Source organism: Natrinema hispanicum, assembly GCF_900111485.1.
Lineage (GTDB): Archaea > Halobacteriota > Halobacteria > Halobacteriales > Natrialbaceae > Natrinema > Natrinema hispanicum_A.
Genome location: NZ_FOIC01000004.1, coordinates 167,876 through 221,354, shown reverse-complemented (window position 1 = coordinate 221,354; position 53,479 = coordinate 167,876). Strand labels below are relative to the sequence as shown.

General features: G+C 63.6%; 65 protein-coding genes, 2 tRNA genes and 1 pseudogene (2 of these 68 cut by a window edge). 33 read left to right on the top strand and 35 right to left on the bottom strand.

The genetic code is table 11. The annotated features are described in order from the left end of the window. A protein-coding gene (gene mvk, locus BSG09_RS06055) for a mevalonate kinase (protein WP_092931156.1) crosses the window boundary here: on the bottom strand, positions 1-839 show its 5' portion. The gene continues 148 nt to the left of window position 1, outside the view; only the first 839 of its 987 coding nucleotides appear in the window; the start codon lies at positions 837-839; its stop codon lies beyond the left edge, outside the window. Positions 840-955: 116 nt separating this feature from the next. Here mvk and BSG09_RS06050 point away from each other — a divergent pair, with 116 nt between their 5' ends. Continuing rightward, positions 956-1,876, top strand: coding sequence for a thiamine-phosphate synthase family protein (locus BSG09_RS06050; protein ID WP_092931289.1), 921 nt, complete (start codon positions 956-958; stop codon positions 1,874-1,876). A gap of 85 nt (positions 1,877-1,961) precedes the next feature. Here the strand turns inward: BSG09_RS06050 and rpsB are convergent, their stop codons facing one another. From rpsB to moaA, 14 genes are all read right to left on the bottom strand, one after another. Continuing rightward, entirely contained in the window at positions 1,962-2,768 is an 807-nt protein-coding gene (rpsB, locus tag BSG09_RS06045; protein ID WP_092931154.1) for a 30S ribosomal protein S2, read from the bottom strand. Next, positions 2,765-3,970 carry a phosphopyruvate hydratase gene (eno, locus tag BSG09_RS06040; RefSeq protein WP_092931152.1) on the bottom strand — a complete coding sequence of 402 codons (1,206 nt, stop codon included), beginning with the start codon at positions 3,968-3,970 and terminating at the stop codon, positions 2,765-2,767. Before eno ends, rpsB begins: the two co-directional genes overlap by 4 nt. Then, a complete protein-coding gene (locus tag BSG09_RS06035) occupies positions 3,967-4,152 on the bottom strand; it encodes a DNA-directed RNA polymerase subunit K (RefSeq protein ID WP_092931150.1) in 186 nt (61 codons plus the stop codon). The genes eno and BSG09_RS06035 overlap by 4 nt, the downstream gene beginning before the upstream one ends. Before the next feature lie 2 nt (positions 4,153-4,154). Further along, a complete protein-coding gene (locus BSG09_RS06030; protein ID WP_008012920.1) occupies positions 4,155-4,349 on the bottom strand; it encodes a DNA-directed RNA polymerase subunit N in 195 nt (64 codons plus the stop codon). A gap of 12 nt (positions 4,350-4,361) precedes the next feature. Then, positions 4,362-4,760: a 30S ribosomal protein S9 gene (locus BSG09_RS06025; protein WP_008012916.1), complete on the bottom strand. Its 399-nt coding sequence runs from the start codon at positions 4,758-4,760 to the stop codon at positions 4,362-4,364. Beyond that, complete coding sequence (locus BSG09_RS06020) at positions 4,754-5,203, bottom strand: 50S ribosomal protein L13 (RefSeq protein WP_092931148.1); 450 nt, start codon at positions 5,201-5,203, stop codon at positions 4,754-4,756. The genes BSG09_RS06025 and BSG09_RS06020 overlap by 7 nt, the downstream gene beginning before the upstream one ends. Then, complete coding sequence (locus BSG09_RS06015) at positions 5,200-5,553, bottom strand: 50S ribosomal protein L18e (RefSeq protein WP_008012913.1); 354 nt, start codon at positions 5,551-5,553, stop codon at positions 5,200-5,202. The genes BSG09_RS06020 and BSG09_RS06015 overlap by 4 nt, the downstream gene beginning before the upstream one ends. A gap of 87 nt (positions 5,554-5,640) precedes the next feature. Beyond that, a tRNA-Leu gene (locus BSG09_RS06010) sits at positions 5,641-5,725 on the bottom strand. A 129-nt stretch (positions 5,726-5,854) separates the two neighbouring features. Beyond that, positions 5,855-6,604 (bottom strand): DNA-directed RNA polymerase subunit D, encoded by a 750-nt coding sequence (locus BSG09_RS06005; RefSeq protein ID WP_092931146.1) that lies wholly within the window; start codon positions 6,602-6,604, stop codon positions 5,855-5,857. A 3-nt stretch (positions 6,605-6,607) separates the two neighbouring features. Next, the gene (locus tag BSG09_RS06000; protein WP_008012909.1) at positions 6,608-6,997 is read right to left on the bottom strand and encodes a 30S ribosomal protein S11; all 390 of its coding nucleotides are present in this window, start codon (positions 6,995-6,997) and stop codon (positions 6,608-6,610) included. 3 nt (positions 6,998-7,000) lie between these two features. Then, positions 7,001-7,522: a 30S ribosomal protein S4 gene (locus tag BSG09_RS05995; protein WP_008012907.1), complete on the bottom strand. Its 522-nt coding sequence runs from the start codon at positions 7,520-7,522 to the stop codon at positions 7,001-7,003. Continuing rightward, positions 7,522-8,040 carry a 30S ribosomal protein S13 gene (locus BSG09_RS05990; protein ID WP_092931144.1) on the bottom strand — a complete coding sequence of 173 codons (519 nt, stop codon included), beginning with the start codon at positions 8,038-8,040 and terminating at the stop codon, positions 7,522-7,524. The genes BSG09_RS05995 and BSG09_RS05990 overlap by 1 nt, the downstream gene beginning before the upstream one ends. 73 nt (positions 8,041-8,113) lie before the next feature. Next, positions 8,114-8,196, bottom strand: a tRNA-Ser gene (locus BSG09_RS05985). A gap of 188 nt (positions 8,197-8,384) precedes the next feature. Beyond that, positions 8,385-9,392: a GTP 3',8-cyclase MoaA gene (gene moaA, locus BSG09_RS05980; RefSeq protein WP_092931142.1), complete on the bottom strand. Its 1,008-nt coding sequence runs from the start codon at positions 9,390-9,392 to the stop codon at positions 8,385-8,387. A 151-nt stretch (positions 9,393-9,543) separates the two neighbouring features. Here moaA and BSG09_RS05975 point away from each other — a divergent pair, with 151 nt between their 5' ends. The 5 genes from BSG09_RS05975 to BSG09_RS05955 all read left to right on the top strand — a co-directional run bounded on the left by BSG09_RS05975 (position 9,544) and on the right by BSG09_RS05955 (position 13,466). Next, a complete protein-coding gene (locus BSG09_RS05975; protein WP_092931287.1) occupies positions 9,544-10,203 on the top strand; it encodes a helix-turn-helix domain-containing protein in 660 nt (219 codons plus the stop codon). 59 nt (positions 10,204-10,262) lie between these two features. Beyond that, positions 10,263-10,484 carry a hypothetical protein gene (locus BSG09_RS05970; protein ID WP_092931285.1) on the top strand — a complete coding sequence of 74 codons (222 nt, stop codon included), beginning with the start codon at positions 10,263-10,265 and terminating at the stop codon, positions 10,482-10,484. A gap of 163 nt (positions 10,485-10,647) precedes the next feature. Beyond that, positions 10,648-11,253: a flavin reductase gene (locus tag BSG09_RS05965; RefSeq protein ID WP_092931140.1), complete on the top strand. Its 606-nt coding sequence runs from the start codon at positions 10,648-10,650 to the stop codon at positions 11,251-11,253. Continuing rightward, positions 11,250-12,440, top strand: a complete 1,191-nt coding sequence (locus BSG09_RS05960) for a M20 family metallopeptidase (RefSeq protein WP_092931138.1) — start codon at positions 11,250-11,252, stop codon at positions 12,438-12,440. The genes BSG09_RS05965 and BSG09_RS05960 overlap by 4 nt, the downstream gene beginning before the upstream one ends. An 18-nt stretch (positions 12,441-12,458) precedes the next feature. Next, on the top strand, positions 12,459-13,466 hold the full coding sequence (locus BSG09_RS05955) for a hypothetical protein (protein WP_092931136.1): 1,008 nt from the start codon (positions 12,459-12,461) through the stop codon (positions 13,464-13,466). Here the strand turns inward: BSG09_RS05955 and BSG09_RS05950 are convergent. Both BSG09_RS05950 and BSG09_RS05945 read right to left on the bottom strand, forming a co-directional pair. Further along, the gene (locus tag BSG09_RS05950) at positions 13,463-14,926 is read right to left on the bottom strand and encodes an RtcB family protein (RefSeq protein ID WP_092931134.1); all 1,464 of its coding nucleotides are present in this window, start codon (positions 14,924-14,926) and stop codon (positions 13,463-13,465) included. The two genes, BSG09_RS05955 and BSG09_RS05950, sit on opposite strands and share 4 nt — an antisense overlap. Before the next feature lie 128 nt (positions 14,927-15,054). After that, positions 15,055-15,486, bottom strand: a complete 432-nt coding sequence (locus BSG09_RS05945) for an archease (RefSeq protein WP_092931132.1) — start codon at positions 15,484-15,486, stop codon at positions 15,055-15,057. A gap of 187 nt (positions 15,487-15,673) precedes the next feature. On the opposite strand from BSG09_RS05945, the gene BSG09_RS05940 reads away from it, so the two are divergent. The 5 genes from BSG09_RS05940 (at position 15,674) to BSG09_RS05920 (ending at position 20,433) form a co-directional block, all read left to right on the top strand. Continuing rightward, positions 15,674-16,150, top strand: coding sequence for a GNAT family N-acetyltransferase (locus tag BSG09_RS05940; protein ID WP_092931130.1), 477 nt, complete (start codon positions 15,674-15,676; stop codon positions 16,148-16,150). A gap of 75 nt (positions 16,151-16,225) precedes the next feature. Further along, complete coding sequence (gene priS, locus BSG09_RS05935) at positions 16,226-17,401, top strand: DNA primase small subunit PriS (RefSeq protein WP_092931128.1); 1,176 nt, start codon at positions 16,226-16,228, stop codon at positions 17,399-17,401. After that, complete coding sequence (locus BSG09_RS05930; protein WP_092931126.1) at positions 17,398-18,351, top strand: DNA replication complex subunit Gins51; 954 nt, start codon at positions 17,398-17,400, stop codon at positions 18,349-18,351. Before priS ends, BSG09_RS05930 begins: the two co-directional genes overlap by 4 nt. A gap of 226 nt (positions 18,352-18,577) precedes the next feature. Beyond that, a complete protein-coding gene (gene bcp, locus BSG09_RS05925; protein WP_092931124.1) occupies positions 18,578-19,051 on the top strand; it encodes a thioredoxin-dependent thiol peroxidase in 474 nt (157 codons plus the stop codon). A gap of 188 nt (positions 19,052-19,239) precedes the next feature. After that, on the top strand, positions 19,240-20,433 hold the full coding sequence (locus BSG09_RS05920) for a mechanosensitive ion channel family protein (RefSeq protein WP_092931283.1): 1,194 nt from the start codon (positions 19,240-19,242) through the stop codon (positions 20,431-20,433). A 168-nt stretch (positions 20,434-20,601) separates the two neighbouring features. Here BSG09_RS05920 and BSG09_RS05915 read toward each other — a convergent pair whose 3' ends face one another. Continuing rightward, a complete protein-coding gene (locus BSG09_RS05915) occupies positions 20,602-22,863 on the bottom strand; it encodes a CDC48 family AAA ATPase (protein ID WP_092931122.1) in 2,262 nt (753 codons plus the stop codon). Next, positions 22,860-23,108: a DUF7127 family protein gene (locus tag BSG09_RS05910; RefSeq protein ID WP_092931120.1), complete on the bottom strand. Its 249-nt coding sequence runs from the start codon at positions 23,106-23,108 to the stop codon at positions 22,860-22,862. The genes BSG09_RS05915 and BSG09_RS05910 overlap by 4 nt, the downstream gene beginning before the upstream one ends. 224 nt (positions 23,109-23,332) lie before the next feature. On the opposite strand from BSG09_RS05910, the gene BSG09_RS05905 reads away from it, so the two are divergent. After that, complete coding sequence (locus BSG09_RS05905) at positions 23,333-24,109, top strand: alpha/beta fold hydrolase (protein WP_092931118.1); 777 nt, start codon at positions 23,333-23,335, stop codon at positions 24,107-24,109. 83 nt (positions 24,110-24,192) lie between these two features. On the opposite strand, the gene BSG09_RS05900 is transcribed toward BSG09_RS05905, so the two are convergent. Continuing rightward, entirely contained in the window at positions 24,193-24,387 is a 195-nt protein-coding gene (locus BSG09_RS05900; protein WP_092931116.1) for a DUF7511 domain-containing protein, read from the bottom strand. Positions 24,388-24,591: 204 nt separating this feature from the next. Further along, complete coding sequence (gene panB / locus BSG09_RS05895) at positions 24,592-25,404, bottom strand: 3-methyl-2-oxobutanoate hydroxymethyltransferase (RefSeq protein WP_092931114.1); 813 nt, start codon at positions 25,402-25,404, stop codon at positions 24,592-24,594. A 104-nt stretch (positions 25,405-25,508) separates the two neighbouring features. Between panB and BSG09_RS05890 the strand changes: the two genes are divergently transcribed. Then, positions 25,509-25,742, top strand: coding sequence for a DUF5822 domain-containing protein (locus tag BSG09_RS05890; RefSeq protein WP_092931112.1), 234 nt, complete (start codon positions 25,509-25,511; stop codon positions 25,740-25,742). Between the two features lie 25 nt (positions 25,743-25,767). Here BSG09_RS05890 and BSG09_RS05885 read toward each other — a convergent pair whose 3' ends face one another. From BSG09_RS05885 to BSG09_RS05870, 4 genes are all read right to left on the bottom strand, one after another. Then, a complete protein-coding gene (locus tag BSG09_RS05885) occupies positions 25,768-26,307 on the bottom strand; it encodes an HAD family hydrolase (protein ID WP_092931110.1) in 540 nt (179 codons plus the stop codon). A gap of 48 nt (positions 26,308-26,355) precedes the next feature. Continuing rightward, positions 26,356-27,276 (bottom strand): dihydrodipicolinate synthase family protein, encoded by a 921-nt coding sequence (locus BSG09_RS05880; protein ID WP_092931108.1) that lies wholly within the window; start codon positions 27,274-27,276, stop codon positions 26,356-26,358. Between the two features lie 56 nt (positions 27,277-27,332). Continuing rightward, positions 27,333-28,013, bottom strand: a complete 681-nt coding sequence (locus BSG09_RS05875; protein WP_092931106.1) for a helix-turn-helix domain-containing protein — start codon at positions 28,011-28,013, stop codon at positions 27,333-27,335. A 199-nt stretch (positions 28,014-28,212) separates the two neighbouring features. Continuing rightward, positions 28,213-29,478: an HAD family hydrolase gene (locus BSG09_RS05870; RefSeq protein ID WP_092931104.1), complete on the bottom strand. Its 1,266-nt coding sequence runs from the start codon at positions 29,476-29,478 to the stop codon at positions 28,213-28,215. A gap of 162 nt (positions 29,479-29,640) precedes the next feature. Between BSG09_RS05870 and BSG09_RS05865 the strand changes: the two genes are divergently transcribed. Both BSG09_RS05865 and gfcR read left to right on the top strand, forming a co-directional pair. Continuing rightward, positions 29,641-30,765 (top strand): glucose 1-dehydrogenase, encoded by a 1,125-nt coding sequence (locus tag BSG09_RS05865; RefSeq protein WP_092931102.1) that lies wholly within the window; start codon positions 29,641-29,643, stop codon positions 30,763-30,765. Next, positions 30,762-31,415, top strand: coding sequence for a transcriptional regulator GfcR (gfcR, locus tag BSG09_RS05860; RefSeq protein ID WP_092931100.1), 654 nt, complete (start codon positions 30,762-30,764; stop codon positions 31,413-31,415). The genes BSG09_RS05865 and gfcR overlap by 4 nt, the downstream gene beginning before the upstream one ends. A 101-nt stretch (positions 31,416-31,516) precedes the next feature. On the opposite strand, the gene BSG09_RS05855 is transcribed toward gfcR, so the two are convergent. Continuing rightward, entirely contained in the window at positions 31,517-32,479 is a 963-nt protein-coding gene (locus BSG09_RS05855) for a transcription initiation factor IIB (RefSeq protein WP_006184711.1), read from the bottom strand. 162 nt (positions 32,480-32,641) lie between these two features. On the opposite strand from BSG09_RS05855, the gene rnhA reads away from it, so the two are divergent. After that, a complete protein-coding gene (gene rnhA / locus BSG09_RS05850; RefSeq protein ID WP_092931098.1) occupies positions 32,642-33,235 on the top strand; it encodes a ribonuclease HI in 594 nt (197 codons plus the stop codon). Between the two features lie 75 nt (positions 33,236-33,310). Beyond that, positions 33,311-33,928, top strand: a complete 618-nt coding sequence (locus BSG09_RS05845; RefSeq protein ID WP_092931096.1) for a DUF7108 family protein — start codon at positions 33,311-33,313, stop codon at positions 33,926-33,928. Here BSG09_RS05845 and BSG09_RS05840 read toward each other — a convergent pair. Beyond that, complete coding sequence (locus BSG09_RS05840) at positions 33,925-34,284, bottom strand: PadR family transcriptional regulator (protein WP_092931094.1); 360 nt, start codon at positions 34,282-34,284, stop codon at positions 33,925-33,927. The two genes, BSG09_RS05845 and BSG09_RS05840, sit on opposite strands and share 4 nt — an antisense overlap. Positions 34,285-34,490: 206 nt before the next feature. On the opposite strand from BSG09_RS05840, the gene BSG09_RS05835 reads away from it, so the two are divergent. The 6 genes from BSG09_RS05835 to bluB all read left to right on the top strand — a co-directional run bounded on the left by BSG09_RS05835 (position 34,491) and on the right by bluB (position 39,053). Next, positions 34,491-35,024: an inorganic diphosphatase gene (locus BSG09_RS05835; RefSeq protein ID WP_092931281.1), complete on the top strand. Its 534-nt coding sequence runs from the start codon at positions 34,491-34,493 to the stop codon at positions 35,022-35,024. A 134-nt stretch (positions 35,025-35,158) separates the two neighbouring features. After that, positions 35,159-35,293, top strand: coding sequence for a hypothetical protein (locus BSG09_RS21540; protein ID WP_262488506.1), 135 nt, complete (start codon positions 35,159-35,161; stop codon positions 35,291-35,293). A 237-nt stretch (positions 35,294-35,530) separates the two neighbouring features. Then, on the top strand, positions 35,531-36,874 hold the full coding sequence (locus BSG09_RS05830; protein ID WP_092931092.1) for an alkaline phosphatase family protein: 1,344 nt from the start codon (positions 35,531-35,533) through the stop codon (positions 36,872-36,874). Between the two features lie 66 nt (positions 36,875-36,940). Further along, the gene (locus BSG09_RS05825) at positions 36,941-37,354 is read left to right on the top strand and encodes a DUF371 domain-containing protein (protein ID WP_092931090.1); all 414 of its coding nucleotides are present in this window, start codon (positions 36,941-36,943) and stop codon (positions 37,352-37,354) included. A 71-nt stretch (positions 37,355-37,425) separates the two neighbouring features. After that, positions 37,426-38,238, top strand: a complete 813-nt coding sequence (locus BSG09_RS05820; RefSeq protein ID WP_092931279.1) for an endonuclease III domain-containing protein — start codon at positions 37,426-37,428, stop codon at positions 38,236-38,238. Positions 38,239-38,354: 116 nt separating this feature from the next. After that, positions 38,355-39,053, top strand: coding sequence for a 5,6-dimethylbenzimidazole synthase (gene bluB / locus BSG09_RS05815; RefSeq protein ID WP_092931088.1), 699 nt, complete (start codon positions 38,355-38,357; stop codon positions 39,051-39,053). 329 nt (positions 39,054-39,382) lie between these two features. Here the strand turns inward: bluB and BSG09_RS05810 are convergent, their stop codons facing one another. After that, complete coding sequence (locus BSG09_RS05810) at positions 39,383-41,317, bottom strand: beta-CASP ribonuclease aCPSF1 (RefSeq protein WP_092931086.1); 1,935 nt, start codon at positions 41,315-41,317, stop codon at positions 39,383-39,385. Positions 41,318-41,777: 460 nt separating this feature from the next. Here BSG09_RS05810 and BSG09_RS05805 point away from each other — a divergent pair, with 460 nt between their 5' ends. Next, positions 41,778-42,260, top strand: a complete 483-nt coding sequence (locus BSG09_RS05805) for a hypothetical protein (protein WP_092931084.1) — start codon at positions 41,778-41,780, stop codon at positions 42,258-42,260. Between the two features lie 18 nt (positions 42,261-42,278). Here BSG09_RS05805 and BSG09_RS05800 read toward each other — a convergent pair whose 3' ends face one another. Beyond that, a complete protein-coding gene (locus BSG09_RS05800) occupies positions 42,279-42,848 on the bottom strand; it encodes a hypothetical protein (protein WP_092931082.1) in 570 nt (189 codons plus the stop codon). A gap of 125 nt (positions 42,849-42,973) precedes the next feature. On the opposite strand from BSG09_RS05800, the gene nucS reads away from it, so the two are divergent. Further along, positions 42,974-43,717: an endonuclease NucS gene (gene nucS, locus BSG09_RS05795; RefSeq protein ID WP_092931081.1), complete on the top strand. Its 744-nt coding sequence runs from the start codon at positions 42,974-42,976 to the stop codon at positions 43,715-43,717. A 17-nt stretch (positions 43,718-43,734) separates the two neighbouring features. On the opposite strand, the gene BSG09_RS05790 is transcribed toward nucS, so the two are convergent. The 6 genes from BSG09_RS05790 to gvpA form a co-directional block, all read right to left on the bottom strand. Continuing rightward, a complete protein-coding gene (locus BSG09_RS05790; RefSeq protein ID WP_092931079.1) occupies positions 43,735-44,190 on the bottom strand; it encodes a YbhB/YbcL family Raf kinase inhibitor-like protein in 456 nt (151 codons plus the stop codon). A 124-nt stretch (positions 44,191-44,314) separates the two neighbouring features. Beyond that, positions 44,315-44,458 carry a hypothetical protein gene (locus BSG09_RS20685; protein WP_175542149.1) on the bottom strand — a complete coding sequence of 48 codons (144 nt, stop codon included), beginning with the start codon at positions 44,456-44,458 and terminating at the stop codon, positions 44,315-44,317. Between the two features lie 113 nt (positions 44,459-44,571). Then, positions 44,572-47,292 carry a DNA mismatch repair protein MutS gene (gene mutS, locus BSG09_RS05785; RefSeq protein ID WP_092931077.1) on the bottom strand — a complete coding sequence of 907 codons (2,721 nt, stop codon included), beginning with the start codon at positions 47,290-47,292 and terminating at the stop codon, positions 44,572-44,574. A gap of 83 nt (positions 47,293-47,375) precedes the next feature. Further along, complete coding sequence (locus tag BSG09_RS05780; RefSeq protein ID WP_092931075.1) at positions 47,376-47,711, bottom strand: CHY zinc finger protein; 336 nt, start codon at positions 47,709-47,711, stop codon at positions 47,376-47,378. Positions 47,712-47,829: 118 nt separating this feature from the next. Beyond that, positions 47,830-48,366, bottom strand: coding sequence for a gas vesicle protein GvpO, halophile-type (gvpO, locus tag BSG09_RS21535; RefSeq protein WP_092931073.1), 537 nt, complete (start codon positions 48,364-48,366; stop codon positions 47,830-47,832). A 146-nt stretch (positions 48,367-48,512) separates the two neighbouring features. Further along, the gene (gene gvpA, locus BSG09_RS05770) at positions 48,513-48,800 is read right to left on the bottom strand and encodes a gas vesicle protein GvpA (RefSeq protein WP_092931071.1); all 288 of its coding nucleotides are present in this window, start codon (positions 48,798-48,800) and stop codon (positions 48,513-48,515) included. A gap of 391 nt (positions 48,801-49,191) precedes the next feature. On the opposite strand from gvpA, the gene BSG09_RS05765 reads away from it, so the two are divergent. The 8 genes and pseudogenes from BSG09_RS05765 to gvpM form a co-directional block, all read left to right on the top strand. Next, entirely contained in the window at positions 49,192-49,812 is a 621-nt protein-coding gene (locus BSG09_RS05765; protein ID WP_092931069.1) for a GvpL/GvpF family gas vesicle protein, read from the top strand. A 3-nt stretch (positions 49,813-49,815) separates the two neighbouring features. Continuing rightward, entirely contained in the window at positions 49,816-50,070 is a 255-nt protein-coding gene (gene gvpF / locus BSG09_RS05760) for a gas vesicle protein GvpF (protein ID WP_092931067.1), read from the top strand. Further along, on the top strand, positions 50,070-50,636 hold the full coding sequence (locus BSG09_RS05755; protein ID WP_092931065.1) for an Hsp20/alpha crystallin family protein: 567 nt from the start codon (positions 50,070-50,072) through the stop codon (positions 50,634-50,636). Before gvpF ends, BSG09_RS05755 begins: the two co-directional genes overlap by 1 nt. Beyond that, positions 50,633-51,529, top strand: coding sequence for a hypothetical protein (locus tag BSG09_RS05750; protein WP_092931063.1), 897 nt, complete (start codon positions 50,633-50,635; stop codon positions 51,527-51,529). Before BSG09_RS05755 ends, BSG09_RS05750 begins: the two co-directional genes overlap by 4 nt. 68 nt (positions 51,530-51,597) lie before the next feature. Next, positions 51,598-51,919, top strand: a pseudogene (gene gvpJ, locus BSG09_RS05745) (gas vesicle protein GvpJ); the annotation flags it as partial. Positions 51,920-52,022: 103 nt separating this feature from the next. Next, a complete protein-coding gene (locus BSG09_RS05740; RefSeq protein WP_092931061.1) occupies positions 52,023-52,367 on the top strand; it encodes a gas vesicle protein K in 345 nt (114 codons plus the stop codon). A 44-nt stretch (positions 52,368-52,411) separates the two neighbouring features. Next, positions 52,412-53,305, top strand: coding sequence for a gas vesicle protein GvpL (gvpL, locus tag BSG09_RS05735; protein WP_223174688.1), 894 nt, complete (start codon positions 52,412-52,414; stop codon positions 53,303-53,305). Next, positions 53,302-53,479, top strand: the 5' portion of a protein-coding gene (gene gvpM, locus BSG09_RS05730) for a gas vesicle protein GvpM (RefSeq protein WP_092931057.1). The gene runs 146 nt beyond the window's last position; 178 of the gene's 324 nt are visible here — the first part of the coding sequence; its start codon is at positions 53,302-53,304; the stop codon falls past the right edge of the window. The genes gvpL and gvpM overlap by 4 nt, the downstream gene beginning before the upstream one ends.

The window sequence follows — 53,479 nt, the reverse complement described above, 5'->3', positions numbered from 1 at the left end:
CCGTGTGCGCCCGCGTCGCGGGCTGCCCAGACCATCGTATCCAGCGACCGCGAAGAGACACCGAGCGCCGACAACAGGCCATGATTGAAGTCCATGAGCCGGCCGAGCTCCGCGATGTCGCCGTCGGCCAGCGCCTGTTCACCGTTGCGGACGATGTCGCCGATCGCCTCGACCGTGTCGGCTGCGAAGTCGTACTCGTCTCGGAGTTCGCGGACGCCAGCGACCAACTGTCCGGTATCGCCGGCCCCACCGTCGAAGCCGATCACGATCGGCAGATCGGGGGCCTCGAGCGACCGACAGTCGTCGCCCTCGACGCGGACCGCGCCGCCGGTCGCCGAACAGAAGGTGTCTGCCCGCGAGGCCTGTCCGTCCTGCACCTGATATTCGGTCTGGTAGGCCCGCTCGGCGAGTTCATCGGGCTCGAGCGTGACGCCGAGTTCGCGTGCGGCAGCGTCGATGGCCGCGACGACGACCGCGGCCGAGGAGCCAAGGCCTGCGCCCAGCGGAATGTCGCTTTCGATCGTCACGTCGAAGCCGACATCGTCCTCGCCGGTCACGTCGCGAACCTGCGCGATTGCCTCGTCGACGTAGCCCATCGCAGCGCTGATCAGCGACTCCGAGACGTCGACGTCCGGGCCGTTCCCCGGCGTGCCGTCGTATTCGACAGTAAAGCCGTTCAGACTGAGATCCTCGGCATGGACGCGGAGTTTACCGTCGTCGCGTCGCTGTACCTCCACCCGCGCTCGCCGCTCGATCGCACACGGGACGGCGGGCTCGCCGTAGACGACCGCGTGCTCCCCGAACAAATACACCTTGCCGGGAGCGCTCGAGAGTGTCATGCCCGGCGATTCGCACGACGACGGTTAATAGCTATCTTTGTCTCGGCGCTTGCAGTCGGCGCGGTGGCGACCAGAACGCAGGCGGACTTATGACGGTGGGGCCGTACGACGGTCGTATGACACTCGTCTTGCCGAGCGAACTCGTCGTCGATCGGTTCCTGCCGACCGTGCGGGCAATGTTGGCGACGCGACTCGCCGACCGTGGGCTGACTCAGAAAGAAATCGCCGCCGAACTCGGCGTGACTCAGGCTGCGGTCAGCAAGTACGTCGGCGGCGAGGGTGGCGGCGACGATCGCTTTCGCGACGACCCCGAAACCGTCGCAACTGTCGACCGGATCGCCGATGGCCTCGCAAGCGGCGAACTGGACGGCTACGACGCACTCGCCGAACTCCTCGCGTTGATCCGCAACCTCGAGGATCGTGGCCCGATCTGTGAACTCCACGAGGAAGCGATGCCGGAGTTACAGGGACTGGGCTGTGATCTCTGCGTTCGGGGGCTCGATCCCGACGTGCGTGCCGAACGCGATGTGCTTTCGAACGTCCGGACTGCCGCGCGGACGCTCGCTGCGATCCCTGGCATGGCCGACTCGATTCCGAACGTCGGGACCAACGTCGGCATGGGGCTTCCCGACCCAGCCGACGAGACCGACATCGCTGCGATCCCTGGCCGGATCTACGCTATGGGCGGCCGGATCGAGATTCCGGCCAATCCCGAGTTCGGAGCCTCGAAACACGTTGCGACGGCGATCATCGCCGCCAACACGGTCGACTCGAGTATCCGCGGTGCGACCAATGTCGCCACCGACGACGACCTGCTCGAAGCCGCCACGGAACTGGGCATCGAGCCACTCGAGTTCGACGCCACCTACGAGGACCGCGGCAAACACCTCAGACGCCGCTTCGAAGAGCGTGGGTCGGTTCCCCGCGTTGCCTACCACCGCGGCGCGTTCGGGATCGAACCCGCGACCTACGTCTTCGGGGCGACGGCCGTCGATGCCGCCGAACTGGTCGAACAGTTGCTCGCGGACGGGTCGTAATCACGCAGTCTGAGTGCCGCTGCTGGTCGTGCTACTCGCGGTGTAAGCTGCGGTGAGAAAACGAACAGCGCCGATACCGAACGCCTTAGACCGTGCTCTCGAAGTCCTCGAGCGAGTAGGACGGCTCTGCGCCGCGGCGGTCGAGGACCTCGTTGGCCAGCAGCCAGTAGACGACCGAGAGGGCCTTGCGACCCTTGTTGTTCGTCGGGACGACGAGGTCGACGTTGCTGAGCTGGTTGTTCGAGTCACACATCGCGATGACCGGGATGCCGACCGTGATGGCCTCTTTGACGGCCTGGGCGTCGCCGATCGGGTCAGTGACGACGAGCACGTCCGGCTCGATGTAGCCGTCGTACTTCGGGTTGGTCAGCGTGCCCGGGATGAAGCGACCGGTGCGGGCGCGAGCGCCGACGGCCTCGGCGAACTTCTCGGCTGGGAAGCGACCGTACTGGCGCGAGGACGTGACCAGGATCTGTTCGGGGTCGTAGTTGGCGAGGAAGTCCGCGGCCGTGCGGATCCGGCCGTCGGTCTTCGAGACGTCCAGCACGTAGAGACCGTCGGTTCGGACGCGGTGGATGAACCGCTCCATGTCGGCGGTCTTCTGCTGGGTCCCGATGTGGACGCCAGCGCCGAGGTAGTCCTCGACGGGGATCAGCAGGTCCGCTTCCTCGTCGGACATGACGTCGTCGTCGAGGGTTGGACCGGCGTCCTCCTCGGCGGCGTCGTCGGCTTCTTCGGCCTCGGCCGCGGGGGCTCCCTCGGCGTCGGCGGGCTGTTCGGCTGCAGACTCGACATCCTCCTCGGCGGCGGGGCCAGCCCCTTCGGCTGGCTCCTCGTCGATTTCCTCCTCGGCGGCGTCGAGCCCTTCTTGGGTTGCGTCGTTGTCTGTCATGTCGCGTCGTCTGCGATTCGAATGAGCTCGTTTAGCTTTGCAGTTCGCTCGCCGCCGACGGCACCCGTCTTGATGTAGGGGGCGTCGGTCGCGACGGCGAGGTGTGCGATCGTCGCGTCTTCGGTCTCGCCCGACCGGTGAGAGACGACCGAGTCGTAGCCGTTCTCGGTTGCGAGTTCGATCGCGTCGAAGGCGTCCGAAAGCGTCCCGATCTGGTTTGGCTTGATCAGGATGCTGTTGGCCGCGTCACGATCGATGCCCTCGACGAGACGGTCGGTGTTCGTGACGAACAGGTCGTCACCGCAGATCAGCGTCTGATCGCCGACTTCGTCGGTGAGGTCGGCGAAGGCGTCGTAATCGTCCTCGTCGAGCGGATCCTCGACATAGACGAGGTCGTACTCCTCGACGAGATCGGCGATGTATGCGATCTGCTCGTCGGTGTCGCGGCTCTGGTCGCTGTACTCGTAGGTGCCAGAATCGGCGTCGTACAGCTCTGCACCGGCGACGTCGAGGCCGAATTTGATCTCGAAGCCGACCTCGTCTTCGACCATCGAAACCGCCTCGTCGACGATTTCGAACGCGTCGCCGTCGTCGATCGACGGTGCCCACGCGCCCTCGTCGCCCTTGCCACAGGGGACGCCACGTTCGGACAGCAGATCAGAGACGGCAGCGTGGACGGCCGCGTTGGCAAAGACGGCGTCTTCGACGCTCGGTGCGCCGACGGGTGCCGCCAAGAACTCCTGAATGTCGGTTGCGTCGGCAGCGTGTTCGCCACCGCCGACGACGTTACCGAGCGGAATCGGGAAGTTGTTGCCGCGGAACGTCCCACCGAGGTGCTGGAACAGCGGAGCACCGAGCACGTCGGCACCGGCCTTTGCGGCAGCCATCGAGATGGCGACCGCGCTGTTGGCACCGATCTCCGAAAAGTCGTCGGTACCATCAGCAGCGTGCAATGCGGCGTCGACGTCACGCTGGTTGCCCGCGTAGACCTCGCCGACGAGCCGCGGCACGGCGTGTTCTCGAGCCGCAGCGATCGCCTCGGACGGCGGCCGCTCGACGGCTTCGTACTCGCCAGTGCTGGCACCGCTCGGTGCTGCAGCACGGCCGAAGCCGCCGCTTTCGGTCACGACGTCGGCTTCGACCGTCGGGTTGCCTCGCGAGTCGAGGATGCGTCGCAGTCGGATATCTGTGATGAGTGTCATTTGCGATCGTACCCCCGCTTGACGGTAAACGGCAACACGCCGGCGTCGTACTCCTCGGCGGCGATGAGGATCGGTTGCGTCTGGTCGGTTTCGATCAACACCGGCGCGCCATACGAGACCTGCAGCGCTCGTGCACCGAGGATGCGTGCTTTCTCGTAGCGGTTGTGCTGTTGTTGTTGCATTGTTACTGGTACGGGGAGACGATGTCGACCAGGTCTTTGTGACTGACGAGCATCCGCCGACAGCAGTAGCGGTCGACGCCGAGCTCGTCGAGGACCTTTTCGGGGTCCTCGTCGCCCTCGTTGGCTCGTTCGTCGAACTCCTCCCAGTGTTCGCCGACGACGTTACCACAGGTGAAACACCGGACCGGTACCATCATGCGTTGATCACCTTAGCGGTAGGACTTCTGGTAGCGCGCCCGAGCGCCCGGGCCGCCCCATTTCTTGGGTTCGGACTGGCGAACGTCGTTGACCAGCAGCGATCGGTCGAACTCCATGAACGCGTCGCGGAGTTCGGCGTCGTTGGTGTGCTGGACGATGCCGCGTGCGATGGCGGTGCGGACGGCGTCTGCCTGACCACTGATGCCGCCTCCCTCGACGCGGACATCGATGTCCATCTCACTGCGCAGGTCCTCGCCGACGATGCGGAACGGCTCGAGCATCTTGAGCCGGGACATCTCGGGTTCGACCAGTTCGACGGGCTGGGAGTTGATTCGAACGCGACCCTCGCCCTCGTGGACTGTCGCTCGCGCGACGGCCGTCTTTTTCTTGCCACTCGTGTTGGTTACCATGTGACGTTAGCACCTAACTGTTCGGACACTTCGTGTAGGTGGACGAAGCGGATGTTCGATAGGCGATCCAGCGACGTTCCCTCGAGCACTTCCGAGTCCCGCTCGTCGTCGTCCTCGTAGGGGTTGCCGACGTAGACGCGGACGCTGTCGAGCGCTTCGCGGCCGCGTGGTTTCTTGTACGGCAGCATGCCGCGGACGGACCGCTTGAAGATCGTGTCCGGTCGTCGCGGATAGTACGGCCCGCTGTCGGAGCCGAGCTGCAGTCGCGTGCGGTACGTCTCGAAGATGTCTTCTTTGTCGCCGGTGATGACTGCTTCTTCGGCGTTGACGATCGCGACGCGCTCGCCGTCCAGCGCGCGCTGGGCGACTTCGCTGGCGACACGACCGAGGATGCAGTCACTGGCATCGACGACGAGATCGGCGTCGAACTCTGCGAGACTCATCGAATCACCCGGACGTCGGAGCCTTCTGGGTTCTCTTCGAGCGCTTGCTCGAGCGGTACCGGTTCGCCGACCTGTTCGATCTTCGTCTCTGCGGACGAAGAGAAGTTGACGGCGGCGACGGTGACGTTTTTCTGTAGTGCGCCGGAACCCAGCACCTTGCCGGGAACGACGACAGTCTCTTCTTCGCGTGCGTACCGCTCGATGCGGCCCAGGTTCACCTCAGCGTGGGTGCGCCGGGGCTTCTCGAGTCGATCCGCAACGTCTCGCCAGACGTCGGCGTCCGCTTCGCGGGACGTCGACTTCAGCTCGGCGATGAGATCGGTGAGCCTCGGATTAGTCTTGCTACTCATTGGTTTCCTCCAAATACTGCAACTGTTGGCACGTCGACGAGACACGAGCGTGTCTTGTCGACGGTGGAATCGATTCGTGAGAAGTGATGCAGGGAGCAGGATTTGAACCTGCGGACTCCTACGAGACAGCGCCCTGAACGCTGCGCCGTTGGCCTGACTTGGCTATCCCTGCTCGCACTTCCACGTATCCGTCGCCCCTTCAAACCCCTTTCGATTCCAGTGGACGAGCGCTCGCCGATCTCGTCGCTCACGGCGTCGGCGAACGGCGCGTCCTGATCGGGTCGGGGGCGTCGGTTCATATCTATAGCTGTACTGCGTCTTCGAGTTCGGTCGCGCGTGCCGCGATCGTCTCTGCAGCTCGCGTGACCAGCTCTTCGACGGTAAAGGAGCCGTCCGTCTCCACGTGGAAGACGAAGGCGTTGGGCACGTCCTCGACCCGGACCTGCTTGCCCGGGTATCGGTTCGAGAGGTCGTGATCAAACTCGCTTGTGGAAACGAGTTCGCCGTCGTCTTCGATCACACCGCGGATGATCCGGCGTTCCTGTTCTTCGAACTCAGGGAGATCACCGTCGACCTCCACGCGCTGGAGGTGTCGGTAGCCGACCGCGACCCCGCCCTGATGTTTGGCGTGGTCTTTCCCGCGGTCTAAAACGGCGTCGGCCTCGGCCTCGAGGCGTTGGTCGTCTTTGAGTTCGATGATCGGAACGTTCTCGTCCGCGGGCTGGACGAGCTCGTCGCTCGAGACGAGATCGCCGGAGTAGGCGGTGGCCGGCCCTTCGACGTCGATCGAGAGCGTGACGGTATCGTCCTCGGTGAACTCGCCGACAGGTGGCGTCGTCAATGGGACGAGCCCGAGCCGTAAGGCGAGTTGCTCGTCGAACATCACCGACGAGTTCTCGACGAACCGGACGGTGTCGATCGCCATCGTGGGGACGTCGGCGACCATTGCGCGACGAATGCCGTTTGCGAACGCGGGCGTCACGCCCCGAACGAGGAATCGTGCCTCACGATCCTCGCGTTCGACGAACTCGACGTCGTACTCCTCTGTCATGATCTAGTAGCCGCCCTTGCCTTTGGGTGCGCGCGATCCGTCGTGGGGGATCGGCGTGACATCCTCGATGCGCCCGATTTCGATGCCCGAGCGCGCGAGCGCGCGGATCGTCGCCTGCGCACCGGGACCGGGGGACTTCTGGAGGTTGCCGCCGGGGCCACGCACGCGAACGTGCAGGCCCGTGATGCCGGCCGCTTTGACCTCTTCGGCGATGGACTCGGCCATCTGCATGGCCGCGTACGGCGATGCCTCGTCGCGGTTCTGTTTGACCGCCGTCCCACCGGAGGACTTGGCGATCGTCTCCGCGCCCGTGAGGTCGGTCACGGTCATGACGGTGTTGTTAAACGATGCGTGCACGTGGGCGATGCCCCACTTGTCGTCGTCCTGGCTCATGGTTTACTGACCCTCCGCGCGTTCGGGGTGAAGTTCGTCCGCGAGTGGACTGTTCTCGTCGAAGGCCACCAGGTCCTCCTCGTCAACGTCGACGACGTAGGATGGGACGCTGTGGCGCTGGCCGTCGACCACAACGTGACCGTGGCTGATGAACTGCCGAGCCTGCTGGGTCGTGTTCGCCAGTCCGGATCGGTAGACGACCGTCTGCAGTCGGCGCTCGAGGACATCTTCGATCTCGAGCGACAGGACGTCGCCGAGTTCGTCGGTCTCGTCGAGGATGCCGACGCGCTTGAGCCGACCGAGGAACTCCTCGGAGCGGCGGATGACGGTTTCGTCGCCTTGGGCCTGGCCGAGCAGGTCGCGGGCCTCGCGCCGGTAGGAGCGAAGCTCGGACTGGGCGCGCCAGAGTTCTTCCTTGTTCTTGAGGCCGTAGCGGTCGACAAGGGAGTGTTCGGAGGCGATGCGTTCACCCTGGTAGGGGTGATTCGGCGTCTCGTACTGCTTGGTGTCGGTGCCGAGTGGCATTATTCGCCCTCACCCTCTTCGCCGCCTTCGGCCTGTTCTTCGCGGATCTCTTCGACGTTGACTCCGATGGTGCCCTCCGTACGACCGGTGGACTTGGTGCGCTGCCCGCGGACCTTCTGGCCGCGCTTGTGGCGAACGCCCTTGTAGGAGTCGATCATCTTCATCCGGTTGATGTCGTGCTGTCGAGTCAACTGAAGATCGTTGCCGATCTCGTGGGTCGTCTCGCCGGTGTAGAAGTCCGACTGGCGGTTGTTGAGCCAGTCCGGGACTTCGTTGGCGTAGTTTTCGACGACCTCGACGACCGCGTCGATGACGTCGTCGTCGAGTCGGCCGAACGTCGCCGTTCGGTCGACGCCCGCTTCCTCGGCGATGAGTCGGGCGGTCCGGCGACCGATCCCGTTCATCTCCGTGAGCGAGCGCTCGACGGACTTCGTCCCATCGAGGTCGGTTTGCCCGATGCGGACGAAGTAGCGGAGATCTTCGTCGTCTTCTTGTTCTTGAGGTTCTTCCGCGCTCATGATGTCGTGTATCTGTCTCTAGTCTGCGTGCGGTGCAAATCGACTGGCGGGAAAACGCCAGCGAAGGATCCGACGTTGTGGCGGGGATTCGAACCCCGGAGGCTTGACGCCACATGGTTAGCAACCATGCGCCTTGGGCCGCTTGGCTACCACAACACGGTCGGTCTATCATCGCCCTCTCGGACTCGGGGATCGCTCCCCTACACGTATTGCACTCGCTCCTACCCCCGTCGAATACTTAAGGGCAACGAAAGACGGCGGCCGATCGTGTGACTCGCTTCCAGAATATACCGCGCTCGAGTCGATATCCACCCACGCAGGGGGCCACCGCTTGAACCCGACGGTCAGACCTCGGCGTACTCGTCGATATACTTCTCGTTTAGCTCCCACTCCCCCTCGTCGTTTCGAATCATGTACTCACCGTAGTAGGGCACCCGGTTGGCGACGACGTCGCGGAACGCCTCGCGGATCTCGGGTTTGCTCATCTCGCCCATCGATTTGAGGTCGTCGTTACGGTTGAGACAGCCCTTCAGATAGCCCTCGTGGGTGACCCGGACCCGATGGCAGTTCGCACAGAACGTCGGGTTCTCGACGGGATCAACGATCTCGACCATCCCACCACCGGATCGCGAACCGTCGTCGGGTCGCTCACTGCTGTTGACCCAGTACCGTTTCCGGTCGTGCATCTCCCGATGCTCGATCTCGTCGGCCTGCTCGGCCAGCCAGCTGTGGACCCGCTCGATCTCGATGTTCCACTCCGGCTTGCCGGTCAGTTCGGGCATGTATTCGATCAATTGTAACTGGAGCCCGTCGTTTTCGGCGACGTGGTCGACCATCTCCGGGACGTAGCCCGCCGTATGCTCGAAGACGACCATATTGAGTTTGACCGGGTCGAGCCCTGCGGAAAGCGCTGCCTCGACGCCTTCGATGACCTTCTCGTAGGCCCCGCTTTTCGTGATCTCGGCGAAGTCAGCCGGATCGAGCGCGTCTTGGGAGACGTTGACCCGTTCTAAGCCGGCGTCTGCGAGGCCCTCGGCGCGGCCGGGAAGAAAGGAGCCATTCGTGGTCAGCGAAACCTCCATTTCGTCGGGCGTGCGTGCGATAATCTCCTCTAAGTCCTGTCGAAGTAGCGGTTCGCCGCCGGTGAACTTGACTGCCTCGACGTCGAACTCGGCAACGACCTCGAGAAAGCGGACGACGTCGTCGGCGCTCATCTCGTTGTCCGCCGGCTCCATCGGCCCACGGGTGTCGCCTAATCCTTCGTTGTGACAGTAGACACAGTCGAAATTACACCGATCGGTGAGGGAGACACGGACGCCAGTTACCTCCCGCCCGAATTCGTCGGTGAGCATGCTACTCGTTTACATCCGAATCTGCTTAAGTGCGCCGGCATATTTGGGGTCTCGTAACCGATTTCGGTTGCAGGACAGCGCGTGCCGCGCCGGACGTTCGCACGGCATGCCCGACCCCACTATCATGACGCTCCGTGTGGTTCTCTCTATCATGAGTACCATCGCGGAACTCGCCGTCCCTGCCGCCGAGGTCGCACTCGGTGGCACGCTCGAGGCGGTGCCCGATGTCGACGTGGCGGTCGAACGCGTCGTCGCCGCCGATCCGGAACACGTCATGCCGTACGTCTGGTTTGCCACCGATTCATCGACGCTTGCAGCCGTCGACGACGCACTGGCAGCCGATCCGAGCGTCGACGACGCGACCCGACTCGTTGCCCGTGACGACACTGCACTGTACCGGATCGAGTGGACCAGCGACGTCGCTGTCACGGTGTCTTTGTTGACCGACGCGCACGCGACGGTGCTCGACGCAACTGTCGAGAATACGCGGTGGCAGTTCCGCATGCTTTTCCATGACCGGGCGACACTCTCACGTACCTACGAGTTCGCGACCGAGCAGGGACTTTCCATCGAGATCTTGCGTATCCACCGACTCGAGGAGCGTCGCCACGGCCGGTTCGGGCTCACCGACGCCCAGTACGAATCGCTGATCGCGGCCCTCGAGTACGGCTATTACGAGATTCCCCGCGAGATGGACATGGACAAACTCTCGGACGAACTCGACATCTCCCATCAGGCGCTCTCCGAGCGGCTTCGCCGCGCCCATCGGACGCTCGTCGAGGAACTCGTCGCTCTCGACGAGCTGTCGTGATGGGCGATCCGGAGCCGAACCGGCAGAAAACCTACCTCGCCCACGCTCGAAGCCGACATATGGACGAGGATATGCTCACAGACCAGCGTCGGCTCGTCGACCTCATCGAAGACGAGGGCTGGGAGGTCACCGATCTCGAGCTCTCGGCGTACGACAGCCCGTGGGCCGACGAGGATGATCCCGAGGCAACGGTCACGATCACGGCGCGAAAACCCTACGATGGAGAATCGACTGGGGACGAAGACGACGGTGACGACGAGAACCCGTTCCGGCTGAAGTAGCCCAGCGCCACCGACCGCTGGGCGCTCGCTCGCGTTTACGCACGGCCGTCGGCGGCGTCTCCTCGCTCCGATCGACCTTCAAACGGCCGCGTCATTCCAGCGTTCGGATAACTAACACAACCAGTATTGGCCATGGGTGTCTATGTGACCCACGGCCAACCGAATGACTCTCTCGAACGATCCCGACCTCATCACACTGCAGCCGGACCAATCGTTCTTCGAGACGCTATATACGGCGGCACCGCTGGTGATCGTCGGGACGCGTGACGAAGACGGCTCGGCTGATTTAGCGCCGAAACACATGGCGATCCCGCTGGGCTGGGCGGACCAGTTCGGGTTCGTCTGTACGCCCGAGCACAAAACGTACCGGAACATCGAGCGCACGGGAGCGTTTACCGTCAGCTATCCTCGGCCCGACGATATCCTCGATGCCAGCCTCGCTGCGGCACCCCGGAACGCCGAGGGCGACAAACCCTCGCTGACGGACGTCGACACGGTCGATGCCGACGCTGTCGATGCACCCGCCGTGGCTGATGCCTACGGCGTCCTCGAGTGCGAACTCGATCGTATCGTCGAGTTCGACGATGGCGAACTCATCGCTGGCACCGTCGTCGGCAAACACGTCCACACCGACGCCTACCGCAGCGACGACGTCGAGCCTGAGACGCTGCTCGAGCAGGCCCCGGTGTTGGCACACCTCTACCCCGACCGGTTCGCGTCGATCAACGAAAGCCAGGCGTTCCCGTTCCCGGAGGGCTTCGAGCGATGACCGCCTCCGAACAGGAGTCAGAATCCGCCGCCGAACAGCGAATTCAGGAGTGGACACACGCACATCGCGAGGACCTGTCGCAGTACCTCCTCGAGTTGGTCGAGATGGAGACGCCCACGGAGAACCCCGAGACGTTCGACGACTTCTTCGAGCGGTTGGCGAGTGACCTCCGCGACAGCGGGCTGGAGACCGACCGCGTTCCGGGAGAGGAGACCGGCGGGCGGCTCGAGGCGTGGACGCCGGGTCGGGACGACGTCGACGAGATCCAGCTCGTGATCGGGCACGCGGACACTGTCTGGCCGCTGGGAACCGTCGACGACGACCCGCCCGAAATCCGTGACGACGTCCTCGAGGGCCCGGGCGCGCTCGATATGAAAGGCGGCCTGACACAGGCCGTCTTCGCGCTCCGTGCCCTCGACGACCTCTCGCTCGAGCCGTCGCTGCCGGTTCACGTCCTCGTCTCGAGCGATGAAGAGATCGGGAGCCCCGAATCCAAGTCCCGGATCATCGACCTCGCCGAGCAGGCAAATCGGGTGTTCGTCCTCGAGCCCGCCAGCGGCCCGGAGGGAAAGATCAAGACCGCACGCAAAGCGGTCGGCCACTTCACGGTCAGGATCGAGGGCAAGGCCGCCCACGCCGGGCTCGAGCCCGAAGAGGGAGCCAGCGCGACGGAGGAACTCGGGACCGTCATCCACCGTCTCCACGAACTCACTGACATCGACTCGGGCGTCACCGTCAACGTCGGCCAGGTGGAAGCGGGGCTGCGGTCGAACGTCGTCGCGCCGGAGGCACGCGCCGAAGTCGACGTCCGCGCTCCCACCGACGAGGCTGCCGAGGCCGTCGCGGCGGAGATCCGCTCGCTCGAGGCGACGACGCCGGGGACTGAACTGTCGATCGACGGCGGATTCGGGCGGCCGCCGATGGAGCCGACGGCAGGCAATCGACGCCTCTGGGAACGCGTCCAGACGCTCGGAGACCGACTCGGACTCTCGCTGGAGGGCACGCGCTCGGGTGGGGCAAGCGACGGCAACGACGCCAGCCAGCATGCGCCCACGATCGACGGGTTTGGCGCGGTCGGCGACGGAGCCCACCAGACCTACGAGTACGTTGACCTCGAGGCACTCGTCGACCGGGTTGCGCTCCTGGCTGCCTGTTTGCACGACGAACCGCTTTCAACTGGCCAATAATCGACTAGTCGTTCACATATGCACGCAGACGTTCATACTTCGGTGACGCGAATTGCCGACCTCGAGCACTGTTCGTACGATATCGAAACCCAACCCACGTCAGAGTGGGAGACGGGAGATTACGTCTTCGCCCGCGTGACCAAACGTCCCAATCCTGGCGTCAGGGTCGAGAACCCACAGGGCCGACGCGTCGAACTGATGGAGGGTGAGACGATCGTCGGCGCGCTGGGAACGCGTCGCGCGACCCGCGAGCTGGTCGGCAGCTGGCGGGACGTCGGCAACGATGGGCTGTTGAATATCCTGACCGGCGGTGGCGTTCTCGGTCGCGTTACCTCGGCCTCGCCGTTCAGTAAGTCGCCGGTCGAGGTCGAATACGAGGGCCACGTCGTCATCGACGATGACATTGCTCGAATGCGCGAGTACGGCCTGACGGCAACATCGACGCCCTCTGAGGTGCCGGTCGTCCTCGTCCTCGGAACGAGTATGTCGGCCGGCAAGACCATGACCGGCCGGGTGATCACCCGGGTACTCGTCGAAAACGGGTACGACGTCGCCGCCTGCAAACTGACTGGCGCGGGCACCTACGGCGACGTGTTGTCGATGGAGGTCGCGGGCGCAGACCCCATCTACGACTTCGTCGACGCAGGCTTGCCGACGACGGTCGTCCCCGAAGACACCTTCCGGGAGGCCGTCCGGCCCGTCTTCGACCGGCTGCAGGAGTCGGACGTCATCGTCGCCGAAGTCGGGGCCAGCCCGCTCGAGCCGTACAACGGGGAAGCCGTCGTCGACATGCTCGCGGATCACGTCGCCTTCACCGTCCTCTGTGCGTCCGACCCCTACGCAGTCGTCGGGATCGAGGAGGCGTTCGGCCACTCGCCAGACCTCGTGGCGGGGATCACGACGAACACGACCGCCGGCGTCGACCTCGTCGAGGAACTCGTCGACTGTTCGGCGCTCAACGTCCAGAACGAGGCGGCCAAGGAACCGCTCGAAGCGATGTTGCTCGAGGCGCTGGCCGACGCTTAGCCTTTGATGTTACAGACGGGGAACGTCCGTGCGACCTTGTCGCCAATCCCCAGTTCGTCCGAGACGCGGACGACCTCGTCGACGTCCTTGTAGACGCCCGGCGCTTCCTCGGCGACCGTCGCGCCCGATTGGGCCTTGACGTAAATCTGGTCCTGTTCCTCGAGTTGCTGCTGGACGTCACCACCCCAGTACTCGTTTTTCGCCTGGGTGCGGCTCATCAACCGCCCTGCGCCGTGGGCGGTCGACCCGAAGGTAAGATCCATCGAGTTTGCGCCGCCCCGAAGGACGTAGCTGCCTGCGCCCATGCTGCCGGGGATGATAATGGGCTGGCCGACGTCCCGGTAGGCTTTCGGCACGTCGGGATGGCCGGCGGGGAACGCTCGCGTCGCACCCTTGCGGTGAACGTAGACCTCGCGTTCCTCGCCGTCGCCGACAGTATGAGTCTCCTTTTTGGCGATGTTGTGGGCAACGTCGTACAGCAGGTCCATCTCCATGTCCTCCCACGAGCGGTCGAAGACGCGCTCGAAGACCTGCCGCGTGCGGTGCATGATCAGCTGGCGGTTGACCCACGCGAAGTTGATCGCCGCGTTCATCGCGCCGTAGTAGTCCTCAGCCAGCTGTGAGCCCGCGGGTGCGGCTGCGAGTTCCTTGTCCGGCAGCTGATTCAACAGCCCCTGGTGTTGTTGCTCGATTTTCCGCAGGTAGTCGTTACAGGTCTGATGGCCCAGCCCGCGCGAGCCACAGTGGATCAGAACGACGATCTGGTCTTCGGAAAGTCCGAACGCCTCACCGACCGCGTCGTCGAAGACGTCGGTCACGCGCTGGACCTCGAGGAAGTGATTCCCCGACCCGAGCGAGCCGATCTGGTTCTTGCCGCGGTCTTTGGCCTTCTGGCTTATCTTCGAGGGATCGGCACCCTCGCGCATCCCCTCGTCTTCGCAGTGGAGCAGGTCGTCTTCGACCGCGTAGTCGTGCTCGAGCGCCCAGTCGACACCGCGGGCGAGGATCTCGTCGACGGTGTCGACGCCGGCCTCGACGACCCCGCCGCCACCGAGCCCCGACGGGATGTTGGCAAACAGCGAGTCGACGAGTTCCTCTTCGTGGCCTTTGAGGTCGTCGTAGGTCAGGTTCGTCCGCATCATCCGGACGCCGCAGTTGATATCGTAGCCGACTGCGCCCGGGGAGATACAGCCGTTTTCGGCGTCGAGGGCACCGACCCCACCGACCGGGAAGCCATAGCCCTGATGGCCGTCGGGCATACAGATCGCGTGGTCCGTGATACCGGGCAGGTGGGTCGTGTTTTTGATCTGTTCGAGCGTCTTGTCTTCCTTGATCTCCTCGAGCAGCGCTTCGCTTGCGAGCACTCGCGCGGGAGCGCGCATGCCGTCTTCCTGGGGAATCTCCCAGACATACTCGCGCACCCGCTCGAGCGTAATGCCGTTTGCGTCGAAGGTGGTCATACGCGAACGTCCGACCGCCGCCAAGAAAGATGTTCGTCTCTCGCGTCGCCGATCGGGCGCTGGCCTGCGGTTCGGCGTTCCGGGTCGGCGTCTCGAGACGGCCACCGGCGAACCGGTTGGACTGTCGCCTAGACGTCGAAGACGACGTACGCTTCCCAGCCGCCGTCGTCGGTCCGCTCGAGGGACATCTCGGAGTAGGTCACGGCCTTTACCTCGCGGGCGTCGATCTCAGCGAGGGGGACACCACGGGCACTGGCCTCGAGGGCCCACTCCTCGGTGCCGTCGGCTGACTCGACATCGATCGAGTCGACGCGGTGGTCGACGGGGAGTTCCGCCCGGACGTCGCGCAGGTAGATCAGTTCGTCGAGGTAGTCGAACAACAGCGCCTCGCGGCCTTCGGCGGTGACGGACAGCGAAAAGCGCTCACCGCTTTCGGTCGCGATCTCGTCACAGGAGGCGGCCGCGAGGCCGTCGGCCACCGCGCCGAATGTCGCCTCGAGTGAATCGCCGGTCGCCGAGACCGCAACGTCGGCCGTGTGGTCGCGCAGTTCGAATCCCATAGCACCGCTTTGTCGGCCGACTTTCTATGCCCGTCGTTTCGACGTATCGTCAACAGTGACAATTCGGGGATGTGGGATGTGAACTGCCGCCTCTGACAGGCTATCGGCGGCTCTGTCGGCCGTGTCTGACGGTCCCGCACACCGACTGCCGGTGGAATTATATTGACGACGCTGGTAGAGCATAATAGTGAGCGTCAACATCGACAGTCGGATCGTCGCCCCGGGGAGCGACGAGATGGTCGACGAAGCCTGGCAGCTAAAGGAGGAGATCAACCGTCAGGAAGACGTGCTCAAGCAGCGGTATGATTTCTTTACTGACGCGTACCGTCGGTCGAAAGTCTACTGTTACGTACAGGACGAGGCCCTCATCGGGTTCGCCGCCGTTCGACGCGACGGCTACATTCTCTTTCTGGCAGTCTCCCCGGCCCACCGCGGCGAAGGCATCGGGAAGCGACTCATCGCCCACGTCGCGGACGACCACGAGACGATCACGTGTCACGCTCGGACGAGCAACGAGAACGCGTTGCAGTTCTACGAACACCTCGGCTTCGAGATCAAACGCCGGATCGACAACTACTACGAAGACGGCGGCGACGCCTACTACCTGAAACTCGGCTCGGATGTCGGGCTCGCCGATCGCATCTCCGATCTCATTCGACGCTGACTCGTCAGCGGTGTCCACTCTCACGCAGCCAGTTCAATACAGTTATACCGGACCCACGATGAGTTGGCGAAGCGTATGGAAGAGCGAACGAGGGCCTATCTTCGCGGGCGATTTCGCGACCACTACCGACGGACGGAGATCACGCCGCCGCCCGCGGCCAACGAACGCGAGTGGGGCTATATCCCCTGGACGGACGGCCCGGATACGACGATGGTCCGCCACCGTTCGCTGCTCGAGTTAGGCGACCTCTCGGAGTTTCTTGTCCGGAAGCGCCCGCGCCACGTCTACTTCTCCGCGGGGCGCTTTCGCGACCCCGGTGCGAGTTCGATGCACGACAAAGACTGGCAGGCCGCGGATCTCGTCTTCGACTTGGACGCCGATCACCTGCCGTCGGTCACGCTCGGCGAGGACAGCTACGCCGAGATGCTCGCAAAATGTAAGGACGCCCTCGTTCGTCTCCTCGAGTTCCTCGAGGACGACTTCGCCTTCGAGGACCTCGAGATCGTCTTCTCGGGCGGACGCGGCTATCACGTCCACGTCCGCGACGAGAACGTCCTACACTTAGAGCGGGAACACCGCCGCGAAATCGTCGACTACGTCCGGGGAATCGGCCTCGAGTACGACGAACTGATCGAGACCGAGACCGTCGCCGGCCTGGGGCGAAAAACACCGACCGAGCGCCGTATCCTCCAGATCGAGGGCGGCTGGGGGGCTCGTATCCACGACCACTTCATGGCCTTTATCGACGAACTCCTCGCAATGGAGGAAGACGCGGCCCTCGAGCGTCTTCAGGCGTTCGACGGCATCGGCGAGGGGAAAGCGACGGCGACGCTGAACGCGGCTCGAAACAACCGCGAGGGACTCGAGGCGGGTAACGTCACTGTCCACACTGCGATCGCACAGTTAGCCGAGCGGTTCGCAAGCAAAGCCGTCGAGCGAGACAACGCGCCCATCGACGAGCCCGTCACAACCGACACGAACCGACTCATCCGGTTACCGGGCAGCCTCCACGGTGGGAGCGGGCTGAAAACGGTCCGCCTCGCACGCGACGAAATCGACGATTTCGACCCGCTCGTCGACGCCGTCCCCGAGACCTTCGTCGGCCACGAGATCACCGTCGACGTTACCGACGGCGGCGAGGTCGAACTTTGTGGAGATAGCTTTACAGTCGCGGAGGGTGACCAAACACTACCCGAATACGTCGCCGTGTTCCTGATGGCACGCGGCCGCGCCGAGAAGGAGAAAGAATGAATCTAGACGAGCTGCGTTCGGTCCAGAGCAAGGAGCGAAAGAAAGACAGCCTCCAGAATCTGCGTCCTTCGTTCTATCAGGAGGTCGGCGAGTACATCGCCGACTTGGAGGACGAACGCGACCGCGTCGCCGAGGGGGCCGACGACCCCTTTTCTTCGCCCGAGGTCGGTCGGCTGACCGACGAGATCGAGACCGCCAAGGACGTCGTCGAGGCGATCTACGAGCGCCGAATGGGCAAACTCGTCAAGCAGGCCAGCCTCGCTGCGGCCGGCATGGCCGCCGACGACGAGGGGCTGACCGCCGAAGAAGCGGCCCTCTTTGACGACCTCGTCGACCGTATCAGCGCGAACAAGAGTCGTGTGTTAGACGTTCTCGAGGGCGTCGGGGAATCGCCCACGGAGGCCGGAGCCGACACGACCGCGGCGGCTGACGAGTCCGCACACCCCGGCTCACACTCGCCCGAGCCAGCACCCGACCAGCCGCCTGCTGACGACGCCCCACCTATCCCGCCGGAAGAACCGCCGGCAGACATTGATCCCGCCGCTGGCGAGGAGCCAGCAGGCGACGCCTCGAGCGGCGTCTCGCCTGCGGACGTCATGGGTGGGGACGGCCCGCCGATCGGTGGTGCAGACGGAGCCGATGGGGACGCAATGGCCGATTCGGCAGCGACCAGTCCATCGCAGTCAGCAGAACGTGAGGATGCTATCGACGGCGCTGCATCGAACGCTGACACTGCCGATTCGCCAGCCGCAGAATCCGACGCTGAGTCGTCTGCTGACAGCGAGGCCGCCACCGTCGATCGGACGACTGTCAGGATTACCCGCGACATCGGCGAGATCCTCGGCGTCGACGACCGTGAGTACACGCTGACCAGCGACGACATCGTTACGCTACCGGAGCAAAACGCCGCGCCGCTTGTCGAACGGGAGGCGGCCGAACGCCTCGAGTAACGAGGTGCGACCGCCGGCACTACTGTCGATCATCAGTCAGTGACGACGCGGTCGCGGTGTATGGCTCGTCACTGCCAACGACCAGTTACGCGTGATGGATGTATGACTCTGTTTGCCCAACCGTCTCTACATATTTTCCGATAGTAGTCTGTTTGTCCAACTGCAATCTACATATTTGCCGATAGTGAACCATAACGCATACAATCGCTGTCGCTAACCCGGAGGCATGCTTGATATCGGTGACGAGGCACCACCGTTCGAACTGCCAAACCAACACGGCGAGACGGTCAGCTACTCGGACTTCGAGGGACAACGGCTCGTCGTCTACTTCTATCCCCGCGCCAATACGGACGGGTGTACCACCGAGGCCTGCGAGTTCAACGACGTGCTCTCGACGTTTGCAGCCCGCGACGCTGCCGTTGTCGGCATCAGTGATGATCCCGTCGACGATCTCGCCGATTTCGCGGCCGACTACGACCTCGAGTTCGATCTCCTCTCAGACGAGTTCGGCGAAGTCGCGACGCTGTACGAGTCCTACGGCGAGAAACGACTGTTCGGCAAGACCTTCGATGGCGTCTTCCGCAACACCTACGTCGTCGGTCCCGACGGCCACATCGAGGCCGTTTACGAGGACGTCTCGCCCGAGGGCCATGCAGACGAGGTACTAGCGGCACTCGAGCCGGTCGACATCGCACACTGAGCGCGTATCCGGTTCACACCTGCTGTCATGTCGTGCGATCAGGTGTGCATCGCGTTCTGTGGCCATGATCGCATCAGTTTGTGATCGGTTGTTATCTACTCGCCTAAGATTATCTTTTCATTTGATGAATTCATAATCGATCAATACGTTCTTCCACGTGACCGACTGTTCTTGACCCACCCGTGTCCATCACCGAGTACACTGAACCGATTTTAACACCACTCGAGTCAATTACGACGACAGAGGCACGGCTGGCATCGACGATCGCAGTTCTCGTCATGGCTATCCTTAGTGGGTTTGTGATCGCACCGGCACTCGTCCGGCGGTTCGTGACGTTCGCTGGTGACCGACTCGAGGAGAGCGATGTGGGCTCGGTTCTCGAGGTCGTCGATGGACTGTCGGATATTCCGTTTCCGATGCGGGCAGTGATCCGATCGCTACAAGCGACGGTGTTGCTCGCCACGGGACTGGTGTTACTCATTATCTGGGGGTACGGATCGCTTGCAGTCCTCGTGCTCTCAGTGCTCACAACGGCTGTCCCAGTCGCCCTCCGGGTCGTGCTGACGGTTTCGCTCCTCGCTGGTGCGGTCATCGGGACGCGGTATCTCGAACAGCAACTGGACGACTGGCTCGCCAATGCGAACTATGTGACCGCCCATCAGGAGGGAGTCGTCTTCCGCGTGCTACAGGTAACGATCTTTATCGCGGTCGGACTAGCGGCACTGTCGTTGTGGCAGATCAATCTCGGCGGCTTGCTCGTCGGGGCGGGATTCCTCGGCATCGTCATGGGGATGGCAGCCCAACAGACGTTGGGGTCGCTGATCGCCGGCTTCGTCCTGATGTTCTCTCGGCCGTTCGAGATCGGTGACTGGGTCCAGGTCGGCGACCATGAGGGACTCGTCGTCGACATTACGATCACCAACACCCGAATCCGAAGCTTCGACGGCGAAATCATCGTATTGCCGAACGATAAGGTATCGAGCGCCACGGTTGTCAACCGGACGAAACGAAACCGGTTGCGACTCCGACTCGAGGTCGGTGTCGACTACGAGACCGATCTCGAACACGCCGAAGCCGTCGCACGCGAGGCGCTCGAAGGGATCGACGATGTGTCGCCTGCCCCGAAACCACAGGTCATTCCGACGTCGTTCGACGATTCTGCGATCACACTCGAGTGTCGGTTCTGGATCGAACAGCCGAACGTGCACAAGAAGTGGACGACGATCCAGGCTGCCGTCCACGCACTCAAAGCTTCCTTCGACCGAGAGGAGATCGACATCCCGTACCCACAGCGGACAGTGGGAACCCGTGCTGAAGGCGGCTTCCGGATTCCCGACGCTGAGGACGGCGACACCGAACTCGCGTATTCAGACCGCGAGTGACCCGCTGTCGTAGCGGGTCATGTGTCCCGTATACCGTGTTGTCCGGCCGGTCGAGAGCGCTAGCTCTCCATCCTGAACATACAGCCACCGAGAACGATCGCAGTAGCGCTCGATCGGCGGGCCAAAAATCGGGCGGGACGCGAGAACTGCGGGACGCAGCGGTCGACCTTACTGGAAGGTTCGACCGAGCTGTTCGTCCTGGGTCGGTTCGGCCTGCTGGAACTCCTCTTCGAGTTCCTCGTAGCGCTCGCGCGTCTCGGGGCTCACGCTCGGGTTGACTTCCTCGAGTGCGTGCTCGAAGTGTTCTTTGCCGACACGGACGTTGCTGATCGTGTCGTCCATCTCGTCGGGGTCGACCGAGTTGATGAACTCGCGGCTGGCGGCCATCGATGCCTCACGGCAGACTGCTTCGATGTCGGCACCGACGTAGCCCTCCGTCTCACTGGCGAGCCACTCGAGGTCGACCGCGTCGGCCAGCGGTTTGCCGCGGGTGTGAACCTCGAAAATCTTCTTGCGGCCATCCTCGTCGGGAACCGGCACGTGGACGTGACGGTCGAGTCGGCCGGGCCGGAGCAGGGCGCTGTCGATCAGGTCGGGTCGGTTGGTCGTCGCGATGACGACGACGTCCTCGAGTTCCTCGAGCCCGTCGAGTTCGGTCAGCAGCTGGGAGACGACGCGTTCGCCGACGCCGGAGTCACCCTGGCGCTGGCCGCGTTCGCCCGCGATCGAGTCGATCTCGTCGAAGAAGATCACGGTCGGGGCGTTCGACCGCGCCTTCTCGAAGACTTCGCGGACGCCCTTTTCGGACTCACCGACGTACTTGTTGAGCAGTTCGGGACCCTTGATCGAGATGAAGTTCGACTGGGCCTCGTTGGCGACGGCCTTTGCGAGCAGGGTCTTCCCGGTGCCCGGCGGGCCGTACATGAGGACGCCCTTGGCGGCCTGCATGTCCATCTGCTCGAAGACTTCGGGGTAGTCGAGCGGCCACTGGATCGTCTCGCGCAGGCGCTCTTTGGTGTCCCCGAGCCCACCGACGTCGTTCCAGGTGACGTCGGGGACTTCGACGAAGACCTCGCGCAGCGCCGAGGGCTGGATCCCTTTGAGCGCCTCTTTGACGTCGGCCTCGGTCACTTTCAGTGACTCGAGGACATCGGCGTCGATTTCTTCGCTCTCGAGGTCGAGTTCGGGCCGGATTCGACGGAGCGCGTTCATCGCGCTTTCGCGGGCCAGACTCTCGAGGTCGGCACCCACGAAGCCGTGGGTGTTCTCGGCGTAGTGCTCTAAGTCGATCGACTCCGAGAGGGGCATCCCGCGGGTGTGGACCTGCAGAATCTCCTTGCGGCCCTCCTTGTCCGGGACGCCGATCTCGATTTCGCGGTCGAAGCGCCCGCCACGGCGGAGCGCGGGGTCGAGTGCGTCGACGCGGTTGGTCGCGCCGATGACGGTGACGCGGCCCCGTTCCTCGAGGCCGTCCATCAGGCTGAGCAGCTGGGCGACGACGCGGCGTTCGACGTCACCGCCTGCCTCTTCGCGCTTGGCGGCGATCGAGTCGAGCTCGTCGATGAAGATGATCGCGGGGGCGTTCTCTTCTGCCTCCTCGAAGACCTCGCGCAGCTGCTCTTCGGACTCGCCGTAGTACTTCGACATGATCTCCGGCCCAGAGATCGTCTCGAAGTGGGCGTCGATCTCGTTGGCGACGGCTTTCGCCATCAGGGTCTTCCCGGTGCCCGGCGGGCCGTGCAGGAGGACGCCTTTCGGTGGCTCGATGCCGAGCTGCTGGAACAGCTCGGGGTGGCGCATCGGCAGCTCGATCATCTCGCGGACCTGATCGAGTTCCTCGTCCAAGCCGCCGATGTCCTCGTAAGTGACGTTCGGGACGCCTTCGGCCGACGGACCGCCGCCGGCGCTGACCTGTTCGGCCGGCGTCTCGGAGATCTCGATGCTCGTCGAGTCCGTGATGACGACGGTGCCCGACGGCGAGGTACCCGCGATCTTCAGCGGCACCGACTGGCCGGAACTGGCCATCGGGCCGAACGACAGCGAGAACGGTACCGTCTGTCCCTCAGTGACGGCCTGGCCGCTTAGCTTGTCACGGACGAGTGGACCGATGTCTCCTCGAATGCGGAGATTCTGTGGGAGCGCGACGGTGACGGACTTGGCGGGCTTGACGTCGGCGGGCTCGATGCTGACGGTGTCGTCGATCCCGACGTCGGCCTCCTGTCGGAGACGGCCGTCGATCCGGACGATTCCGCGTCCCTCGTCCTCGGGATAGCCGGGCCAGACGCGCGCGACGGCCTGTCCGTCACCGTTGCCCGAGATGACGATATAATCGCCGTTCTCGAGGCCGAGTTCGTTCATCGAGACGCGGTCGATCGCGGCCAGTCCACGGCCCGCGTCTTTCTGTTTGAGTGGTTTGACGGTGAGTTTCATCGTTCGTCCTCCAGTTTGACAGTGAGCACGCCGTTTTTGATAAACGTGTGTGCGCGTTCCACGGTCTCGGGGAGATCGATCTCGTACTGGTCGTCAGCGATGACGATGATGACGGTATCGTCGACGACGTCGACCGAAGCCTCAGTCGCCTCGGTACCGAAGTCGACGGCCATCACCGTGGCATCGTCGTACTCGTACCGACGGGCTAACTGCCCCTCTTCGCGGGTGAATTGTTCGAGATTCATGCTTCAACTAACCCAAGGTAAGCTCTAGCGACATATAAGTATTTCGGCGACAATCGCAAGACGGGAGCGAACCGCCCGAAGAGATCTCTGTTTGTGGTTCACAGCACGATGAGGCGGTTCCAGTCGCATCGACATAGTTGTTGGTGAGACAAAACGTCATTGCTGGCGAACTCCAGTGAGCGGTGGCTCGAGTCTTTATACCCGTTCCGCACGTTTCGTCGCGTATGGAAACGGTATTACACAACGGTCGGGAGACGGCGTACGAGGTCGTCGACCGGGGCGGTGACGGACCGCCTCTTTGTTTCGTTCACGGGAGCGGGGGGTCACACGCGGTCTGGAACGGCCAGCACGCACTCGCCGATCGCTATCCGATCGTCACGCTCGATCTAAGCGGCCACGGTGACTCGGACGATGTCGATGCGAGCTCCGGCTATACAGCACTGTCTGCATACGCCGACGACGTCTTGGCCGTCGTCGATGATACCGATGCGTCGGTCCTCGTCGGAAACTCGCTCGGCGGTGCGATCGTCTTACATATCTTACTCGAGCGTGAGTTCGATCCTGCGGCGACCGTGTTGACAGGGACGGGGGCTCGTCTCGGCGTTCTCGATGACCTGCTGACATGGCTGAAATCCGACTTCGAACGGGCCGTCGAATTCCTCCACGGCCCGGATCGACTCTTTCACGATCCCGACCCGAACCTGCCCGAGCGATCGGTAGAGCAGATGTACGACACCGGACAAGAGATTACAAACCGGGACTTCCTCACGAGCCACGAGTTCGACGTTCGCGGGCGACTCGACGAGATTGACACCCCATCGCTCGCCGTGTACGGTGAGTACGACCAGTTGACACCGCCATGGTTCCACGAGTACCTCGCCGACGAAATCGACGGGGGCGAACTCGCCGAGATCGACGACGCGGCACACTTGGCGATGATCGAACGGCCGGCGGCGTTCAACGAGACCATCGACGAGTTCCTGACTGCGACTCTCGAGTAGGGCCGGCCGGACAGCACACGGCGGGCGAGCGACGTGGGACACGTGCCGGAGATGACCGTCGGAGACGTCGCCTGTTCCGTGGACTACCGCTGTTCTTCGAGGGAGGCGAACGAATCGGCCGTGGCGGTGATCCACTGCGTCGCGGCCGCGTTCTCATCGACGTTCTGTGGGAACATCGTACACACCACTACGTCGTCCTGGTCGACGGTGATGTGCTGGAGCCGCGACGTGTGTTCGGTGGTCGATTCAGGCGTAACTCCCATCGGTGACTCGTGCATGGGTGCGATCCTCGCGTTGTAGCTGCACCTCCACCGTCCGAATATATAAACACCGGCCCTATATCGACACTATACCTATGTGGCATATTATCACATATTTATTGAGAGCCGGCCCGAAGGTGCGCCACCAGCGATCCATTCGCGGCTGACCGGACATAGATGCTCCGTGCGATCAAGTATACTCGCAGCCAACGATCAGCAGTCTCAGTAGAGTTCCTCGAGATCGGCCTCTTCGTGACTGTGTTCCTCGGCAGGGAACTCGCCGGACTCGACTGCTGAGACGTAGTCGTCGACGGCTGATTCCATCTCCGCGCGGACGTTCCCGAACTGTTTCGAAAACGAGGGCGACCACTCGCTTAGACCGACGACGTCGTCGATGACGAGCACTTGTCCGTCGCAGTCGGGCCCGGCACCGATTCCGATCGTCGGAGTCTCGAGTGCCTGTGTCACGTCGGCCGCGAGGTTCGCAGGGACGTGTTCTAAAACGAGTGAGAACGCACCGGCGTCCGCGTGGGCTTCGGCTAGCTCGAGAATGCGTTCGGCGGCTTCCTGGTCGGTCCCCTGTCGCGGATAGCCACCGTACTGATTGACGTGCTGGGGTGTCAGCCCGAGGTGGGCCATCACGGGAATGCCAAGCTGGACCAGCTTCTCGGTCAGGTCGACGGTGTGGGGACCACACTCGAGTTTGACTGCATGGGCGTCGGCTTCTTTTATCATCCGGCCAGCGTTCTCGACGCTGGCTGACTCGTCGACGCCGATCGAGAGGAAGGGCATGTCGGCGACGACGAGTGCATCGTCGGTCGCACGCGCGACCGCGGCGGTGTGGCGAGCCATGTCGTCGACGGTGACCGGCAGCGTCGTCTCATAGCCCAGACTCGTATTACCGAGGCTGTCGCCGACGAGGATGATATCGGTGCCGGCCTCGTCGATGATCGCCGCCGTCGGCGCGTCGTAGGCCGTCAACATCGTGATCGGCTCGTTGCCCGCCTTCGTTTTGAGATCCCGCACGGTAGGCATACTCATTGGTTGGTGGCCGGTCATTAAACGTCGTTGTTCTCACGTCGACGCCGCTCGCGGCCATACCCGCGGCGCTTAAGAGGACCGGGTTGCCATACTCGAGCGTGCCTGAACGCGTCGAAACGACCACACCCGACGGCGTCGACTATGCCTGGGTTATGCAGACGACCTTCGTTATCACGATCCTGATCGGCGCGCCGATCGTCGCCGCGATCTCGACGACCGCAACCCTTCCGACGTGGACCGACCGCGCCGAGTTCGCGATTCGGGTCGGAGCCCCCGTCTGGTTGGTCACGTCGCTCATCGTGTTTGCCTACGCGAAACGAAAGCAGGCGTAGTCAACCCGACTACTCGAATCGCCTCTCATACGCCCGACGGACCCTCGCCGACGTACTCGAAGTCGACGCCTGCTCGTTCTGCGGTCCGCTGGTCCCGCGCGGAGTCGCCGACGAAGAGCGCCCGGTCGGGATCGGCGTCGAGTCGGCGGACAGTCGCGAGCAACGGTTCTGGATCCGGCTTCCACGTCTCGACGGTATCACGGCCGACCACGGCATCGACCGCTGGGTTGAGGGCGTGTTCCTCAAGTGCGATCCGACAGGCCTGCTCGCAGTTGAGCGAACAGACGCCCGCCGGCAGCGCCCGCTCGAGGAGCTCGTCCGCGTGGGCGAGTCGGGCCGACGTTCGTGCCCCGTCGTGTTCGTGGGCCGCGATGGCGGACTCGACATCCGTTGCCAGTCCGACGTCGCTGGCTGCCTCGAGCATTCCCCAGAGCCCGTTGCCCGGCGGCTCGATGTTCGCACGGTGATAGATCTCGCGAACGTCGACGGCGACGGCGTCCCAGTCGACGTCGAGCTCGACGAGCGTTCCGTCCAGATCGTAGACAACGGCGTCGTACCCAGTCACAGATGCCGGTACGGGCGGCAGGTGAATATACTGTTCGCCGACAGCCGTCTAAGTTAGCCCCGCGAGGTCCAGTTCTTGGAGTTGCTCGCGCATCTCCCGTGCGGACTCGTCGTCTTTGAGCCGGAGTGGACTCCGCAACGGGCCAGCGTCGAAGTCACGCATCCGGAGCGCAGTCTTGACGCCGGACATATACGCGCCGCCGATCTTGAGAGCATCCCGAACCTGAAAAATCGTACTCTGGCGTTCGCGCGCACGACCCTCGTCGCCCGCGTCGTAGGCTTCATAGCAGTCGACGACGAGTTCCGGAAAGACGTTCGCGACGGCGCTGACCGCGCCCGAACAGCCAACCTCGAGCCCGGTGAAGACCAGTGAATCCGAGCCGGCGAGGAAGGTCAGCTCGGGATTGGCGTCGATCGCCTGAGCGAGCCATGGCACGTCCTTGCTCGAGTCTTTGACACCCGCGACGGTGTCGATCGCTGCGAGTTCGGAGAGCGTCTCGAGCGAGAGTTCGTTGCCCGTCTTGCTCGGAATGTGGTAGATGTAGACCGGCACGGAGACGGCTTCAGCGACGCGGCGGTAATGCTCGAGGGTACCTTCGTGATCGATCGGATAGTAGTACGGCGTGACGACGACGATCCCGTCCGCGCCGACGGAGTCGGCGTGTTCAGCGTGGGCGACGGTCCGATAGGTACTCGGCGCGCCGACGCCGGCGATAACCGGGACTTCGTCACCGACTTCGTCGACGACGGCCTCGACGACCCGGTCGCGCTCGTCGCCCGAAAGCAGTGGAAATTCGCCGTTGGTTCCCAGCGGGAAGACGCCGTGAGCGCCGCGGTCGACGACGAACCGGGCGTGGGCGGCCGTTCCCTCGTAGTCAACGGCTTCGTCGGCGTCGAACGCGGTGACGGTCGGCGGCACGACGCCGTGTAGCGACAGCGGATCGGCAGCGCCGGGATCGTGATACGACATATCACTCTCTCCGTCGAGCACGGCCAAAAAACGCCCGCCGGCTATTCCATTCGCCGTTAGTCCGGCGTCGCCATTTCGCTTGCCGACTCGTCTATCTGTTCGCCCGCGAGGACGCGGTTCGCCCGTCGCAGCCGCTCGGAGAGCGCCTGATGGGAGATGCCGAGTTCGTTCGCGAGTTCCTCGAGCGAGATCTCACGCGGCACGTCGTAGTAGCCCTGGCGGTAGGCTTCGGCGATCGCCTCCTGTTGGGGCTCGGTCAGCGCCGCTGTCGTCTCGAACTGCTCTTCCTGCCCGGCTTCGACCATGCGTCTGACGTCGATACTGACGCCGTTGTCTTCGATCGCGGAGACGGCCGCCGCCAGCTCCTCACGATGGGGAAAGAGCAACCGGAGCGTCCACTGCTCGTCGCGGACGTGTGCGTCGAGGACCGTCCCGTCGTGGCTGTAGACACGCCGACAGACCGACGCGGCGGTTTCGGCGTACTCGAGCCGGTAGAACAGGTCGCCGTCGGCGGTACGCTCGAGCAACTGCCGATACTCGGCGACGGTTGGGTCCGACTCGAGAGCCGACTCGAGTTCGCCGGGATCGACGTTCGAGAACCAGGCGAGCGGGGCGGTTCGGGTCGGTCCCTCCGCGACGACGCTTTCGACGCGAAGCTCGAGGGCTGGCCGTTGCTCGATGGTCTGTGCGAGTGCGAACTCGGCCGTCGAGAGCGAGAGTTCTGCGATCGTCGTCATCGGTCACGCACTTCCTAACGGTGTCGAATTCGGTCATCGAACGACGCCGCTGTCACGGTCGCGCTGGGACACTAGAGGGCTCGAACCGGATTGATGGGCCGGCCTTTGTGTGCCGGCAGTTTACAAGCGCACGTCACGGTTCATGACGGTCCTCAGACCGTTGTAAAATGGGATACGACGAGCGCGAGCAGCGTCGTCGCTATCCAAGGCGAGCCAGTCGATTCAGTGCGTACACCGTCCGGAGCACGTCGACGCTTTTCCCGCGGTCGAAGACGAGTTCGTCCGTCTCGAGGACGTGCTGGAGGGTGTCCTGCGAAGCGTGTTCCGGGGCGGCCGCGATGCCGGCGTCGTTCTCCGCGACCCACTTCATCACGCGGAGGTCGCTCTTGGAGTCGCCCATCACGAGCGCGAACGGGTCGTCAACCCCGAGGACGTCCAGTGCACGCTCGACGCCAACAACCTTGTTCAACTCGAGGCTGCCGATTTCGGCCGCGTCGGCCTCGTAGTAGGCGACGTCGATCCGCTCTAAGACGGCCGTGAGCGCGTCGGGCACCGCGTCGGCGTCGAGGTCGGGGTAAGAGCCCTCACTCTCGAGGACGGCCCTGATTTCGGGGTCCTGTGCGGCATAGAAGGCGCGGGTCCAGTCGGTGATCGTCTCGTCGTCGAGCGACGACTCGCCATCGCCGTTCTCGAGGGTGTCCCCGACGGCGTCGGCCAGCAGGTCGATGAGATAGACCAGTGCCTCGTCGATGATCTCGCGGGCGTCCGCGGAGCCGGTTTCGTAGTTGGGCTTCATCGTGACGTTGAACTCGTTGCCCTGAAGGTGACAGCCCCGCCGCAGCTCCTCGGGGGCGTCCGGCAGCACGCGCGAGCGGACATCGTCGAAGACGGTTCGGATCTCCTCCTCTAAGTCCTCGTAGAGCAACTGCTTCGTGTCCGCGCCGTGGCCTGGCGTGAACACGCCCGTCCCCGCCTCGTAGACGATCGAGAGGTCTCCCGAGTGGACGATCTCGCTGCCCAGTCCCTGAATCGCGAATCCCTTGACGTTCTCTAGGGTCTGACCCGTACAGATGACGATCGGGACGCCAGCCTCGTGGAACTCGGTCAGCAGATGCAGCGTCTCACGGGGGATCTCGTTGTCGGTCCCGCCTGCAGAGCGCAGCGTCTCGTCGACGTCGAGGACGAGAACGTTGACCGCCCGGTCGTACTTCGCCTCGAGATCGAGCGCGGTAAACGCCTGATCGCGGGTCGCGCGGGCGGCGATCTCCGCGAACGTCTCGCCGGCCGCAAACGACGACCGGATCTCGTCTTTGCGCTCCTCGAGTTCCTCGGTCGCTCCTTGCCAGTGCTCGAGGGCGACCCGGGAGTCAACGGCAGGGAAGACGTCGACGAACTCCTGAAACTCGCGTAAGGTCTTCGTGTCGTACTCGTCGTAGAGCTGGTAGACGAGATCGTATCGCTCCATGGAGGCTACAGGCATGGGCAGTCGGATAATCGTTTCCGCTGGCGGCTGTGTCGGGACGCTGGATCGGCATTCGGCCATACCTGACTGTCAAGATCGTCCATGCTGCATCAATTAACTCGAACGGGAATAAATATTTACCTTCACGGTTCCTACTGTGCGTGTATGAAAGCCATCGCAGTCCAGCCCGGAGCGGGCGTCCCCGACGTCATCAAGCGGCCCGTTCCAGAACCAGCCCCCGGCGAGGCGCTCGTGCGAATCCACCGCGTGGGCGTCGACGGAACCGATTACGAGGTTATCGAGGGGAGCCACGGCGGGGCCCCCGAGGGCGACGACCGGCTCGTCCTCGGCCACGAGGCCGTCGGCGTCGTCGACGACCCGACCGACACCGGCCTCGAGGCGGGCCAGTACGTCGTTCCGACGGTTCGCCGGCCGCCGCCGGGAACGGAGACCAACGAATACTTCGAACACGGCGAGCCCGACATGGCTCCCGAGGGCGCGTACGTCGAACGCGGGATCGTCGGCGCACACGGGTTCATGGCGGAATATATCACGAGCCCGGCCGAGTTTCTGGTTCCGATCTCCGCCGACCTCGCTCCGTGGGGCTTTCTGGTCGAACCGCTCAGCATCACCGAGAAGGCGCTCGAGCACGCTCGCGCGAGCCGCTCGGCCTTTGGCTGGCAGCCCGACGCCGCACTCGTCCTCGGCACCGGCTCGTTGGGCCTGTTGACTGCCGCGATGTTTTCCGCAGCGGACGACTTCGAGCGGGTCTACTGTCTCGGCCGGAAAGACCGGCCACATCCGGTGATCGACATCATTGAGCGGCTTGGCGCGACCTACATCGACTCCCGCGAGACGCCAGTCGCCGAGATTCCGGCCGCCTACGAGCCGATGGACCTCATCTACGAGGCGACCGGCTACGCGAAACACGCCTTCGAGTCGATCGATGCGCTCGCTCCCAACGGCGTCGCCGCCTTGCTCGGCGTCCCCAGCGACTGGACCTTCGAGATCGACGGCGGTCGACTCCACCGCGAACTGGTGCTTCACAACAAGGCCGTCGTCGGCACCGTCAACTCCAACCGCGGCCACTTCGAGGCCGCCGTAGACACGCTCGCGGACCTTCCCGACTGGGTCCTCGAGGCGATCGTGACTGGGATCTACGGCCTCGAGTCAGTCGATCGGGCCTTCCCAAACGCGACGGCACACGCCGCGACTGCCGACGACGAGTCGGCAGGAACCCCGGATGACGACACGACTATAAAAACAGCGGTCGAATTCACGGCTATATGAAAAACGTCGACGACCTCATCGAGAGCGCGGCCGAGCTCGCGGCTCGCGGGCTCTCGAAAGGCGAAATTGCGGACGAACTGAACGTCTCGCGTGAGACCGCGAGCTGGCTCGTCGAGCGCAGCGGCACGACGCCCCAGCAGACCGAGGAACCGGCCCAACCGCCGGCCAACGGCGTGAGCGGCCCACAGGACATCCACGTCGATTGGTCGGCAATCGGCCGGGATAGCAAGCGAATGAACCATATCGCCTCGGCGATGGCCGACATGCTGGCCAAACACGGGGAGGACGTCGACCTGACGATCGGCATCGAAAAGGCCGGCGGCCCCATCGCGACGCTGGTCGCACGCGAACTCGAGACCGACCTCGGAACCTACACGCCGGCGAAACACCAGTGGGAGGAAGGAGACATCGAGGAACTCGGCGGCACGTTTAGCCGAAACTTCGCCGGTATCCGCGACCGCGAGTGCTATGTCGTCGACGACATCATCACCAGCGGGACCACCATGCGCGAGACGATCGAGGCCATCCGCGCCGAGGGTGGGAAGCCACTCGCCTGCGTCGTCCTCGCCGACAAACAGGGCGTCGAAGAACTCGAGGGTGTCCCGGTCTACTCGCTGTTGCAGGTCATCAGCGTCGGCAAAGACGAGTAGCCGACTCGGTTTGGCGACCGGCCATGCGGTACTGATCGGCAGTGCGGCCGCTACGATGGCGTTTTCGACGCGATAAAATCGGGAGTGAAGACGACGCTCGGCTAGCCGTGAATGCCCATCGCTTCGATCTGTTCTTGATACCGATTCCGGATCGTCACCTCGGTCACCTGTGCGACGTCGGCGACCTCGCGCTGGGTCTTCTTCTCGTTGCACAGCAGGGACGCAGCGTAGATCGCAGCCGCGGCGTAGCCCGTTGGTGATTTGCCCGACAGCAACCCTTCCTCGGCCGTCTTCTCGATGATCTCGTTGGCCTTGGTCTGGACCTCTTCGGACAGTTCGAGTTCAGAACAGAAGCGAGGGACGTATTTTTTCGGGTCGACGGGACGCATCTCGAGGCCGAGTTCCTGCGAGATGTATCGATACGTGCGACCGATCTCTTTGCGTTCGACGCGGGAGACTTCCGAGATTTCCTCGAGGCTTCGCGGGATTCCTTCTTTGCGACAGGCAGCATACAGCGCCGACGTCGCGACGCCTTCGATCGAGCGCCCGCGGATGAGGTCTTCTTTGAGCGCGCGTCGATAGATAACCGACGCGACCTCGCGGACCGAGCGTGGCACCCCCAGTGCGGAGGCCATCCGGTCGATTTCACTGAGCGCGAACTGAAGATTGCGCTCGCCGGCGTCTTTGGTTCGAATCCGTTCCTGCCATTTGCGCAGCCGGTGCATCTGGCTGCGCTTTTTCGAGGAGATCGAGCGGCCGTAGGCGTCCTTATCTTTCCAGTCGATGGTCGTCGTCAGCCCCTTGTCGTGCATCGTCTGGGTCGTCGGCGCGCCGACGCGGGACTTTTCCTGCCGTTCCTGGTGATTGAACGCCCGCCACTCCGGGCCGGGGTCGATCTGTTCCTCCTCCACGACGAGCCCACAGTCTTCACAGATGAGCTCTCCCCGGTCGGAGTCCTTGACGAGATTATCCGATTCACACTCGGGACAGGCACGTACCCCTTCCTGATCCTCGGTCTCGTCCGTCTCACGCGTTCGCTCCCGCTGGCGGGTGGACCGTGTCATCGCACTTTTATAGTAGTATCACCACGCTATATAAATGTTTGGCAAGGATTTTCCCAACCTGACCCGTACTGCCCGAAAACAGGCAGTACAAGCGTTTATACCCAGGGTTTACGATTCGGAACCGGAAAACCTTTATCCCATTCTGGCCGATGCCGGACACGAATGCCGGTTATCGAATGTGACGTCGAGACGGCCCGCAAGCGACTCGAGGACGCAGGTGTTTCTGTCGAGTCTGGTAACACGGACCACGAGCGCTGGCGGGCCAGCCGGGGTGGCGCAACGGCCGTCGCCTACGACGACAAGGTCGTGATTCAGGGATCGGATCCGCGGGACCTCGAGGCCCTGATCCGCGAGGGCGGCGGCCGCGCCCACGTCTATTTCGACGGCGGCTCGCGAGGCAATCCCGGCCCCGCCGCGATCGGCTGGGTGATCGTCACGAGCGACGGCATCGTCGCCGAAGACGGCGAGACGATCGGGACGGCGACGAACAACCAGGCCGAGTACGAGGCCCTGATCGCCGGCCTTGAAGCCGCCCGCGACTACGGCTACGACGAGGTCCACGTCCGCGGCGACTCCGAGCTCATCGTCAAGCAGGTCCGCGGCGAGTACGACACCAACAACCCCGAACTGCGCGAGAAACGCGTGACCGTCCACGAACTACTGGCCGCGTTCGACGAGTGGACCCTCGAGTACGTCCCTCGAGACGTCAACGAGCGCGCTGACGGGCTCGTCAACGAGGCGCTGGATCAGGCCTAACGGTGACGGCCACACCGGCCGGCGCACGAGTCTGGACCGGCAAGCGGAAAACCGCTCGCGTGCGTACGTGCTCTCATGACCGATCCGAACGCGATCGACGGCGATGAGGACGGTGACGAAGCTGCAAGCGACGAGACGGACCTTCCCCGGGATGTCGCCGACGAAGTCGAACGACTGACCCGGCTGAAGCGCACTACTGTCGACGACAACGAAGCGACAGCCTATGAACAGCGGCGTGACGACCTCCTCGACGAACACGATTTTACCTCGCGCATCCGTGACGACGACGGCGATGACGTCCTCGTCCTCCATCCCGAGGAGTGGCACGAGGACGGCGTTATCCGGACCGACCGCATCGAGGACATCGACCGCGCGGTCGAAATCCCGCTCGAGGGGACAGGCGATCCGGACGAGTGGGACGACGTCGACGCCCACAACCGCGACCTCGTCGCGACGGTCAGGGACACCCACGGCGACGTACACGCCAATAACGCGGCAATATTAGCCGATTTCGCGGGCAACCACTACGCGAAGCCGATCGAATCACTGACAGGTGACGACCTCGCGGAGTTTTGCACGGACTACTTCGTCAGGAACGCCTGGCCATCGGACGACCAACAAGAAGTGATCGCGGAATCGATCGAACTGATCTTCGAGACTGCTGACGAGCGAGTCCCGAACTACCAGTTCTAGTAACTGTTTTCGACGATGTCGCGGATCTCGTCTGCGCGGTCGTCGCCCGTGACGACCTTCGAGAGCGTCCACTCGATGCCGTCGAGGACGGCCTCGTAGCCGTCGTCGGTCAGCGAGTACTGGTTGGTTCGCTTGTCGAGTTCGCTTTTCTCGACTAGTCCCAGGTCGACGAGTTCGTCGAGGTTAGGGTAGAGCCGCCCGTGGTTTACTTCCGCCCCATAGTAGTCCTCGAGTTCGCGCTTGATCGCGAGGCCGTACATCGGCTCCTTCGCGAGGATGACGAGGATGTTGTTCTGGAAGGCGGTGAGTTCGCGTGCAATACTCTGTTCGCCGGTGATTGATTGTGCCTCTGACATACTTGTGCAATTGTCACCAGACTATTTAAGACTTGTCAACTATCACTTCGTATCAGCCGATCCGACACCCGGTGACCGACCGATACGAGGCCGAAGACGGGTGTAACGGGCCTTCGTGGTGTCTGTCGAGTTTCTGGCAACCGTCACTCGAATACTGACAGTCGATTACGAAAGTACTTTTTGATCGACTACGGATGTTCCGATACATGGTCAACCTCTGGGAAGACCTCGAAACTGGACCGAACGCGCCAGAAGAGATCTACGCCGTCGTGGAATGTCTCAAAGGCGAGCGAAACAAGTACGAGTACGACAAGGACGTGCCGGGCGTCGTCCTCGATCGCGTGCTCCACAGCAACGTTCACTATCCAAGTGACTACGGCTTCATCCCGCAGTCCTATTACGACGACGAGGACCCCTTCGACGTGCTCGTCCTCGTCGAGGATCAGACGTTCCCCGGCTGTGTCATCGAAGCCCGTCCCGTCGCGCTGATGAAGATGGACGACGACGGCGAGCAGGACGACAAGGTCATCGCCGTCCCGAGTGAGGACCCACGCTACGATCACATCGAGGATCTCGACGACATCCCACAGCAGCAACTCGACGAGATCGACGAGTTCTTTGAGACCTACAAGAACTTAGAGGAAGGCAAGGAAGTCGAGACGCAGGGCTGGGAGGACAAGCAGGCTGCCTACGACGCGATCGAACACGCCCAGGACCTCTACGAAGAGAACTTCCAGTAACGACCACCAACGGTCGTTTTTCGTTTCTGTCGTCGGCTCCACCGGTTGATTCCCCAGAGTAATCTCCGGCCGGTTACCGGATGCGTTATGAGCATGGGTAATTTTATGCCCGTCTCGCCCGTATCTCTCACTGTATGGCAGCATCCAACCCCGCCCCACGTTCGGGATCGTCGGCCGACGACGCAGCTACGTCCGGCGTCGGTATGGCTCACCTCACGGTCGTCCCGACCAACTTCGAGCCAGCAGACTCGAGCGACCGCGACGAGTAACCTGTCGCGCCACGTCCGAGGCCGCAGACGACCGATCGTCCTCGCTCCCGCTTTCGTTACCGCCGGTGTGGTCTCGTCGGTCGGGTCGCGTGTTTACCGCTCACTGAGCATCCCCGTGCGGACGGTCCCAGCCGGTCTGCAGTCGGCGACTGTCGAACCGATGACTTCCGTCGCAGGTATTCGCAAAACACTGTTCCGAAACGAACCTTCTTGTACCCGGTCGAACTACGTCCGGCCATGGGTCTGTTCGACCGATTACGGGGCGACGGTGACCCCCGAGTCGCGTTTATTGGGGTCGACGGCGTACCGTATAGTCTCCTCTCGGAGCACGAGGAACTGTTTCCCAACTTTGCAGCGCTCGCTGACGACGGCACGGCGGCAGAAATCTCGAGCATCGTCCCGCCGGAATCCAGCGCCTGCTGGCCGTCGCTGACGACCGGGAAAAATCCCGGCGAGACCGGCGTCTACGGCTTCCAGGACCGTGAAGTCGGCACCTACGACACCTATGTCCCGATGGGGCGTGACGTCCAAGCCGACCGCGTCTGGGACCGCGTTCAAGCGGCCGGTCGCGAGGCTACCGTCATGAACGTCCCCGTCACCTTCCCGCCACAGCGTGACGTCCAGCGGATGGTCTCGGGCTTTCTCTCGCCCGACCTCGAGAAAGCTGCCTGCCCCGACGATGTCGGGAGCTACCTCGAGACGCTCGACTACCGGATCGACGTCAACCCGAAACTCGGCCATCAGGACGACAAAGCCGAGTTCATCGAGGACGCCCACGCGACCGTCGACGCGCGCTTCGAGGCGTTCAAACACTACATCGAGGAAGACGACTGGGACCTCTTTTTCGGCGTCTTCATGACGACCGACCGGGTCAACCACTTCCTGTTCAAGGACTACGAGCGCGACGGTGAGTACAAAGACGAGTTCCTCGAGTTCTACCAGAAGGTCGACGACTACATCGGCCGCCTCCGCGAGGCACTCCCCGACGACGCCACCATGATCGTCGCCTCCGACCACGGCTTTACCAGCCTCGACTACGAGGTCCACTTCAACGAGTGGCTTCGCGAGGAGGGCTGGCTCTCCTTCCAGACCGAGGACCCCGAGGAACTGGGCGACATCTCGACTGATACGAAAGCCTACTCGTTCATCCCCGGTCGCTTCTACATCAACCTCGAGGGACGTGAACCCCGCGGCTCCGTCCCCGAATCCGAGTACGACGAGGTCCGCGACCAGCTCAAAGCCGAGCTCGAGGCCCTCGAGGGTCCCGACGGCAACAAAGTCGTCGACCGCGTCGTCGAGAAGGAAGCGGCCTTCCGTGGCGATCACGACGATATCGCGCCCGACCTGGTCGCGATCCCGAACAAGGGCTTCGACCTCAAGTCCGGCTTCAAGGGCGACGCCGAGGTCTTCGATACGGGTCCGCGCAACGGGATGCACAGCTTCGACAATACGTCGCTCTATATCGACGATCCGGAGGCGACGATCGACGACGCCGACTTATTCGACATCACGCCGACGATCCTCGAGTTGCTGGAGATCGACTACAGCCGCGGCGACTTCGACGGCGCGAGCCTCATCTAAGCAATAGCCGGGCTCGAGACGAGCCCGATTCGATCCCGTTTTCCGACCGGCACCGAACTCCGTTGCATGGAAGAGGTTATTCAGGCTCGCGGTCACGAGCACGTCAGTGCCGAACACGCGAGCACCTTCGAGGTGACGACCGACGACTATCTCACTCCTGCGGGCGACTGCATCCTTGCGATCGAGGCCGACCGTTCCCCGGCTGATTTCGATCCCGAGTTCGTCGCGGCGTGTCAGGACGCCAATGCAACGATCACGGTCACGCTCGAGGCTGACGGCTACACGGCGTCGGTCTCGGGACGTGGCCACCCTGATCTCGAACTGACCAACGAGCGAAGCGCGGTCGGACGGACGAGCGACTACATCGACGACCGGACGATCATGGTTGGTGCCGAGTTCGCAGCCGAAGGATTCGACCGCGACCTCGTCGACGCACTGGCTGACGGTGCCGACGTGACGGTGACGATTCGCGTCGAGTGACCGGTCGTCAGCGCACGCTCGAGACCACCGCTTCCGTCGCGGTTTTGTCCTGTCCGTCCTACGGTCCCGATATGAGCGATGATCCGGAGCCAGCCGTCAACATCAGCGGTGGCACGGCAGGTGGCGGTATAGCCGCCGAGTTCGATCCCGCGACGGCCGACACCCGCGCGGAGGCGGTCATTGACCGCTTGGGTGAGCTGTACTGGCAAAAGACTTACGGCGGCCAGGATGCCTTTACCTGTCTCGTCCGTACGATCCTGAGCCAGAACACGAGCGACAAGGCGAGCCAGCCGGCACATGACGCACTGCTCGAGCGATACGATGGCGACGATGTCGATCTGGCTGAGACACTTGCAGACGCCGAGCAGTCGACGCTTGCCGAGACGATCAGCTCGGCGGGCCTCTATAATCAGAAGTCCGAAACCATCATCGACACCGCCGAGTGGGTGCTCGAGGACTTCGGCTCCGCCGCTGCGTTCGATGCATTCGTCAAGGACGAGGACCCTGAGACGGTTCGTGACACCTTGCTCGAGGTCCGAGGCGTCGGCCCGAAGACCGCCGATTGTGTCCTGCTCTTTTCGGGTGGCCGTGGCGGCGTTTTCCCCGTCGACACGCACGTCCACCGGATCTACCGACGGATGGGAATCGCGTCGCCGGCTGCCGATCACGAAACGGTTCGTGAGACCCTCGAGCGCGACGTGCCTGCTGCCAAGTGTGGCTTCGGTCACACGGCGACGATCCAGTTCGGCCGCGAATACTGCACCGCTCGGAAACCAGCCTGTCTCGAGGATCCCGAGGCGTGCCCGATGGCCGACATCTGCGAGCAGGTCGGTGTCTATCCCGCGACGGGTGAGGTCGTCGATCCGGTCGACGCTCCCGAGTGACCGGGCTGGCGACTCCCATCGTCACCGTCGGCAGCCGGTCTCGGCTGTCCTCGCTCGAGTCCCCTGCCGGCGGCTAGTCACTGGATTTATACAATATTGATTGCAGTTGTGAAACAATGGTTGCATTCACGGACGCGGAACGAGAGGCAGTGTACAAGACGATTTACGCCCGGCGCGATATCCGGCGGTTTCGCGACGACCCGATTCCCGAGGAGGTCCTCGAGCGACTGCTGCAAGCCGCCCATCACGCACCGAGCGTCGGCTTCTCACAGCCGTGGGATCTCGTGGTTGTCCGTGACGATGAGACCAAAACCGAAATCGCGTCGATCGCAGAGCGCGCCATCGCGGCCGCCCGCGAGGGCTACGAGGAACCACGGCGAAGCGAATTCGCGGAGTTGAAACTCGAGGGGATTCGCGAATCACCGATCAACATCTGCGTGACCTGTGATCCGACCCGCGGCGCGCCCCACGTGCTTGGTCGCAATTCGATGAAGCGTACTGATGTCTATTCGACGTGTCTCGCGGTGCAGAATCTATGGCTGGCCGCTCGCGCGGAGGGCGTCGGCGTCGGCTGGGTGAGCGTCCTCTACCCCTACGAGCTCCAGGAGGTGCTCGACATTCCGCCACACGTCAAGCCGATCGCGTATCTCTGTCTCGGCTATCCGAAAGACGGCTTCCCCGAGGAACCGGTTCTCCAGCAGGAGGGCTGGCGTGAGCGACTCGATATGGAGACGCTCGTCCACGAGGAACGCTGGGAGGGAGACGAGTCGACAGTGGCCGACGACGAAGTGACTGCCCAGTCGAACGACCGATAAGCAACTCGGTGTTCGGTTCACTCGTCACGGCACGCTGCTCTGGTTCTCCGTTCGTTTCCGAGCCGCCCACGTCTGGGCAGCCGCGATTTCGACAGGTCCCGACCCTCCACAGTGGCCGACTCGAGCGCTCGCCTCGAGTAGGAGGCGAGCGCTCGAGTCACGGGGGAGGGCAGGCCGACCGCGCGGTGCGCAGATCCGCGCACCGCGCTGCGGTGCGACCCTGGCGGCCTGCGGAAATCGAAGATTTCCGGGCGACCGGAGCGCCGCAGGCGCTCCGGTAGACATTGAAAGGGCGAGCGATCGCTGCCAAGCGATCGCGAGGGCTTTCTTTAGAGGAAGCGGAAGGTCTCGAGGTTCTTCGGCGCGAAGGTGCGCATGTCGTAGTTGTGATAGAGCGCGCTCGAGAGGTCCTGCGTGGAGCGTTCGTCGCCGTGGACACAGAGTACCTTCTCGGGGCGTGGGTTCATCGTTTTGACGAAGTTCTCGAGGCCGGCGCGGTCGGCGTGGCCGGAGAAGCCGTCGACGGTTTCGACGCCCATGTTCAGCGAGAGGGTGCCGCGGCCGCCGCCGTTGCCCATGGCACCGACTTCGCTGGTCGGAATCTCGTCCCAACCGTTCTGAATGCGTCGGCCGAGGGTTCCCTGGGCCTGATAGCCGACGAAGACGAGCGTCGAGTCCGGATCGGGGCCGATATGCGAGAGCCAGGACATGATCGGGCCGCCGGTAACCATCCCCGACGTCGAGAGGATAATACAGGAGTCGCCGTCGGCGACGTCCTGGCGTTCTTCCTCGCCGCCGTCGATGTGGTTGAATTCCTCGGCGAGGAAGGGGTTTTCGTCCTCGTGGAAGATGCGGTCGCGCAGGTCGTCACGGAGGTATTCGGGGTAGGTGGTGTGGATCGCCGTCGCCTCCCAGATCATGCCGTCTAAGTGGACCGGCATCGACGGAATGTCGCCGTTGCGCATCGCCTCCTCCAAGACAAGCATGATTTCTTGGGAGCGGCCGACCGCGAACGCCGGAATGACGACCTTACCGCCCTGCTCGTAGGTCTCATTGATTACTTCCTTGAGTTTCTCTTCGGAGTCTTGCTGGTCGGTCTGGTAGTCGTTGCGACCGCCGTAGGTCGACTCCATCACGAGCGTTTCGACCCGCGGGAAGTCGTTGGTTGCGCCGTTGAACAGGCGCGTGTCCTCGTAGTGGATGTCGCCGGAGAAGGCGACGTTGTAGAGACCGTCGCCGATATGGAAGTGCGAGACGGCCGAGCCGAGGATGTGGCCGGCGTTGTGAAGGGTGAGTTTGACGTCCGGCGCGATGTCGGTGACGTCGCCATATTCGAGCGGGATGGTGTGTTTGATCGCCTCGCGGACCTGTTCGCTATCGTAGGGAGGAGTGCGGCCTTCTTTGGCCGCAACGTCGAGATAGTCGAGCGTCAGCAGGCCCATCAGGTCCCGCGTGGGCTCGGTACAGTAGATCGGGCCGTCGTAGCCGTACTTGAACAGGAGCGGAATGAGCGCGGAGTGGTCGAGGTGGGCGTGGGTCAGGACGACGGCGTCGATGGTCTGGGGGCCAGCGCCGAGTGCCTCGGGTGCGTGGAGATAGGGCACTTCGCCTTCCGCGCCGGGTTTGTCACCGCAGTCGATGAGGATCCGCGTTTCGGGCGTCGAGAGAATAAACGACGCGCGACCGACTTCACGACAGCACCCCAGTGTGGTGATGCGGACGTACTCGTCGTCGGACATCTCCTCGCGGTGGATCTGTCGGCCGACCTTCTCCAAGATGTCTCGGCGCTCGTCGCGTTCCTGTTTGAGGAAGCTGCGGACGTTCGAGACGGTTGAAGATTCGATCGGCGGCGTCCGGACGACTTCGGGCGTCCAGCCGACGTTTTTCGTGATTTCGCGGAGCGTCGAGCCGTGACGGCCGATCACCATGCCGGGCTTTTCGGCCTCGATGACGACTTCGCCGGTATCGGCGTGGAAATCGAGGTCGGTCACTCCTGCTTCGTCGGGGATAACGCCCATGATCTCCTCGCGGGCCTGCTCAGGTCGCGAGAGAACGCTTGGGTCGGGCCGGACGGTAATCCGCTTGCGAAGTTTGCTCGCGAGCTGTCGGATGAGATCGCCCTGCTGGGCGAATTTCTTCGGGTCGCGAGTGTAGACCACCAGTTCGGGGCCTTCGTATTTCACCGAGGAGACCGAGATATCGCTCGGTAACTCGCTCGTGATCTGTGCTTTGAGATCGTCGAGTTGCTGCTCTACAGTGCTCATAGGTCGCCAATGTGGCTTGCGTGAACTCGCCGTCCGGGATCGAGGACGCCGTCGAGTCGGGTGGACGCAATCGGAGACAACTGACGGAAATCGGTGTCGTGACGACCGTTGACCGGCGGCCGCCGTGTTAACATCGGTGATGAGTGTCGTCCGGATGGGACAACGTAGCTCACACTCCGTCTCGTCTCGTGGGTCATCGTATCCTACTCCATGCCTGACGAAGACGCTCCCGGATCGGTTATCCTGGTTCGTGCGGGAAGATTCCAGGGAGAACCCGCTTACTCGAGGCTATTCTTTGCGGAGTATAAAAGCCTTCGCAAAACCGGACCCAGAGACGCGCTTCCGTCGGCCGCTGGGCATGTGTTGCATGCGCCCAAGACGGCGGGCAGGAGGTTCAGTGACGGTACGACTGCGACTAATGCTACAACGTTTTGGGCTGCGGGGCCGTCGGCAGTAGTCGATGCACATCACGCCCGCTCGCGTCAGCGAGGAACGAGACTGGATCGCAGCCCGTGCCGACCGGGTCGTCCCGATCATCAACGATGTCCGCGACGACCTCGGTGAGATCTTCGAGACCGACGTCGATGCGGTGACGACGACACAGTACCGCGCGGCGGTCGACGACGTCTTCGCTGACGGCGATCTGGCCGTCAACGTCGCTGCCTTGGTCGCCATCCTCAGAGATCTTGACGTTGAGGGCGACTATCCGGGGTTCATTGTCGACGAACTCCTCGGTCGCGAACTCGCCGGGACGATCGCCGGCGAGCAACCCCTTCGGACGCTCGGTGAAGCGACGTTCCACTATGCCGACGTCCACGTCCACGGCGATGCAGACGAAAACGCCGGTGTCGACGACTGCGAGGCCGCACTCGCTGCCGGCTTTCAGGAACGCCTTCCCGGCTGGGACTGGACCGAGCGCGAGAGTCCGTTCAGCGTCGAGTAAGCTGCAACCGGCGCTCGGTTACGACTCGGTGTCAGTGGTCGACTCGTTTGTGTCGCTGGTCGATCCGTTTGATTCGTTCGTTTCGTTTGTCGCCCCCTGTTGGCTGCCGGCTGCCGCCTGTTGTTGCTCGAGCAAGTCTCGTCGCTGGGCGAACTGTTCGTACCGGTCGGAGGAATAGATCGCGTTGATGTCACCGCTTTGTAGCGCACCAATGATGGTCGCAGGGGGTGCATCGATGAGGAAGAAGCCGTACGACGGGGACGATTTTTCGATCGTCACATCGTCGTTAGCGCTGGCCAGGTCCTGGACCGCCGTTCCAGCCTCTTTGGTCAGCTCGCGCTGTTTGTCCTGAAACCGCTGACCGGCCTGTTGCTGCGTGATGCTGCCGTTCTCAATGGATTGTCGGAGGTCTTGCTCGTAGCTCGTCAGTTGCTCTTGATCCGGCATGACAGTCACTGTCAACGGGCCATCGGCACTTCCCGAGTCGCTCTGCGTGATCGACTCGAGTTGTGAACAGCCAGCGAGCGATGCGGCTGTACCGGTGCCGGCAGCTGCGAGAAATCCGCGACGGGTTGGGAGATTCGCCATCGTGTCGTGTGCGGGGTGGGAGGTCAATATACCTTCTGCGTTCGGTCTGGCTCGAGGGTGACGACTCGAGGCGGAATCTACCCGACAGCGGGGGGCTTTTATCCGCCCCGGCACTACGGCTGCCAGTGACGGAGTCAGAGCACGGCCAGCGGACGGAAACGCTTCAGGGACCGACGCCGACGGCCGCCCGCGACGTGATCGCTCGCGGATTCGATCGCGACGCCATCGTGACCGTCTTCGGGCGCTGTACCGTCGATTACGACGGCCGGGCGACGAGCTATCTCGAGGCGGGCGACCGCCACGTCATGTTCAAACCCGACGGCGCGGCGCTGGTCCATACCGACGAGGGCCAGCAACCGGTCAACTGGCAGCCGCCGGGCTGTGACCATGACGTCTCCTGTGAGGACGGCATGCTCGTCCTCGAGAGCCGTCGATCGACGCCGGACGAACGACTCACCGTCCGGTTTCAGGACCTCTTTCAGGTCTCCGCGCTGTCGGGGTCCGACGAGAACGATCTCGCCCTCGTTGGCACCGAAGAAGACCTCCGCCAGCGGATCTTAGAGGACCCAGATCTGCTCGAGCCCGGCTTTACGCCGCTGGCAACCGAGCGCGACACGCCGGCGGGTGCAGTCGACATCTACGGCGAGGATGACGCTGGACGGGCGGTCGTCGTCGAACTGAAGCGTCGGCGGGTCGGTCCCGACGCGGTGAGTCAGCTCCGGCGGTACGTCGACGCCCTCGAGCGGGATCTGCACGCCGAGGCGACGGTTCGCGGGATTCTGGTTGCGCCGTCGGTGACCGATCGCGCGGCGCGGCTGCTCGACGATCACGGCCTCGAATTCGTTGCGCTCGAGCCACCGGCCGAGTGAGTGGTATAATTGGCTCGTCAGGCCGGATACGTCCCTTCGAGGCGCGTTTGCTCGAGGACGTGGCCGTTCATCGATGACCGGAGTTCGTCTGCGCCGGCGTCGGAGCCGAGGTCGAGCGACGCGTCCAACGCGTACAGTTCAAACCGGTAGGTATGTTCTCTGTCCGGCGGGTTCGGGCCGCCGTAGCCGTGCTCGCCGTAGTCGTTCGTTCCCTCAGTCGCCTCGGTCGGGTGCCAGTCCTCGGGAATCGTCGTCGTTGCTGGCGGAACGTTCCAGACGACCCAGTGGTCCCAGATCTTCCCAGCGGGCGCTCTCGCGTCGGGATCGTCGATGATCAGCGCGAGCGCTTCGGCGTCGTCAGGAACGCCGTCGATCTCGAGTGGCGGATTGACGTTGTCGTTCGTATAGCCGTACTCTGCGGGGATCCGGTCCCCATTGTCGAACGCCGGACTCGCGAGTGTCAGGGGTGCCATCTCGATCACCAACTCTCGTGTCGGGCGTTCACCGCCACGACAAAAGAACCTTACAGCCGACTCGAGGGCTGGCTGAGGGGCGATCGAACCAGCGAAGCGGCCCGAACCCGTTCCAGGCAGTCGACTACCGACGAACGGTGAAGATCACGATCCCCAGTATCAGCAACACAATGCCCCACCACCACGATTTTCCCGGGAGATACGCCAGCAGGAGGGTGACGATGCCCGACGTGATGAGCGACCAGCCGATGGTCGTTCGATACGTCATGGGGTGACGTCGTCGCTGGCACGGTTGTGTGTTGTGCTGGATGGTGCCGTCTGCGGTCTACTCGGCGTTCCACGTCGGCGACTTGGATCGATGCGATCGACGGAGCGACCGGCTTACTCCTCGAGCAACTGTTTGAGCCGATCGAGTTCCGTCAGCGCCTCGACGGGCGTGAGGTGGGCGAGATCGAGCGCGCGGAGTTCGGCCGCCACGTCCGCTGGGATGTCGCCACCGTCTGCCGTCGCTGGCGCGGCCGACTCGCCGTCGGCGTCGGCTCTCGGGCGATCGCTCGAGTCGGTGTCGTCAGTCCTCTCGCCAGCGTTGCCGTCCGCTCCGGACTCCGCAGCGGCTGCGTCGGCAACCAGCTCCCGCGCCCGATCGACCACGTCTTCGGGCACGCCGGCTGCGGTCGCAACCTCGACGCCGTACGAGCCCGTCGCCGCGCCGGGCGCGATCTCGTGGTAGAAGACGACCTCACCGCCGTCCTGGTCGACCTCGAAGTGAAGCGTGAAGGCAGCCGCGAGGTCGTCAGCGAGTTCGGTCAGCGGGTGGTGATGCGTCGCAAAGAGTGTCGTCGCGCCGACCGCGTCGTGGAGGTGTTCAGTGATCGCCTGTGCGATTGCCATGCCGTCGGCAGTCGAGGTACCCCGCCCAACCTCGTCGAGGAGGACGAGCGAGCCTTCGTCGGCGTCCCGGAGGATCGTCGCGAGTTCGTCCATCTCGACCATGAACGTCGAGCGGCCGCCGGCGATGTCGTCGCTGGCCCCGACGCGGGTGAAGATCCGGTCGACGGGCGTGAGTCTGGCAGCCTGGGCGGGAACGAAACTCCCGACCTGTGCCAGCAGGACGATCTGGGCCACCTGGCGCATGTACGTCGACTTCCCGGACATGTTGGGGCCGGTGATCACCGCCAGCCGCCGCTCGGGCCGCAGGTTGGCATCGTTGGGGACGAACGATTCCTGGGTTCGCTCGACGACCGGATGGCGACCGCCCTCGATGTCGACCTCGAGGCCGTCTCGTCCCTCGCGCTCGAGGAGGTCGGGCCGGCAGTAGTCGTACTGGGCGGCGACGGTCGCAAGGGAGACGAGCGCGTCCAAATTCGCCAGCGCGTCCGCGAGGGCCTGGACGCGTTCGACTTCGGCGGCGACCTCGCGGCGAACCTCGCAGAACAGTTCGTACTCGCGGTCGTCAGCCCGTTGCTCGGCCCCAACGATCTCGTCTTCGCGCGATTTTAGTTCGGGTGTGACGAACCGCTCGGAGTTTTTCAGGGTCTGACGGCGCTGGTAGTCGTCGGGGACGGCCTCGAGATTGGGGTTCGTCACCTCGATGTAGTAGCCGTGTACCGAGTTGTGACCGACCTTCAGCGAGTCGATGCCGGTTCGCTCACGTTCGCGTGCCTCTAAGTCGTCGATCCACTGTTTGCCGTCGCGGGCAGTTGCGCGCACCTCGTCGAGGTCGTTGTCGTACCCCTCTGCGATGATCCCGCCCTCGGTGATCTCGATCGGTGGCTCGGCGACGATCGCGTCCTCGATCAATTCGCGAACGTCCGAAAGCGGATCAAGGGTCTCGTGGAGTTTCCGCAGCCGTCCGCAGTCGGCGTCCGCGAGCTGGGCACGGATCTCGGGGACGACCGCGAGCGTGTCCCGCAGCGAACGTAGGTCACGGGCGTTGGCCCGCTCGCGGGAGATCCGCCCGATCAGCCGCTCGAGGTCGTAGACCTCCCGCAGGCGCTCGTGAAGCTCTTCGCGCTGCTGGACGGCCGCTTTTAGTTCCGCGACTGCGTCGTGGCGGGCCTCGATTCGTGCGGGCTCGAGCAGCGGCCGGCGAAGCCAATCGCGCAACCGGCGGCCGCCGAGGGCGCTCGCGGTCTCGTCGAGCACGCCGATCAGCGTCGCATCGTCGCGGCCGTGGACGGTTCGGGGTTCAAACAGCTCGAGGCTACGCAGGGCAACAGCGTCGAGTAAGAGATACTCGCGAGGGTCATAGCGGGTGAGTTGCGTGATGTACTCGAGGCGCTGGCCGGCGTCGCCCTCGAAGACGGCATCGACGCGCTCGTCGTCGCCGCGCTCACCCTCGTGTTCGCCGCCGCGGACGTACTCGGCGTAGGAAAGCAACGCGCCGCAAGCACGGATTTCGGCGTCGGTGGCGAGCAAGGCGTCGGGATTTCTGAAGTACGCTGCGAGCTTCGCGCCGACCCGCTCGCGGTCGAACGCACGCGCGTCGAACGGCGTCACCATACAGTCGTCAGGGACGGGCGTGGTCGGCGCATCGGGACCGACGACCGCCTCGGACGGATCAAACCGGCTTAATTCGTCGGCGATCGACTCGCGTGCGGTCGCGCTCGTCGCGTAGAAGTCGCCAGTCGAGACGTCGAGGAAGGCCAGGCCGAGGCGCTCGTTCTCCCGGGCGAGCGCCGCGACGAAGTTGTTGTCGTCGCTCGCGAGCAGTTCGTCTTCGGTGAGCGTCCCCGGGGTGATCACGCGTGTGACTGCCCGCTCGACGACGCCCGAGGTCTCGCCAGGCTCTTCGACCTGATCCGCAACCGCGACCCGATAGCCGGCCTCGAGTAAGTCCTCGATGTACGATTCGGCGTTGTCGATCGGGATGCCGGCCATCGGGTACTCGCCGGTGGAGTCTTCACGGCTGGTCAGGGCAATCTCGAGCAAGCGGGCGGTGCGTTCGGCTGCGCCACAGAAGGTTTCGTAGAAGTCACCCACCTGAAAGAGGACGATCGCGTCGTCGTAGCGGGCACAGAGGTCGTGATACTGTGCCATCATCGGCGTCAGCTCGTCGCGTTTCTCGGCCATCGCGTTGGGCGGGCCAAGCGCCGGATCCATACCCGGAGTCGACCGTCCGACGCGGAAATAGCTTGCTGGATCAACGCGCCGACTCGCGTGCCGTGTCGGCCGACGGCTGGTAACTATTCCGATGCTTCCGTCTCGAAGTATAGCGCCGCGTGGCTCGCACACCCAGGATTGAACGCCGCGTTACATGACGGACACCGATAGTCGGCCGCGAGATAGTCGGGGACGGTCAGCGTGGTGTCGCAGACGCCGCACAAAACGGACGACTCATCGAACCGATCGCGTGGCCACGGCACCGCCTCGTGGTCCGTACGCGCCTCGTGACATCGAAAACAGGGATAGTAGCGCTCACAGCACGCGAATTTGAACGCGACGACGTCGCGGTCGGTGTGGTAGTGGGCACACCGCGTTTCCGGATCGACGTCAACGCCGCGGACGGACGGGTTCGACATGAGGTGTCTGGTCGGTTCGACGGGGTGGCGACTCTTCGTGGTTGCGTTCGGGCAGACCGCTCCCGACGGCGTGGCGTGACTCGAGCGCCCGCGAGCGAACCCGACCGGCGTCGATCCGTTACTCGAACTCGGCGGTGTCGCCGCGCCGGTAGCGGTCGAGCCGGCGGTAGCCGTGGACGGTGGCGTCGGTATCGAGTTCGATCTCGTAGCGACCGATGATGTCCTGGGTGTCGGGGACAGCCCGGCGTTCGACGACCTCGACGACGGCCCGCCAGCCCTCGTCGGTCGGCGAGATCTCGCTGACGCCGTCGAACTCGTGGCCGATGAGCCGGCCGGCAGTCGACTGGACCGTCTCTCGAACCGCGAGGACGCCCGCGATTTCTTCCTCGGCGTCCGCGTCGACTGCCTCGGGATCCGTCGTCTCAGTCGCTGTCATGCTCGCCGTGCCGCGAGATCTGGGTTGTTCGACGTCGCCGCTCTCGGCCTGTTCGTCGGGTTGTTCTTGCGTTTCGGCTGCTTGACCGTCGCTCACTGTTGGATCACTCTCGTCGTGTTGATAGCAGAAGCCATCGTCCTGGGCCGGCCGTGAGCACCGCTCGCCGTCTTCGGTGCGGGCCTTGCACTGCGCCTGTGATTGGGTGTCGGCTTCGGCCATTGGTCTGTGTTCGGTGTACTCTTTGAGTCGCCCGATGCGGTCGTGCTGTCTGTGGGGCAAATCGTCTCGGTGATCTGCGATCGCAGCTCGTCGATGTCGCCGCCATCGCCCGCGGCCTTCGGCGCGAGCACGTCGCCCACGAGTGATTACTCCGTTGCGGACTGCGGCGACGATTCGGGCCGGGGCTCGACCTCGACTTCCTCGAGGTCCTCGAGTTCGCCCTCCGCGGTGGCTTGCTCAATTTTTGCGATCTCCTCCGCGTAGTGCAGGAAGGTGTCGACGGAGGCGACAACGACGCGGGCTTCGATCGTCAGCAGTTCGATCCCGACGACCGAGATGCGCGCCCAGACGTCGATGACGACGCCCTTGTCGAGGACGCGGTCGAGTACCTCCGCGAGACTCGAGGAGTCGGGCCGTCGTTGTGGGTGTGCCATACAATCCAGCGTTGATCGGCAGTTCGTAACACGACTCGGACTGCCACTGCAAGCACGCTGACCCAAACCAGCCGTTTCACCGGCTAACCCCCTCTTTCGTAGTGGACCCGTCTCGAGAGAACACGTCTCAAGACCCAGGGATGAAACTGCAAGCACTACCGTAACCCGCCGGAGCAACGAATCGTCCGCCTGACGATCCGTGGGTGCTCGTTGCGGCGTTCGCACGGAGTACAGTTACCAACACCATGTTCGTTAGGTTCCCTCCCATTGACAGCGGCGACGTGTTTCGATCGCGTGTCTCGTCCCGTGATGATCGACGGAGTCGGCACAGACGACCAGACACGAGTTTGGATGGAAAGTCCGCCGCGTCCGTTCAGCTGGTGATCCACCGATGACCAACCGATACGTCTACGGCATCGTCGACGGTGAGACGATCGAGTTCGAAACCGATGCAGTCGCCGGTGCCGAGTGCGTCTATACGATCTCCCATCGGCGACTCGGTGCCGTCGTCTCCGACATCGACACGACCGACCCCGAGGACACTGACGAGGACGCCCAGCGCCACGACGACGTCCTCCGGGAGATCATGGACTACGACGGCGGGACGACTGTCGTTCCCATGCAGTTCGGCATGGCCTTCGAGGGAGATCGGGAACTGAAAAACGTTCTGCGTGGGGCACGACCGGCGTTCCGACGTGCGATGACCGACATCGAAGGTCGGTTCGAACTCGGCCTCAAACTCGTTCGCGAGGACGACACCGCCGTCGACCGCGAGGCGATCGAAGCGGATATCGAGGATCGCCTCGAGCCAATTGCCGCACAGTCGGTCGAAAACGATCTGTTCAGCGATCGGCTCGTCCTCAATCGCTCGTATCTCGTTGGTCGTGACGAGCGTGAAACGTTCGACGACGCAGTCGCCGACTTCGAGGCCGACCACGACGAACTCATGGTCCGATATACGGGTCCGTTCGCGCCGTACAGTTTCGTCGACGTGAAAATCGGAGCTCAGTAACCCATGTTCGTCCTTGACGACCTTCTGTTCCGGCCGTTCGTCGGTATCATCGACGCGCTCCACACCATCGCGCTCGACGAACTCTACGACGTCGAGGCCCTTGAAGACGACCTCAAGGAAAACCAGTTGTTGTACGAACTCGGCGAGCGCTCCGAGGCGGCATACCAGCGCCGCAAGGCGGAACTCGAGGCGGAACTCGAGACTGCCCGCGACGTCCACGAGCGGCTCGCGAGCGGCCGCGTGGAGGTGAAACGATAATGAGCGACTACCCCCCGACCGACGACCACGACGAATCGAACGACGACCACACAACCGACGATCGGTTCGCCGACGAGACCGATCACTGGCTTGCGAGCCTGCTCTCGGCGCTCGAGTCGCTCGAAAGCGGCGTGACGTCGGCCTCGGGGCGACGGCGTAGCGATCGGGCCGTCTTCGAGTACGACATCTCGATCCGACCGGCCGACGACCTCTCGGTCGACGACTCGCCGCTTGGACGACATCCGGGCGGCGACAGGGATCGATCACGGATGCGACGGATTCGATCGGCGGGCCCCTCGAGCGATCACAACGTGGCGATCCGCGCCGACAACGACGAACTGCTGGTCGTCGCGGATGTCGCCGGTGCCGATCCGGACGACGTCACGGTCGGTTTCGACGATTCGGTCCTCGTCATCGCCGTCGGTGGGGCCGAACTCGATCGGATCGAGGTACCCTGGCGGGAGCCGAACTCCCGAGCGACGATCAAAAACGGGGTGCTCACTGTCCAGGTCAGGCCGGAGACGACAGAGACCGAGGGACCGGGTGTGGGGGAGGACGACAAATGAGTGATGCCGAACCCGCCGCCGATCTCCTCGAAGAGGCGGACGCGGGCCTCGATCGACTCAAGGATACTCTCGGAAATCTCGACAACGTCGACGAACTCGAGGGCGAGACCGTCGAGACGGTGATCGGCGACGTCGACACCCTCGTCCGGGTCGCCGACGAACTCGTCGAGTTGCTCAACGAGCTAGATCTCAGTGAGTTACCGGACGCGGTCGACAAGGAGGAACTTCTGGACGCGATCGACGTCGGCGAGATTCCCGACGCGATCGCGAACGACGACGGTGTATCTGACGTCGTCGAATTCACGAAACTATTCGACGCGATCGACCTGTTGAACGCCTGGAACGCCACGGATCTGACCGATATCTGTCAGGAGAAACGTGAACTCGACGACGCTGTCGACGACCTCGCGGACGGCAACGACGCCGGAATGATCGAAGACACGGTGTCGGATCTCGCTGACGACGATGACGGGCAGTTAGTCGGTGACGACGAGGCTCTCATCGAGACGGACATGGACGCGGTGTCCGCGACGAAGGCGGCGCTCGGCGATATCGACGTCGCCGAGGACCCGGAAGCCTATCAGGTCGCCATCCAGCAGCAGGCGATGGCCGGCATCGACGCCTTCCGGACGGCGCTCCTCGAGACGCACGAGCGATTCGAGCGACTCTACGAGTTCAACCGCGAGAAAATGCGCCGGCAGGATACGAGCACGGACTCGCGGAATCCGACAGCGTCGTCGACGATCCCGACCGACCGGCGGGATCTCGGCGGCGGGGCCCGCTATTCGACGGTGCCACAGGACGTGAAGCTCTCGACGGCACCCTCCCGAAAACGGATCTACGGCCGTCGGTTCGAACTCGAGCGGGAACGCCGGAGACACACCCATGACTGACCCACCAACGCGACGACTGAACGGCTGTGCGGGGCGTCCGACCAACTTGCGGCCCACCCTCACCGGCGGTGATCACGGTGGTCGATGACTTCCAGCCCAGCCGCCAGAAGGCCGATCTCGCCGAAGTCGTCGAGATGCTGCTCGACAAGGGAATTGTCATCAATGCCGATATCGCGGTCTCGATCGGCGACACGCAACTGCTTGGCGTCCAAGTGAGAGCCGCGATCGCCTCCTTCGAGACCGCGGCGAAGTACGGCCTTGAGTTCCCTGAAGGAACGGATATGCGCCGCGTCGCCGAGGCAGCCGGTACTCCCGAACTCGCCGAGATGGACCGGCCAAATCCGGTGATCGACCCAACTCGAAGCGTCAACGTCACTGCCGCAGAAGAGTCGGCTGAGTCCTCGAGCGAGGAGGACACGGAATCGGCCACCACGGAATCCGAGACCGACAGGGCTGCTCCAGACGCGGCGGCGGAATCGGAGGGGGACGACACGTGACGGCGATCGACGTCGGCGACGGTGAGGATGCCAGAGACGGACTGATGACGCTGGTCATCACCGTCGTCGAAATTCTGATCGACGCACTCGAGCGCGAGGCGGTCCGCCGCATGGAGTCGGGAACCCTCTCGGACGCGGAGATCGAACGCCTCGGCTCCCAACTCGCGACGATCGAGGCCGAGATCGACCAGCTCAAAGCCGACGAGGGGATCGAAGACGGCGTCGACGACCTTCGGGGCGATCTAGACGGGCTGGTTTCTGACGCGATCGAACAGCTCCACGGCGAGCCGCCGACCGTTCAGCAGCCCGGCTACTCCGTGTTCGGAGGTGAGGGTGAGTGAGCCACGATCGCACTGATGAGCGCGGCTCCGACGAGCACCTCGAGGTGCTCGACGATCAGCTGGCCGACGAGCATACCGAGCTGCCGGCTATCGAGACGGGGCGCTACCTGTACTGTCTCGTCCAGGCCGACGCAGACGCTGCGCTCGAGACGACTGGCATTGACGGCGAACCTGTCTCGATCATTGTCGAGGACGGCATCGGAGCAGTCGCCCACGACTGCGATGGCATCTACGACTCGGCGAATCTCGCACAGATCCGGCGGTGGCTGGTTCGCCACCAGACAGTCGTCGACGAGGCGGGGCAGGCCTTCGGAACACCGGTCCCGTTCCAGTTCGACACGATTCTCCGGGGTGGCGACGCCGCCGTCCGCGAGTGGCTCCGCGAGGAGTCCGCGACCCTCGAGCGTGCACTCGCCGAACTGGCAGGCCACTGGGAGTATCGCGTCGCGGTCGTCGAAGTCGAGCCGATCGATGACGAGGCGCTGGTCGAACGCGACGAGCGACTGCAGGCCCTCGACGACCGGATCGGCGACGCCGAGGAGGGGACGGCGTTCCTGCTCGAGAAGCAGTTCGACCAGCGGCTGGCGGAACGCCGTGCGGCACGACGGGAGTCACTGACCGCCGACCTCGAGGAGCGACTGGCCGCTGAGGCGCGGGAAGTCCACACCCTCGAGCGCTCGCCGAGCGCGTCACTGGCTGACGACGTCGCCAGCGACGATTCGGGCTCGAATGACGGTGAGACTCTCTGTCGGCTCACGCTGTTGGCCCACGAGGACGACGAGGATGCGATCGGCTCGATCCTCGACGACGTGGCCGCAAACGACGGTCTCGAAGTCCGGTTCACGGGGCCATGGCCGCCGTACACGTTCGCGCCGGAACTGGGCGGTGACGGCGACAAAAACGCAGCCGCCACTGACCGCCCGAACTCACAGCCATGAGACCGCGAAAAGACGACGAAGCGTTCGTTGACGTACTCGACGTTCTACTCAGAGATGGCGCAGTCCTCCGTGCCGACGTGATCGTCTCCGTCGCGGAGATTCCGCTGGTTGGAATTAAACTCACAGCGGCGATTGCCGGCATGGAGACGATGACCGACTATGGCCTCTTCGAGA

What these genes read in the sequence shown, in the direction of transcription:
- BSG09_RS06050 (WP_092931289.1), top strand. Translation starts at nt 956, where the DNA reads ATGACACTCGTCTTGCCGAGCGAACTCGTCGTCGATCGGTTCCTGCCG.
- rpsB (WP_092931154.1), bottom strand. Translation starts at nt 2,768, where the DNA reads ATGACAGACAACGACGCAACCCAAGAAGGGCTCGACGCCGCCGAGGAG.
- eno (WP_092931152.1), bottom strand. Translation starts at nt 3,970, where the DNA reads ATGACACTCATCACAGATATCCGACTGCGACGCATCCTCGACTCGCGA.
- BSG09_RS06035 (WP_092931150.1), bottom strand. Translation starts at nt 4,152, where the DNA reads ATGCAACAACAACAGCACAACCGCTACGAGAAAGCACGCATCCTCGGT.
- BSG09_RS06030 (WP_008012920.1), bottom strand. Translation starts at nt 4,349, where the DNA reads ATGATGGTACCGGTCCGGTGTTTCACCTGTGGTAACGTCGTCGGCGAA.
- BSG09_RS06025 (WP_008012916.1), bottom strand. Translation starts at nt 4,760, where the DNA reads ATGGTAACCAACACGAGTGGCAAGAAAAAGACGGCCGTCGCGCGAGCG.
- BSG09_RS06020 (WP_092931148.1), bottom strand. Translation starts at nt 5,203, where the DNA reads ATGAGTCTCGCAGAGTTCGACGCCGATCTCGTCGTCGATGCCAGTGAC.
- BSG09_RS06015 (WP_008012913.1), bottom strand. Translation starts at nt 5,553, where the DNA reads ATGAGTAGCAAGACTAATCCGAGGCTCACCGATCTCATCGCCGAGCTG.
- BSG09_RS06005 (WP_092931146.1), bottom strand. Translation starts at nt 6,604, where the DNA reads ATGACAGAGGAGTACGACGTCGAGTTCGTCGAACGCGAGGATCGTGAG.
- BSG09_RS06000 (WP_008012909.1), bottom strand. Translation starts at nt 6,997, where the DNA reads ATGAGCCAGGACGACGACAAGTGGGGCATCGCCCACGTGCACGCATCG.
- BSG09_RS05995 (WP_008012907.1), bottom strand. Translation starts at nt 7,522, where the DNA reads ATGCCACTCGGCACCGACACCAAGCAGTACGAGACGCCGAATCACCCC.
- BSG09_RS05990 (WP_092931144.1), bottom strand. Translation starts at nt 8,040, where the DNA reads ATGAGCGCGGAAGAACCTCAAGAACAAGAAGACGACGAAGATCTCCGC.
- moaA (WP_092931142.1), bottom strand. Translation starts at nt 9,392, where the DNA reads ATGCTCACCGACGAATTCGGGCGGGAGGTAACTGGCGTCCGTGTCTCC.
- BSG09_RS05975 (WP_092931287.1), top strand. Translation starts at nt 9,544, where the DNA reads ATGAGTACCATCGCGGAACTCGCCGTCCCTGCCGCCGAGGTCGCACTC.
- BSG09_RS05970 (WP_092931285.1), top strand. Translation starts at nt 10,263, where the DNA reads ATGGACGAGGATATGCTCACAGACCAGCGTCGGCTCGTCGACCTCATC.
- BSG09_RS05965 (WP_092931140.1), top strand. Translation starts at nt 10,648, where the DNA reads ATGACTCTCTCGAACGATCCCGACCTCATCACACTGCAGCCGGACCAA.
- BSG09_RS05960 (WP_092931138.1), top strand. Translation starts at nt 11,250, where the DNA reads ATGACCGCCTCCGAACAGGAGTCAGAATCCGCCGCCGAACAGCGAATT.
- BSG09_RS05955 (WP_092931136.1), top strand. Translation starts at nt 12,459, where the DNA reads ATGCACGCAGACGTTCATACTTCGGTGACGCGAATTGCCGACCTCGAG.
- BSG09_RS05950 (WP_092931134.1), bottom strand. Translation starts at nt 14,926, where the DNA reads ATGACCACCTTCGACGCAAACGGCATTACGCTCGAGCGGGTGCGCGAG.
- BSG09_RS05945 (WP_092931132.1), bottom strand. Translation starts at nt 15,486, where the DNA reads ATGGGATTCGAACTGCGCGACCACACGGCCGACGTTGCGGTCTCGGCG.
- priS (WP_092931128.1), top strand. Translation starts at nt 16,226, where the DNA reads ATGGAAGAGCGAACGAGGGCCTATCTTCGCGGGCGATTTCGCGACCAC.
- BSG09_RS05930 (WP_092931126.1), top strand. Translation starts at nt 17,398, where the DNA reads ATGAATCTAGACGAGCTGCGTTCGGTCCAGAGCAAGGAGCGAAAGAAA.
- bcp (WP_092931124.1), top strand. Translation starts at nt 18,578, where the DNA reads ATGCTTGATATCGGTGACGAGGCACCACCGTTCGAACTGCCAAACCAA.
- BSG09_RS05915 (WP_092931122.1), bottom strand. Translation starts at nt 22,863, where the DNA reads ATGAAACTCACCGTCAAACCACTCAAACAGAAAGACGCGGGCCGTGGA.
- BSG09_RS05910 (WP_092931120.1), bottom strand. Translation starts at nt 23,108, where the DNA reads ATGAATCTCGAACAATTCACCCGCGAAGAGGGGCAGTTAGCCCGTCGG.
- BSG09_RS05905 (WP_092931118.1), top strand. Translation starts at nt 23,333, where the DNA reads ATGGAAACGGTATTACACAACGGTCGGGAGACGGCGTACGAGGTCGTC.
- BSG09_RS05900 (WP_092931116.1), bottom strand. Translation starts at nt 24,387, where the DNA reads ATGCACGAGTCACCGATGGGAGTTACGCCTGAATCGACCACCGAACAC.
- panB (WP_092931114.1), bottom strand. Translation starts at nt 25,404, where the DNA reads ATGCCTACCGTGCGGGATCTCAAAACGAAGGCGGGCAACGAGCCGATC.
- BSG09_RS05880 (WP_092931108.1), bottom strand. Translation starts at nt 27,276, where the DNA reads ATGTCGTATCACGATCCCGGCGCTGCCGATCCGCTGTCGCTACACGGC.
- BSG09_RS05875 (WP_092931106.1), bottom strand. Translation starts at nt 28,013, where the DNA reads ATGACGACGATCGCAGAACTCTCGCTCTCGACGGCCGAGTTCGCACTC.
- BSG09_RS05870 (WP_092931104.1), bottom strand. Translation starts at nt 29,478, where the DNA reads ATGGAGCGATACGATCTCGTCTACCAGCTCTACGACGAGTACGACACG.
- BSG09_RS05865 (WP_092931102.1), top strand. Translation starts at nt 29,641, where the DNA reads ATGAAAGCCATCGCAGTCCAGCCCGGAGCGGGCGTCCCCGACGTCATC.
- gfcR (WP_092931100.1), top strand. Translation starts at nt 30,762, where the DNA reads ATGAAAAACGTCGACGACCTCATCGAGAGCGCGGCCGAGCTCGCGGCT.
- BSG09_RS05855 (WP_006184711.1), bottom strand. Translation starts at nt 32,479, where the DNA reads ATGACACGGTCCACCCGCCAGCGGGAGCGAACGCGTGAGACGGACGAG.
- rnhA (WP_092931098.1), top strand. Translation starts at nt 32,642, where the DNA reads ATGCCGGTTATCGAATGTGACGTCGAGACGGCCCGCAAGCGACTCGAG.
- BSG09_RS05845 (WP_092931096.1), top strand. Translation starts at nt 33,311, where the DNA reads ATGACCGATCCGAACGCGATCGACGGCGATGAGGACGGTGACGAAGCT.
- BSG09_RS05840 (WP_092931094.1), bottom strand. Translation starts at nt 34,284, where the DNA reads ATGTCAGAGGCACAATCAATCACCGGCGAACAGAGTATTGCACGCGAA.
- BSG09_RS05835 (WP_092931281.1), top strand. Translation starts at nt 34,491, where the DNA reads ATGGTCAACCTCTGGGAAGACCTCGAAACTGGACCGAACGCGCCAGAA.
- BSG09_RS21540 (WP_262488506.1), top strand. Translation starts at nt 35,159, where the DNA reads ATGGCAGCATCCAACCCCGCCCCACGTTCGGGATCGTCGGCCGACGAC.
- BSG09_RS05830 (WP_092931092.1), top strand. Translation starts at nt 35,531, where the DNA reads ATGGGTCTGTTCGACCGATTACGGGGCGACGGTGACCCCCGAGTCGCG.
- BSG09_RS05825 (WP_092931090.1), top strand. Translation starts at nt 36,941, where the DNA reads ATGGAAGAGGTTATTCAGGCTCGCGGTCACGAGCACGTCAGTGCCGAA.
- BSG09_RS05820 (WP_092931279.1), top strand. Translation starts at nt 37,426, where the DNA reads ATGAGCGATGATCCGGAGCCAGCCGTCAACATCAGCGGTGGCACGGCA.
- bluB (WP_092931088.1), top strand. Translation starts at nt 38,355, where the DNA reads ATGGTTGCATTCACGGACGCGGAACGAGAGGCAGTGTACAAGACGATT.
- BSG09_RS05810 (WP_092931086.1), bottom strand. Translation starts at nt 41,317, where the DNA reads ATGAGCACTGTAGAGCAGCAACTCGACGATCTCAAAGCACAGATCACG.
- BSG09_RS05805 (WP_092931084.1), top strand. Translation starts at nt 41,778, where the DNA reads ATGCACATCACGCCCGCTCGCGTCAGCGAGGAACGAGACTGGATCGCA.
- BSG09_RS05800 (WP_092931082.1), bottom strand. Translation starts at nt 42,848, where the DNA reads ATGGCGAATCTCCCAACCCGTCGCGGATTTCTCGCAGCTGCCGGCACC.
- BSG09_RS05790 (WP_092931079.1), bottom strand. Translation starts at nt 44,190, where the DNA reads ATGGCACCCCTGACACTCGCGAGTCCGGCGTTCGACAATGGGGACCGG.
- BSG09_RS20685 (WP_175542149.1), bottom strand. Translation starts at nt 44,458, where the DNA reads ATGACGTATCGAACGACCATCGGCTGGTCGCTCATCACGTCGGGCATC.
- mutS (WP_092931077.1), bottom strand. Translation starts at nt 47,292, where the DNA reads ATGGATCCGGCGCTTGGCCCGCCCAACGCGATGGCCGAGAAACGCGAC.
- BSG09_RS05780 (WP_092931075.1), bottom strand. Translation starts at nt 47,711, where the DNA reads ATGTCGAACCCGTCCGTCCGCGGCGTTGACGTCGATCCGGAAACGCGG.
- gvpO (WP_092931073.1), bottom strand. Translation starts at nt 48,366, where the DNA reads ATGGCCGAAGCCGACACCCAATCACAGGCGCAGTGCAAGGCCCGCACC.
- gvpA (WP_092931071.1), bottom strand. Translation starts at nt 48,800, where the DNA reads ATGGCACACCCACAACGACGGCCCGACTCCTCGAGTCTCGCGGAGGTA.
- BSG09_RS05765 (WP_092931069.1), top strand. Translation starts at nt 49,192, where the DNA reads ATGACCAACCGATACGTCTACGGCATCGTCGACGGTGAGACGATCGAG.
- gvpF (WP_092931067.1), top strand. Translation starts at nt 49,816, where the DNA reads ATGTTCGTCCTTGACGACCTTCTGTTCCGGCCGTTCGTCGGTATCATC.
- BSG09_RS05755 (WP_092931065.1), top strand. Translation starts at nt 50,070, where the DNA reads ATGAGCGACTACCCCCCGACCGACGACCACGACGAATCGAACGACGAC.
- BSG09_RS05750 (WP_092931063.1), top strand. Translation starts at nt 50,633, where the DNA reads ATGAGTGATGCCGAACCCGCCGCCGATCTCCTCGAAGAGGCGGACGCG.